Origin of the sequence: Pseudoruegeria aquimaris (assembly GCF_900172235.1) — a bacterium.
Lineage (GTDB): Bacteria > Pseudomonadota > Alphaproteobacteria > Rhodobacterales > Rhodobacteraceae > Pseudoruegeria > Pseudoruegeria aquimaris.
The window spans coordinates 1-54,131 of sequence record NZ_FWFQ01000022.1; the positions used below are offsets into that span (position 1 = coordinate 1).

General features: G+C 65.5%; 60 protein-coding genes (1 of these 60 running past the window's edge). 22 read left to right on the top strand and 38 right to left on the bottom strand.

The window, feature by feature from the left end:
- The 12 genes from PSA7680_RS14080 to PSA7680_RS18975 form a co-directional block, all read right to left on the bottom strand.
- Window positions 1–283 (bottom strand): amino acid permease (locus tag PSA7680_RS14080; RefSeq protein ID WP_217808350.1); only part of this gene is annotated, 283 nt, incomplete at its 3' end.
- Window positions 284–294: 11 nt separating this feature from the next.
- The gene (locus tag PSA7680_RS14085; protein ID WP_085869359.1) at window positions 295–1,413 is read right to left on the bottom strand and encodes an NAD-dependent epimerase/dehydratase family protein; all 1,119 of its coding nucleotides are present in this window, start codon (window positions 1,411–1,413) and stop codon (window positions 295–297) included.
- A gap of 2 nt (window positions 1,414–1,415) precedes the next feature.
- Window positions 1,416–3,692 carry a copper-transporting P-type ATPase gene (locus PSA7680_RS14090; protein WP_370738561.1) on the bottom strand — a complete coding sequence of 759 codons (2,277 nt, stop codon included), beginning with the start codon at window positions 3,690–3,692 and terminating at the stop codon, window positions 1,416–1,418.
- A gap of 59 nt (window positions 3,693–3,751) precedes the next feature.
- Entirely contained in the window at window positions 3,752–4,708 is a 957-nt protein-coding gene (locus tag PSA7680_RS14095) for a ribose-phosphate diphosphokinase (protein ID WP_085869360.1), read from the bottom strand.
- Complete coding sequence (locus tag PSA7680_RS14100) at window positions 4,705–6,213, bottom strand: thymidine phosphorylase family protein (protein WP_085869361.1); 1,509 nt, start codon at window positions 6,211–6,213, stop codon at window positions 4,705–4,707. Before PSA7680_RS14100 ends, PSA7680_RS14095 begins: the two co-directional genes overlap by 4 nt.
- Window positions 6,210–7,595 carry an MBL fold metallo-hydrolase RNA specificity domain-containing protein gene (locus tag PSA7680_RS14105; RefSeq protein WP_085869362.1) on the bottom strand — a complete coding sequence of 462 codons (1,386 nt, stop codon included), beginning with the start codon at window positions 7,593–7,595 and terminating at the stop codon, window positions 6,210–6,212. The genes PSA7680_RS14100 and PSA7680_RS14105 overlap by 4 nt, the downstream gene beginning before the upstream one ends.
- 33 nt (window positions 7,596–7,628) lie before the next feature.
- Window positions 7,629–8,687 (bottom strand): YncE family protein, encoded by a 1,059-nt coding sequence (locus PSA7680_RS14110; RefSeq protein WP_085869363.1) that lies wholly within the window; start codon window positions 8,685–8,687, stop codon window positions 7,629–7,631.
- 132 nt (window positions 8,688–8,819) lie between these two features.
- Window positions 8,820–9,200: a hypothetical protein gene (locus tag PSA7680_RS14115; protein ID WP_085869364.1), complete on the bottom strand. Its 381-nt coding sequence runs from the start codon at window positions 9,198–9,200 to the stop codon at window positions 8,820–8,822.
- A gap of 81 nt (window positions 9,201–9,281) precedes the next feature.
- Window positions 9,282–9,650 (bottom strand): hypothetical protein, encoded by a 369-nt coding sequence (locus PSA7680_RS18580; RefSeq protein WP_139838665.1) that lies wholly within the window; start codon window positions 9,648–9,650, stop codon window positions 9,282–9,284.
- Window positions 9,647–10,375: a TVP38/TMEM64 family protein gene (locus PSA7680_RS14125; protein ID WP_085869366.1), complete on the bottom strand. Its 729-nt coding sequence runs from the start codon at window positions 10,373–10,375 to the stop codon at window positions 9,647–9,649. Before PSA7680_RS14125 ends, PSA7680_RS18580 begins: the two co-directional genes overlap by 4 nt.
- Before the next feature lie 40 nt (window positions 10,376–10,415).
- Complete coding sequence (locus PSA7680_RS14130; protein ID WP_085869368.1) at window positions 10,416–10,802, bottom strand: DUF302 domain-containing protein; 387 nt, start codon at window positions 10,800–10,802, stop codon at window positions 10,416–10,418.
- 186 nt (window positions 10,803–10,988) lie between these two features.
- Window positions 10,989–11,666, bottom strand: a complete 678-nt coding sequence (locus tag PSA7680_RS18975) for an EF-hand domain-containing protein (RefSeq protein ID WP_139838666.1) — start codon at window positions 11,664–11,666, stop codon at window positions 10,989–10,991.
- A 113-nt stretch (window positions 11,667–11,779) separates the two neighbouring features.
- On the opposite strand from PSA7680_RS18975, the gene PSA7680_RS14140 reads away from it, so the two are divergent.
- The 4 genes from PSA7680_RS14140 (at window position 11,780) to PSA7680_RS14155 (ending at window position 14,987) form a co-directional block, all read left to right on the top strand.
- Window positions 11,780–12,505, top strand: coding sequence for a response regulator (locus PSA7680_RS14140; RefSeq protein WP_085869370.1), 726 nt, complete (start codon window positions 11,780–11,782; stop codon window positions 12,503–12,505).
- Window positions 12,502–13,899, top strand: coding sequence for an ATP-binding protein (locus PSA7680_RS14145; protein WP_085869372.1), 1,398 nt, complete (start codon window positions 12,502–12,504; stop codon window positions 13,897–13,899). Before PSA7680_RS14140 ends, PSA7680_RS14145 begins: the two co-directional genes overlap by 4 nt.
- A gap of 95 nt (window positions 13,900–13,994) precedes the next feature.
- Window positions 13,995–14,192: a heavy-metal-associated domain-containing protein gene (locus PSA7680_RS14150; protein ID WP_085869373.1), complete on the top strand. Its 198-nt coding sequence runs from the start codon at window positions 13,995–13,997 to the stop codon at window positions 14,190–14,192.
- Between the two features lie 174 nt (window positions 14,193–14,366).
- Complete coding sequence (locus PSA7680_RS14155) at window positions 14,367–14,987, top strand: class I SAM-dependent methyltransferase (protein ID WP_085869374.1); 621 nt, start codon at window positions 14,367–14,369, stop codon at window positions 14,985–14,987.
- Window positions 14,988–15,037: 50 nt separating this feature from the next.
- Here PSA7680_RS14155 and PSA7680_RS14160 read toward each other — a convergent pair whose 3' ends face one another.
- The 8 genes from PSA7680_RS14160 to PSA7680_RS14195 form a co-directional block, all read right to left on the bottom strand.
- The gene (locus tag PSA7680_RS14160; RefSeq protein WP_085869420.1) at window positions 15,038–15,730 is read right to left on the bottom strand and encodes a DsbA family protein; all 693 of its coding nucleotides are present in this window, start codon (window positions 15,728–15,730) and stop codon (window positions 15,038–15,040) included.
- A gap of 37 nt (window positions 15,731–15,767) precedes the next feature.
- Window positions 15,768–16,151 (bottom strand): c-type cytochrome, encoded by a 384-nt coding sequence (locus PSA7680_RS14165; RefSeq protein WP_245824661.1) that lies wholly within the window; start codon window positions 16,149–16,151, stop codon window positions 15,768–15,770.
- A 98-nt stretch (window positions 16,152–16,249) separates the two neighbouring features.
- On the bottom strand, window positions 16,250–17,623 hold the full coding sequence (locus tag PSA7680_RS14170; RefSeq protein ID WP_085869375.1) for a multicopper oxidase family protein: 1,374 nt from the start codon (window positions 17,621–17,623) through the stop codon (window positions 16,250–16,252).
- A gap of 33 nt (window positions 17,624–17,656) precedes the next feature.
- On the bottom strand, window positions 17,657–18,556 hold the full coding sequence (locus PSA7680_RS14175) for a c-type cytochrome (RefSeq protein WP_085869376.1): 900 nt from the start codon (window positions 18,554–18,556) through the stop codon (window positions 17,657–17,659).
- Between the two features lie 9 nt (window positions 18,557–18,565).
- Window positions 18,566–19,153 carry a c-type cytochrome gene (locus PSA7680_RS14180; RefSeq protein WP_139838667.1) on the bottom strand — a complete coding sequence of 196 codons (588 nt, stop codon included), beginning with the start codon at window positions 19,151–19,153 and terminating at the stop codon, window positions 18,566–18,568.
- Window positions 19,154–19,206: 53 nt separating this feature from the next.
- Entirely contained in the window at window positions 19,207–19,548 is a 342-nt protein-coding gene (locus PSA7680_RS14185) for a hypothetical protein (protein ID WP_139838668.1), read from the bottom strand.
- Window positions 19,549–19,551: 3 nt separating this feature from the next.
- Window positions 19,552–19,908, bottom strand: a complete 357-nt coding sequence (locus PSA7680_RS14190; protein ID WP_370738560.1) for a c-type cytochrome — start codon at window positions 19,906–19,908, stop codon at window positions 19,552–19,554.
- A gap of 148 nt (window positions 19,909–20,056) precedes the next feature.
- A complete protein-coding gene (locus tag PSA7680_RS14195; protein ID WP_245824652.1) occupies window positions 20,057–20,575 on the bottom strand; it encodes a L,D-transpeptidase in 519 nt (172 codons plus the stop codon).
- A gap of 295 nt (window positions 20,576–20,870) precedes the next feature.
- Here PSA7680_RS14195 and PSA7680_RS14200 point away from each other — a divergent pair, with 295 nt between their 5' ends.
- Window positions 20,871–21,113, top strand: coding sequence for a hypothetical protein (locus PSA7680_RS14200; RefSeq protein ID WP_245824654.1), 243 nt, complete (start codon window positions 20,871–20,873; stop codon window positions 21,111–21,113).
- A gap of 10 nt (window positions 21,114–21,123) precedes the next feature.
- On the opposite strand, the gene PSA7680_RS14205 is transcribed toward PSA7680_RS14200, so the two are convergent.
- Both PSA7680_RS14205 and PSA7680_RS14210 read right to left on the bottom strand, forming a co-directional pair.
- The gene (locus PSA7680_RS14205; RefSeq protein ID WP_085869381.1) at window positions 21,124–21,780 is read right to left on the bottom strand and encodes a L,D-transpeptidase; all 657 of its coding nucleotides are present in this window, start codon (window positions 21,778–21,780) and stop codon (window positions 21,124–21,126) included.
- 92 nt (window positions 21,781–21,872) lie between these two features.
- Window positions 21,873–23,324 carry a Fic family protein gene (locus PSA7680_RS14210; protein ID WP_245824656.1) on the bottom strand — a complete coding sequence of 484 codons (1,452 nt, stop codon included), beginning with the start codon at window positions 23,322–23,324 and terminating at the stop codon, window positions 21,873–21,875.
- Between the two features lie 494 nt (window positions 23,325–23,818).
- Here PSA7680_RS14210 and repA point away from each other — a divergent pair, with 494 nt between their 5' ends.
- From repA to PSA7680_RS14230, 4 genes are all read left to right on the top strand, one after another.
- Entirely contained in the window at window positions 23,819–25,006 is a 1,188-nt protein-coding gene (gene repA, locus PSA7680_RS14215; protein ID WP_085869384.1) for a plasmid partitioning protein RepA, read from the top strand.
- A complete protein-coding gene (gene repB / locus PSA7680_RS14220; protein WP_085869423.1) occupies window positions 25,006–25,974 on the top strand; it encodes a plasmid partitioning protein RepB in 969 nt (322 codons plus the stop codon). The genes repA and repB overlap by 1 nt, the downstream gene beginning before the upstream one ends.
- Before the next feature lie 165 nt (window positions 25,975–26,139).
- Window positions 26,140–27,270, top strand: coding sequence for a plasmid replication protein RepC (gene repC / locus PSA7680_RS14225; protein WP_245824663.1), 1,131 nt, complete (start codon window positions 26,140–26,142; stop codon window positions 27,268–27,270).
- Window positions 27,271–27,396: 126 nt separating this feature from the next.
- Window positions 27,397–28,062: a hypothetical protein gene (locus tag PSA7680_RS14230; RefSeq protein ID WP_085869388.1), complete on the top strand. Its 666-nt coding sequence runs from the start codon at window positions 27,397–27,399 to the stop codon at window positions 28,060–28,062.
- A 4-nt stretch (window positions 28,063–28,066) separates the two neighbouring features.
- Here the strand turns inward: PSA7680_RS14230 and PSA7680_RS14235 are convergent, their stop codons facing one another.
- Window positions 28,067–29,176 (bottom strand): transporter, encoded by a 1,110-nt coding sequence (locus tag PSA7680_RS14235; protein ID WP_139838670.1) that lies wholly within the window; start codon window positions 29,174–29,176, stop codon window positions 28,067–28,069.
- A 212-nt stretch (window positions 29,177–29,388) separates the two neighbouring features.
- Between PSA7680_RS14235 and PSA7680_RS14240 the strand changes: the two genes are divergently transcribed.
- The 5 genes from PSA7680_RS14240 to PSA7680_RS14260 all read left to right on the top strand — a co-directional run bounded on the left by PSA7680_RS14240 (window position 29,389) and on the right by PSA7680_RS14260 (window position 34,228).
- A complete protein-coding gene (locus PSA7680_RS14240) occupies window positions 29,389–31,383 on the top strand; it encodes a heme lyase CcmF/NrfE family subunit (protein ID WP_085869391.1) in 1,995 nt (664 codons plus the stop codon).
- 4 nt (window positions 31,384–31,387) lie between these two features.
- Complete coding sequence (locus tag PSA7680_RS14245) at window positions 31,388–31,960, top strand: DsbE family thiol:disulfide interchange protein (RefSeq protein ID WP_085869392.1); 573 nt, start codon at window positions 31,388–31,390, stop codon at window positions 31,958–31,960.
- Complete coding sequence (locus PSA7680_RS14250) at window positions 31,957–32,412, top strand: cytochrome c-type biogenesis protein (RefSeq protein WP_085869393.1); 456 nt, start codon at window positions 31,957–31,959, stop codon at window positions 32,410–32,412. The genes PSA7680_RS14245 and PSA7680_RS14250 overlap by 4 nt, the downstream gene beginning before the upstream one ends.
- On the top strand, window positions 32,409–33,557 hold the full coding sequence (ccmI, locus tag PSA7680_RS14255; RefSeq protein WP_085869394.1) for a c-type cytochrome biogenesis protein CcmI: 1,149 nt from the start codon (window positions 32,409–32,411) through the stop codon (window positions 33,555–33,557). The genes PSA7680_RS14250 and ccmI overlap by 4 nt, the downstream gene beginning before the upstream one ends.
- A gap of 212 nt (window positions 33,558–33,769) precedes the next feature.
- The gene (locus tag PSA7680_RS14260; RefSeq protein WP_085869395.1) at window positions 33,770–34,228 is read left to right on the top strand and encodes an ATPase; all 459 of its coding nucleotides are present in this window, start codon (window positions 33,770–33,772) and stop codon (window positions 34,226–34,228) included.
- Between the two features lie 99 nt (window positions 34,229–34,327).
- Here the strand turns inward: PSA7680_RS14260 and merA are convergent, their stop codons facing one another.
- From merA to PSA7680_RS14275, 3 genes are read right to left on the bottom strand one after another with little or no spacing between them, the layout of a single operon-like run.
- Complete coding sequence (gene merA / locus PSA7680_RS14265; protein WP_085869396.1) at window positions 34,328–35,752, bottom strand: mercury(II) reductase; 1,425 nt, start codon at window positions 35,750–35,752, stop codon at window positions 34,328–34,330.
- A 35-nt stretch (window positions 35,753–35,787) separates the two neighbouring features.
- A complete protein-coding gene (gene merP / locus PSA7680_RS14270; RefSeq protein WP_085869424.1) occupies window positions 35,788–36,075 on the bottom strand; it encodes a mercury resistance system periplasmic binding protein MerP in 288 nt (95 codons plus the stop codon).
- A gap of 11 nt (window positions 36,076–36,086) precedes the next feature.
- Window positions 36,087–36,497, bottom strand: a complete 411-nt coding sequence (locus PSA7680_RS14275; protein WP_085869397.1) for a mercuric transporter MerT family protein — start codon at window positions 36,495–36,497, stop codon at window positions 36,087–36,089.
- Between the two features lie 75 nt (window positions 36,498–36,572).
- Here PSA7680_RS14275 and PSA7680_RS14280 point away from each other — a divergent pair, with 75 nt between their 5' ends.
- Window positions 36,573–36,998 carry a MerR family transcriptional regulator gene (locus PSA7680_RS14280; RefSeq protein ID WP_085869398.1) on the top strand — a complete coding sequence of 142 codons (426 nt, stop codon included), beginning with the start codon at window positions 36,573–36,575 and terminating at the stop codon, window positions 36,996–36,998.
- A gap of 12 nt (window positions 36,999–37,010) precedes the next feature.
- Here PSA7680_RS14280 and PSA7680_RS14285 read toward each other — a convergent pair whose 3' ends face one another.
- The 6 genes from PSA7680_RS14285 to hutC form a co-directional block, all read right to left on the bottom strand.
- Window positions 37,011–39,137 carry a protein-disulfide reductase DsbD family protein gene (locus PSA7680_RS14285; protein WP_085869399.1) on the bottom strand — a complete coding sequence of 709 codons (2,127 nt, stop codon included), beginning with the start codon at window positions 39,135–39,137 and terminating at the stop codon, window positions 37,011–37,013.
- Window positions 39,138–39,225: 88 nt separating this feature from the next.
- A complete protein-coding gene (locus PSA7680_RS14290) occupies window positions 39,226–39,432 on the bottom strand; it encodes a hypothetical protein (RefSeq protein ID WP_085869400.1) in 207 nt (68 codons plus the stop codon).
- A gap of 8 nt (window positions 39,433–39,440) precedes the next feature.
- Window positions 39,441–39,857 carry a DUF2933 domain-containing protein gene (locus tag PSA7680_RS14295; RefSeq protein WP_245824659.1) on the bottom strand — a complete coding sequence of 139 codons (417 nt, stop codon included), beginning with the start codon at window positions 39,855–39,857 and terminating at the stop codon, window positions 39,441–39,443.
- Between the two features lie 154 nt (window positions 39,858–40,011).
- Window positions 40,012–40,428: a hypothetical protein gene (locus PSA7680_RS14300; RefSeq protein ID WP_085869401.1), complete on the bottom strand. Its 417-nt coding sequence runs from the start codon at window positions 40,426–40,428 to the stop codon at window positions 40,012–40,014.
- Window positions 40,429–40,512: 84 nt separating this feature from the next.
- A complete protein-coding gene (locus PSA7680_RS14305; RefSeq protein WP_085869402.1) occupies window positions 40,513–40,890 on the bottom strand; it encodes a hypothetical protein in 378 nt (125 codons plus the stop codon).
- A 229-nt stretch (window positions 40,891–41,119) separates the two neighbouring features.
- Window positions 41,120–41,821 (bottom strand): histidine utilization transcriptional repressor HutC, encoded by a 702-nt coding sequence (gene hutC, locus PSA7680_RS14310; protein WP_085869403.1) that lies wholly within the window; start codon window positions 41,819–41,821, stop codon window positions 41,120–41,122.
- A 240-nt stretch (window positions 41,822–42,061) separates the two neighbouring features.
- On the opposite strand from hutC, the gene PSA7680_RS14315 reads away from it, so the two are divergent.
- The 3 genes from PSA7680_RS14315 to PSA7680_RS14325 all read left to right on the top strand — a co-directional run bounded on the left by PSA7680_RS14315 (window position 42,062) and on the right by PSA7680_RS14325 (window position 45,261).
- Window positions 42,062–43,147: a TRAP transporter substrate-binding protein gene (locus tag PSA7680_RS14315; RefSeq protein WP_085869404.1), complete on the top strand. Its 1,086-nt coding sequence runs from the start codon at window positions 42,062–42,064 to the stop codon at window positions 43,145–43,147.
- A gap of 69 nt (window positions 43,148–43,216) precedes the next feature.
- Complete coding sequence (locus PSA7680_RS14320) at window positions 43,217–43,711, top strand: TRAP transporter small permease subunit (protein WP_085869405.1); 495 nt, start codon at window positions 43,217–43,219, stop codon at window positions 43,709–43,711.
- The gene (locus tag PSA7680_RS14325) at window positions 43,711–45,261 is read left to right on the top strand and encodes a TRAP transporter large permease (protein WP_085869406.1); all 1,551 of its coding nucleotides are present in this window, start codon (window positions 43,711–43,713) and stop codon (window positions 45,259–45,261) included. The genes PSA7680_RS14320 and PSA7680_RS14325 overlap by 1 nt, the downstream gene beginning before the upstream one ends.
- Window positions 45,262–45,521: 260 nt before the next feature.
- On the opposite strand, the gene PSA7680_RS18585 is transcribed toward PSA7680_RS14325, so the two are convergent.
- The 5 genes from PSA7680_RS18585 to PSA7680_RS14345 all read right to left on the bottom strand — a co-directional run bounded on the left by PSA7680_RS18585 (window position 45,522) and on the right by PSA7680_RS14345 (window position 49,938).
- Entirely contained in the window at window positions 45,522–45,683 is a 162-nt protein-coding gene (locus PSA7680_RS18585; RefSeq protein WP_176244147.1) for a hypothetical protein, read from the bottom strand.
- Window positions 45,684–45,787: 104 nt separating this feature from the next.
- Entirely contained in the window at window positions 45,788–46,036 is a 249-nt protein-coding gene (locus PSA7680_RS14330) for a hypothetical protein (RefSeq protein WP_085869407.1), read from the bottom strand.
- Between the two features lie 240 nt (window positions 46,037–46,276).
- Window positions 46,277–47,587 carry a site-specific integrase gene (locus PSA7680_RS14335; RefSeq protein ID WP_139838672.1) on the bottom strand — a complete coding sequence of 437 codons (1,311 nt, stop codon included), beginning with the start codon at window positions 47,585–47,587 and terminating at the stop codon, window positions 46,277–46,279.
- Window positions 47,584–49,680 (bottom strand): site-specific integrase, encoded by a 2,097-nt coding sequence (locus PSA7680_RS14340; RefSeq protein ID WP_085869409.1) that lies wholly within the window; start codon window positions 49,678–49,680, stop codon window positions 47,584–47,586. The genes PSA7680_RS14335 and PSA7680_RS14340 overlap by 4 nt, the downstream gene beginning before the upstream one ends.
- A 30-nt stretch (window positions 49,681–49,710) precedes the next feature.
- Window positions 49,711–49,938: a helix-turn-helix domain-containing protein gene (locus PSA7680_RS14345; protein ID WP_085869410.1), complete on the bottom strand. Its 228-nt coding sequence runs from the start codon at window positions 49,936–49,938 to the stop codon at window positions 49,711–49,713.
- Between the two features lie 226 nt (window positions 49,939–50,164).
- On the opposite strand from PSA7680_RS14345, the gene PSA7680_RS14350 reads away from it, so the two are divergent.
- From PSA7680_RS14350 to PSA7680_RS18595, 4 genes are read left to right on the top strand one after another with little or no spacing between them, the layout of a single operon-like run.
- Complete coding sequence (locus PSA7680_RS14350) at window positions 50,165–52,399, top strand: hypothetical protein (RefSeq protein WP_085869411.1); 2,235 nt, start codon at window positions 50,165–50,167, stop codon at window positions 52,397–52,399.
- Window positions 52,368–52,661, top strand: coding sequence for a hypothetical protein (locus tag PSA7680_RS18590; protein WP_139838673.1), 294 nt, complete (start codon window positions 52,368–52,370; stop codon window positions 52,659–52,661). Before PSA7680_RS14350 ends, PSA7680_RS18590 begins: the two co-directional genes overlap by 32 nt.
- Window positions 52,662–52,687: 26 nt before the next feature.
- Entirely contained in the window at window positions 52,688–52,963 is a 276-nt protein-coding gene (locus tag PSA7680_RS14355) for a hypothetical protein (protein ID WP_085869412.1), read from the top strand.
- Between the two features lie 16 nt (window positions 52,964–52,979).
- Window positions 52,980–53,372 (top strand): hypothetical protein, encoded by a 393-nt coding sequence (locus tag PSA7680_RS18595; protein WP_139838674.1) that lies wholly within the window; start codon window positions 52,980–52,982, stop codon window positions 53,370–53,372.
- Between the two features lie 65 nt (window positions 53,373–53,437).
- Here the strand turns inward: PSA7680_RS18595 and PSA7680_RS14360 are convergent, their stop codons facing one another.
- A protein-coding gene (locus tag PSA7680_RS14360; protein WP_085869413.1) for a c-type cytochrome crosses the window boundary here: on the bottom strand, window positions 53,438–54,131 show its 3' portion. 533 nt of this gene lie beyond the right edge of the window; only the last 694 of its 1,227 coding nucleotides appear in the window; the start codon falls outside the window, past its right edge; it ends in the stop codon at window positions 53,438–53,440.

The window sequence follows — 54,131 nt, forward strand, 5'->3', positions numbered from 1 at the left end:
CCGCCGCCGCGACCGCGCCCGGCCCGTAGGCCTTGGTCAGGATCATGGCGATGCCACCCGATGAGGGCCAGGCATTGGACATGGCGATGTAGGTATAGGCGCTGAAGGCGGTGACGACGGCCCCGACCACGAAGGACAGCGGAAACCATGGCCCCGCAAGCCCGGCGATCTGACCGGTCAGCGCAAAGATGCCCGCACCGATCATGACGCCGGTGCCCATCGCCACCGCCCCGGTCAGGGTGATCGACCCGGCCTTGAGGCCGCCATCCTTGCCATGCGCCATGTGCTGATGCGTCATCCCGCTACCTCCTTCTCAGGTTTCCCGAGTGCCGGTTCGGCACCAGTTCCACCTTCAAGACGCGCTTCGGGTTGCACCGCCCGGATGGCTGCAACCGCCTCGTCCAGCGTCAACACGTCGGCGGCGGTCAGAACCGGCCCGCTGGTCGCGGCAAGCACCGGGGCGGCCAGCGCGGTGGCGGCGATGACCGCCGCCGTCGCAGAGGTCTGGTCCCCGGTGACAAAGCGCAATTCGCCGGTTTTCCGCTCTTCACGGTCGAAGCCACGCACCACTACGCGGGTCGAGGCCGGTCCAAACGCTGGCAGGCGCAGCAGCCAACGGGCGGCCCTGTCGGCGTTGCGGGACAGGACGCCGCCCGCACCCCACCGCAGAAGCCGTGCCACGGCAGCGGTGGCCCAGGGCGGATCCAGCGCCAGATAGCTCAGAACGGTCGTGCTCGGGCCGGGAAACTTCTGCGCCAGCACAGACTGCTCGACGAAGGGGAAGCCCAGGGCGAGCCGGGCGGGTGCTCCGTCGTGGAATGGAAAGCGGCTCTGCAGCTCTCCCGGGCGCAGGTTCCGCGCCGCTCCGTTGATCGTCGCGTCGTAAGACGTGCCGAGGTTGCGCAGGAACCACTCGGTCGCGGCGAGGCCGGCATGTTTGCTCAGTCCCAGTTCGACCGCGATTTCCGTGCGCCGGGTCTTTGGGTGCCTCTCTACCACCCGGCACGCCATCATGTTTGTCAGTCCGGGCGCCACGCCCGCGCAGTCCAGCAGATAGCCGGGCCCGGCGGCCTCGACCGCAGCCCGGCGCAGGGCCTGCACGTAGGTCGGGCTGGCAGAGCTGTCGACGAAGACCGCGCCGCGCCTGATGGTCTCGTACACGAGTGACGGCGGCGTCCGCTGGGTCAGGTTGATCACCCTGTCGCCCCTGTGCAGCGGCAGTGTGACGTCCGGTTGGCTCAGGTCCATCTGCACATGTCGTGGCCACGCGGCCTTCGCCGGGGCGCCGCGCGACACGGTGATGACCTCAACGACCCGCTGTTGCGGCAACCGGCGCAACACCTGCCGGCCCACGGCACCCGTGCCGCCCAGGATCCAGACCCGGGTCTTGTCGGTTGTCGTGGGCCGGGACATGTTCATATCTTCACCCCCCTGAGCCTGAGCGAGTTCAGCACCACCGAGATCGACGAGGCGCTCATGGCGAAGGCGGCGAACATCGGGCTGATCAGGATGCCGAAGAACGGGAACAGCACGCCCGCCGCCACCGGCACGCCCGAGGCGTTGTAGATCAGGGCAAAGAACAGGTTCTGGCGGATGTTGCGCATGGTGGCGCGGGCCAGACGGCGGGCGCGCACGATGCCGTCGAGGTTGCCCTTGACCAGCGTGAAGCCCGCGCTTTCGATCGCCACGTCGGCGCCGGTGCCCATGGCGATGCCGACATCGGCCTGCGCCAGCGCCGGGGCGTCGTTCACCCCGTCGCCCGCCATCGCCACCCTGGCGCCCTGCTCCTGCAACTCGCGGATGATGCGGGCCTTGTCCTCGGGCAACACGTCGGCGCGGATCTCGTCGATGCCCAGACGTTCGGCCACGGCCCTTGCGGTGCGCTCGTTGTCGCCGGTGGCCATGATGATGCGAAAGCCCAAATCGTGCAGCGCCTGCAAGGCCGCCGGGGTGGTCTCCTTGACCGGGTCGGCGACACTGACCAGACCGGCCACCTCGCCGTCCAGCACCACGAACATCACCGTCTCGCCCTGATCGCGGCGCGCATCGGCCTTGGCGGTCAGGTCGGCGGCGTCGAGCCCCAGATCGGTGACCAGTTTCAGGTTGCCAAGCGCAACCGGGCGCCCATCCACCATGCCTTTGACGCCCTTGCCGGTCACCGCCTCGAAGTCAGTGGCGTCGGACAGGGCCACGCCACGCTCCTCGGCCCCGGCGACGATCGCCTCGGCCAGCGGGTGTTCCGAGCCCTTCTCCAGCGTCGCGGCCAGCCGCAGCACCTCGGTCTCGTCATGGCCGGGCTCGGGCAGCACGGCCACCAGCCGCGGCTTGCCCATGGTCAGGGTGCCGGTCTTGTCCACGATCAGGGTATCGACCTTCTCGAACCGCTCCAGCGCCTCGGCATTCTTGATCAGAACCCCGGCCTGCGCGCCGCGACCCGTCGCCGTCATGATCGACATCGGCGTCGCCAGGCCAAGCGCGCAGGGGCAGGCGATGATCAGCACCGCCACGGCGGCGATCAGCGCGTAGGACAGCGCCGGGTCAGGCCCCCAGATCGCCCAGCCGACAAAGGCCAGCACCGCGATGACGATGACCGCCGGCACGAACCAGCCCGCCACCTTGTCGGCGTATTTCTGGATCGGCGCGCGGCTGCGTTGGGCATTGGCCACCATCTCGACGATCTGGGACAGCATCGTGTCTGCACCCACGCGGGTGGCCTCGATCACGAGGGTGCCGGTGCCGTTGATCGTGGCCCCGGTCACCGGCTCGCCCGCCACCTTCTCGACCGGCACCGGCTCGCCCGAGATCATGCTCTCGTCCACCGACGAGCGCCCTTCCAGCACGACGCCATCCACCGGCACCTTGTCACCGGGACGCACGCGCAGGCGGTCGCCCACCTGCACCTCTTCCAGCGGGATTTCCTCTTCGCTGCCATCGGGGCGGATGATGCGGGCGGTCTTGGCCGCCATGTCCAGCAGCGCCCGGATCGCCTTGCCGGTGCCTTCGCGGGCGCGCAGTTCCATGACCTGCCCCAGCAGCACCAGCGTGACGATCACCGCCGCCGCCTCGAAATAGACGCCCACATGGCCCTCGGCATCGCGGAACCCGTCGGGGAAGACATCCGGCGCCAGCACCGCCACCACGCTGAACAGCCACGCGGCCATCACCCCCATGCCAATCAGCGAGAACATGTTGAGGTTCATGGTGCGGAACGAGGTCCAGCCCCGTTCAAGGAACGGCCAGCCGCACCACAGCACCACCGGCGTGCCCAGCACCAGTTCGATCCACAGGGTCGCGCGTTCGCCAAAGATCTCACGGACGCCCGACAGCCCCACATAGGGCCCCATCGTGAAGACCAGCAGCGGCAGGGTCAGCACGGCACCGATCCAGAAACGGCGGGTAAAGTCCACCAGTTCGGGGTTCGGCCCTTCGTCGGCCATCGCCGCGCTTTCCAGCTCCAGCCCCATACCGCAGAGCGGGCACGAGCCCGGATGCGTCTGCCGCACCTGCGGGTGCATCGGGCAGGTATAGACCGGGCCGGAATAGCCCGCCGGAACGGTGTCATATTCACCGTTGTCGTCCGTCGCCTGCGCGTGGTGGTGATGCGCATGTGCGTCGACCTCGCCCTCGGGCACCAGATGCATCCCGCAGACCGGGCAATCCTCGGGCTCGGCGCTGCGCACCTGCGGGTGCATCGGGCAGACATAGGTCGCCAGTTCATCGTCTTCGAAGGTCGGGGCGTGGATGTGGTCATTCATTGATCGCAGTCCTTCAGACCTGTGTTCGGATTAAGGTTTACAGCTTCCAGTGGCTGGAAGGTCAACTCGGTCATTGCATCCTGCGCCGCGCAGGCCAGCAGCGGGGCGAGGCCGATCGCGTTGCTTTCATGCGGGATGCTGTCGGTGGTGACGATTTCGCGGGCACCCGCGGCAAGGATGTCGGCATGGGCCTGTCCGGCGAACACCGCGTGGATGACCACGCAGACCGGTGCGCTGGCCCCGGCCTCGCTCAGCCGCTCGATCGCCCGCACCAGCGTGCGGCCGGACGAAGCGATGTCATCGAGGATGACCGGCGTGCCGGTTCGCAATGCCGGGTTGTCCGGCACGCTGATCTCGACGCTGCGGTCGCCGCTGCGATGCTTGCGCAGGACCTCGTAGGGGCATCCCACCCTGGCCGCGACCCCGGCCACCCATTGCTGGCTTTCGCTGTCGGGGCCCAGCAGCACCGGGTCATCGACATGCGCGGCGATCCATTCGGCCAGCAGCGGCGCGGTGACCACCCGCCGCGCGGGAATGGTGAACAGCCGGTCGAGACTGGGGATCCGGTGCAGATGCGGGTCCGCCGTGACCAGCCAGTCAAAGCTTTCCTCGAGGAAGGCGGCGAACAGCGGCGCGCTGACCGCCTGCCCCGGCGCGAACCGGCGATCCTGCCGCATGTAGCCCAGATAGGGAGCGATCAGCCCGACGCTGACGGCGCCCAGGTCGCGCGCGGTCTCGGCGGCAAAACGCAGGGGCAGCGCGTGGCGGTCGGGGTCGCGCAGGGTGCACAGGAGCGCCACGTCACGCCCCGCCACGTCGGCATCCAGCGTCACCAGGCTTTCGCCGTCGGGAAAATGGTGCCAGCCCACCGGGGCCAGCCCGGCCCCCATCAGCGGGGCCAGCTTCTCGGCCAGGGGCAGCATTTCGGGGAACGGGGCAAGTACGGGTGTCATGACGGCTCCTCGATCCTGAACATGGCGGGATGGCTGGCGGCATAGTCCTGCGCATAGGCCAGCTCTCCGGGTGTTTCGGCATGAATTTCGAACAGCGGCGCGCCGCGATGGACCGTGTCGCCCCTCTGCGCCCTGAGCAGCACCCCGGCCCGTGGCCGCTGCGGCGCGCCGGCCAGCTTGGCCGTGCGGGCGATGCGGCGGTTGTCGATTGCCGTGACCATCCCGTCGCGCGGGGCCACGACCGGCATCCGGTGCGGGGCGAATTGCGGCTCGGCAAAGCCACCCTGCGCCTCGCAGATCGCCATGAAGCGCCGCTCGGCCTCGCCGCTGTCGAGCAATTCGCGCGCCCGGTTGTGCCGGGCGGCCGTGCCGCCGCCCATGTCCAGCAGCACCCGCGCAAGGTTCAGGGCGCGGTCGCGCAGGTCGGCGGGCGCGTCGGGATCGCGGCGCAGCACCTTGAGCACGTCCATCGCCTCGAGCGCCGGGCCGATCCCCTGCCCCACCGGCTGGCTGCCGTCGCTGATCTGGATCATCAGGTCCAGCCCGATGGCTTCGGCCACCGCTTCGAGCCGCGCCGACAGCGCCGCCGCGGCCGCCTGCGAGCGGACCTTGGCCGTGGGCCCAACGGGGATGTCGATTACCACCCGCTTCGCACCGGCGGCGGCCTTTTTGGACAGGACGCTGGCCACCAGCTGGCCTTCGCTGTCGAAATCCAGAGGCCGTTCGATGCGGATCAGAATGTCGTCCACCGGACTCAGGCGCAGCCCGCCGCCCCAGACGATGCAGCCGCCCTGTGCCTCGACCACCCGCCGCATGGCGGGGATGTCCAGCGCCACCGGCGCCATGACTTCCATCGTGTCGGCGGTGCCCGCAGGCGAGGTGATGGCGCGGCTCGAGGTCTTGGGAATCAGGTGACCGGCCGCCGCCACGATCGCCACCACGATCGGCGTGGTGCGGTTGCCCGGCAGCCCGCCGACGCAGTGCTTGTCCAGCACCAGCCGGTCGCCCCAGTCCAGCGTCTCGCCCGCCCCCTGCATGGCGCGGGTCAGGCCGATGGTTTCGTCGAAATCCAACCGGTCTGCGGCGCAGGCGGTGACGAAGGCGGCAAGGTCCAGATCCGACAGTCGCTGCGCCAGCGCATCCCGCATGATGGTGTCGAACTGCGCCTGCCCCAGCCGCTCGCCATAGACCTTGGCGCGGATGACCGAGGCCGCGGCAGGCGGTTCGGGATGCGAGAACACGCCCCGCGCGCCGTCGCCCGGTTGCAGCGCGGCCCAAGCGGTGTCGGACAGCGCCGCTGCGTCAACGGGCAGCCAGTCGCCGTCGGTCACCACGTTGAGCGAGGCGATGACCCACCTGTCGCCGCAGTCGATGCGGACCCGGGCCAGGGCGCGGAACCCTTCCGAGCGGCAGACATGGCAATCTTCGTGCATGTAGACGACCGGTTGGCTGTAGGTGTCGATCCCGGCAAGCAACAGGCGCAGGCTGTGGTCCTCGACGGTCATCGCGGGCGCTCCAGTTGAATCGTCTCAAGATGTTCGGGAACCCGAGCGTTCCAGCCCAGCTCGTGTTCGATGCGGAACCGCAACGCGTCCGCGGCGTCGGGTTCGCCATGGGTGATGTAGGTCATGTGCGGTGGCTGCGGCGCCGCGCCCAGCCAGCGCATCAGCTCGTTCGCGTCGGCATGGCCCGAGAACGAGCCCATTTGGATCACCTCGGCCTCGATCGGGAAATCCTTGCCGAAGATGCGCAGGTGATCGGCCCCCGCCGCCAGCGCCGCGCCACGGGTGCCGCCGGCCTGGAACCCCGACAGCAGGATCGCGTTGCGCCGGTCGCCGCCATAGCTGGCGACATGGTGCAGGATGCGCCCGCCCGTCAGCATCCCGCTGGCCGAGACGATGATCTTGGGATACGGGTTGGTGTTCAGCGCCTTGGACTCCTCAACCCCGCGCACCCGGTGGGCGATCTCGAACATGGCCTTGCAGTCTTCCCGGCTGACGTGATGCTCTTCGTGGTGCCGGTGGTAGATCTCGGTCGCGTCCGTCGCCATCGGGCTGTTGAGATAGACCGGAATGTCGGGGATCTCGCCCCGTTTGCGCAGCCGGGCGATATGATACATCAGCCCCTGCGCGCGCCCCACGGCAAAGGCCGGGATCAGGATCGTGCCGCCGCGCTCGGCCACGCGCCGGATCACCGGGGCCAGTTCCGCTTCGGCATCCACCGCCTCGTGCAGCCGGTTGCCATAGGTGGATTCGCACACCAGCACATCCGCCCCGCCGAACGGCACCGGGGGCCGCATCAGCGGGTCGGTGTCCCGGCCCAGATCCCCGCTGAAATGCAGCACGGTCCCGGCGATGTTCAGCCGGATCTGCGCCGCCCCCAGCAGGTGCCCGGCGGGGATGAACTCGGCCGTTACGCCGTGGCCCAGATCGACCGGATCGGAGAACCCGACCGCGTCAAAGCGGGTCAGGGCTTCTTTGGCTTCCTCGAACGTATACAGCGGCTCGGGGCGCGCGTGTTTCGAGTATTTCTTGCGCCGCGCGTATTTGGCCTCTTCTTCCTGCAGGTGGCCGCTGTCGGGCAGGATCAGCCCGGCCAGCTCCTCGGTCGACGCGGTACAGATTACGCGGCCCGCGAACCCAGCGCGCACCAGCGCCGGGATATAGCCCGAGTGATCCAGATGCGCGTGCGTCAACAGCACCGTGTCGATGCTGCGGGGCCGCACCGGGAAAGGCCTGCGGTTACGCTGGCGCAACTGCTTGTAGCCCTGGAACAAACCGCAATCGACGAGGATCCGGCGGCCCTCGGCCTCGACGAGGTAGCGCGAGCCGGTGACGGTGCCGGTGGCCCCCATGAACCGCAGGGTTGGCGATTTGAACTTGCTCATGGACTTCTCCTTTCTCCGGTGCGGCGCACCGTGTCAGGGCAGCACCACCATCTGGTGCCCTTCGCCTTGGATGGCGATCTCGCCCGAAGCCGTCAGGCTGGCCTGATCGACGATCCAGACCTTGGGTTCGGCCCGGCTCGACACCATCAGCTTGCCGGATTCCGGAATGGTCGTCAGGTGATAGGGCGCGGGCGACAGGCTGGCCTCGCGCTGTTTGCCGGTGGCAAGGTCGATCGACACCAGCCGGTCGGTGCCCTTGGCGGCGACGAAGAGAACACCCTCGCGGTCCGACAGACCAAGCCCGTGCAACTCGCCGCCGATGTCATAGGTATCGGTGACGCCGCCACTGGCCAGGTCCACGCGATAGGCCTTGCCGCCGTCGCTGTCCGCCACGAAGGCGGCGCTGCCGGCGGCGTTCAGCACAAGATGCTCGGGGCCTTCACCGACCGGCATGTTGCGGGTCACGTAGCCCTTGGCGACATCCACCTCGCTGAGCGTGCCGTTGCCCGTGTTGGTGACATAGACCTTGCCCCCGTCGGGCGCGAACACGGCATAGTTGGGCATCGGCCCCGTCGGCACGAAGCCGCGGAAGCCGAGCGTTTCAAGGTCGATGATCGAGATCCCGTCGCCCGCCGGATGGGTCGCCACCGCAAAGCGGCCGTCAGGGGACACGGCGGTGTGATGCACCGCGCCGGGCACCTCGATCCGCTGCACCACCTGGCGGGTTTCGGCATCCAGGACGGTGACGAGGCTCAGCCCCTTATCGGCGGGCATCGCCGACGTGTCGCGCTTGGCATGGTGGGCCTCGTGGTCATCCTGGGACATGCCTTCGGGCTTTGCCGAGGCTGCGGCCTCTGCCCGGTCGATCTCGGCAAAGCTGCCGGCGACCAGGTATTTCGCGCCGGGCGCGCCGGCCAGCCCGTGGATCGCTTCGAGCCCCGGCAGGCGACCAAGGGTTTCGGCGGTCTCGGTATCGACCATCAGGATCGAGTTGGCGCTGCCTTCGGGAATGAACACGGTCGCGGCCAGCGCCAGCGACGGCGCGGACAAGGCCGCGATGGACAGGGTTGCCGCCAGTCTGGACAGGGTCATTTGCTTTTCCTTTCGTCGATCGGAACGGGCACCTTGGCGGGCACGTGAAGAAAGATCCGGTAGAAGAGGATCATCAGGAAGGGTGTCAGAAGCAGGGTCAGAGCGATGGCTTTCATGGCCGTCTCCTTTCGGTCAGTTGGGATAGGTGCGGGCGGCGATGGCGTTGAACAGCCCTCCGAACAGCAGGGCGCCATACCAGCCATAGAGGAAGGCCCAGACCAGCCCGAGCAGGAAGGACGGCACGCTGAGCCAGGTCATACCCGGCATCAGGCCGATCCAGACCCCGTTCATGGCGTAATCGGGAAAGATCAGGTCAAAGCCCACGCACAGCACATAGGTGATGGTCAGGAACAGGCTCAGCGCCCAGCCCAGCACGACCACCGGCAGGCGGGGATGCGCGGGGGCGTCCTGCACCGGGTTAACCGGGTGCCCCATCACGCAGGGGCCGCAGGTCAGGCGCAGAACCACCAGCAGCAGAACTGCGGCAAGGATGAAGTAGAGATAGGTGAACATCGGAACATTCCTGAACTTGCGACGCCGCGAATTGCGGCAATCGGGCGGCCCGGAATGGTCCGGGGCCGCCGCCGGCCAAATTCAGGAAAGATTCGGTGGATGTGGCAGCGGGGGAACCAGGATCCCGGCAAGCGGGTCGCGCCGTTCAGGGGAAACGGCCGAAGAAACATGCATCACCGGCACTTCGGCTGCATCGCCGAGAACCACCGCATGGCACCCCGGGTGCACCGAACAGTCGACATCCGCGCCTGGATCGACGCCATCGGACTGGTCCGGGCTATACGCCGTCAACTCGGCATGGGTATCGGGATGGGCGATCTCGTGCCCGGCATGTGAGGGGAAGGCCGCGACCAGCATCGACACCACCAGCGCGCAAATCAGCATGGCCCGCAGCCGACCGGTGGCCCGGGCCGCTGTCACCGCTGCGGATATCCATGCTGCGCGTGTCACTTCCGGTTTCCTTTCTGACGCGGCAGTTTAGAGCCGTTTTCCCTTTCCGCGTTGATCTGGCTCAAGTCCTTGAGCTGCGGACTTTCTTTCCCGCCACGCTTCCACGCAAGCCACAGCAGCGGCGCCCCGGTCAGCAGACCCAGGCCGATCACGGCCAGCCCGGCGCCGCGGGCCTCGGCCCCGGCAATCTCGCCGCCCAGATGGGCAAGGACAAAGCTGGCCGGCAGGATTCCCGCCAGGGTCGCCACCGCGAAACGCCACAGGTGCAGGCGGGTCAGCCCGGCGGCATAGCTGATCATGTCGAAGGACACGAACGGCATCAGACGGCTGGTGAACACCGTCACCATCAACACGTTCTGCGAGCCCAGCAATCCCATGTCCAGTCTTTCTCCAAACCACTTGCGCAGGGCGTCATGCCCCAGCCAGCGCGCGATGAGGAACGCGATCAGCGCCCCGAGTTCCGCCCCGATGGCCACCAGAACGGTGCCCAGCCCGTGCCCATAGGCCGCCCCGGCCGCAACGGCGATGGGGGCGCTGGGGATCGGGCTGGCGACGACCGCGGCCATCATCAGGCCGATCACCAGCAGCGGTCCGAACAGCCCCGCCCGCGCCACCCATTCGGCGACGGTTTCGCGCGTCAGGGCAAAGGGGGCGGCCCCGGAAAACCACAGCCACGCCGCCACGGTCAGGGCGGCCATCGCGGCCAGCATCAGAACCGCTCGCATCCGGTTCGGCCAGGTCTTCAGCGCACGCCCTCCTTTCGTGTCAGATCGCCTCGATCACTTCGCGCAGCATCTCGCGCACCTGCCCGGCCACGACCTTGAGCTCGGCATTGTCGATCGCCTGCATCGAGGCGACCGGGTCGATCGCGCTGACCTCGACGTCAGGGCCGATCTGCCGCAGGATCACGTTGCAGGGCAGCATGGCGCCCACGCGTGGCTCGATCCCGATCGCCTGATAGGCCATGTGCGGGTTGCAGGCGCCCAGAATGCGATACGGCTCCATCTCGGCGCCGATCTTCTTTTTCATCGTCGCACTGACATCGATCTCGGTCAGCACGCCGAACCCCTTGTCGGACAGCGCCGCGCGCACGCGCGGGTCCAGGCTGTCGACGTCGGAGTTTTCGATCACGCGGGTCAGGGTATAGCCCATGTCTCTGCCTCCGGCTTACTTGGCGATGTATTTGATCAGCGCGATGATCGCCAGGACGACCAGCAGCCCGATCAGGAACATCCAGACATATCCGAACCCCATTCCGGCACCATAACCCATCATTTTGCAATCCTCCTTGTGGCGGGCGGCGGAACCGGGCCGACCGGCCCGGCCCCACGGCCTACATCAGTTGTCAGCCTGTTCCTCGGCCGCGTCGTCGGCGGGCGCGGGCTTGGGCGGTTTCATGCCATGCTTGCGCGCCATCTGCTTGGCGCCCTTCTCGATCTCGCCTGGCGTCACGGCACCGTCACCATCGGCGTCGAATTGCTGGAACCGGTCCACCATGGTTTCGCGGATCATGCTGGAATGCAGCGCCTCGAATTCTTCGATCGACAGGTTGCCGTCGCCGTCTGCGTCATGGGCCTGCATCCGGGCCTTGAGGCCTTCGGTGATCTCGGCCTGGCTCAGGCGGCCATCCTCGTCGGCGTCCAGAACGGCAAGCCAGTTATCGCCCTTCATGCCGTGGCCATGCATGCCGCCCATCATACCCTGGCCGTGCATCTTCATCATCATCTGCATCATGCCGGCGTGGTCGCCCATCATGCCACCACCCATCTTTCCCGGCATCATCCCACCCGGTTGGCCCTGCATCATGCCACCCTGCTGGCCCTGCATCATGCCCTGTTGACCCTGCATCATGCCGCCCTGCTGGCCTGCATTGCCATGCTGACCTGCGGCCAATGCCGGCAAAGCCAATGCGGTTGCGGCCAGAACCCCTGCGACCAGAGCAAACTTGCGTTTCATGACTTTTACCTCGCGGTTGTTTCGTTTCGATACCAAGCATATGGCTGCCGGAACCCGCACTACCACCCCCCTGCCCCGGCCGTTTTGTATCGGTTTGTCGCAAACGGCCCGCCTGATATAAAGCGTTACAAAAAAGCCGGGAATTGCCCGACGGGCAGTCTTATGATCGCACCATGACCGAGATTCCGCACATCCTTGTCGTCGATGACCACCGCGAGATCCGCGACGCGGTGAGCCGCTATCTGGAAAAGAACGGCCTGCGCGCAACCGCCGCCCGCGACGCCGTCGAGATGGATGCCAAGCTGGCTGCCGGGCGCTTCGACCTGATCGTCCTGGACATCATGATGCCGGGCGAGGACGGGTTGTCGGTCTGCCGTCGCCTGTCCGCTGCGGGCGGGCCGCCGATCCTGATGCTGACCGCCCTGGGCGAGGAGACCGACCGCATCGTCGGGCTGGAGATCGGCGCCGACGACTACCTGCCCAAGCCGTTCAACCCGCGCGAGCTTCTGGCGCGGATCAAGGCCATCCTGCGCCGCACCGACACCACCGAAGCGACGCCGGGCGAACTGGCCGGAAAACGGGTCGCTTTCGGAGACTGGGTGCTGGATGCCGACAACCGCCGGCTGACCTCGGCCGATGGCGCGGTCGAGACCCTGACGACCGCCGATTTCCGGCTATTGACTGCCTTTCTGCAGCGGCCCCGCGTGGTGCTTTCGCGCGACGAGCTGCTGGACCTCACCGCCGGGCGCAGCCCGCACCTGTTCGACCGCACCATCGACAACCAGGTCAGCCGCCTGCGCCGCAAGATCGAAGCCGACCCATCCAGGCCCAAACTCATCACCACCGTCCGGGGCGGCGGCTATTGCCTGTCGGCCGACGTGCGCGAGCTGGCCGGATGACGGCCTTTGTCACAAGCCTGCGCGGCCAGCTGATCCTGCTGATCATGGCGGCCCTGGCCGCGGCGCAGCTGGTCAGCCTGTGGCTGTTCGTGGACGAGCGCGCGATGGCCGTGCACATGGCGCTGGGGCTGGAAACCGCCGGGCGCGCCGCCAATATCGCGCGGCTGATCGAAGAGGCCCCGCCCGAGCTGCACGACTCGATTCTGCGCGCGGCCAGTTCGCCGCTGGTGCAGTTCAGCCTGACGGACGCGCCGCGGGTCGATCACACCGGCCACCATGCCGGCGGCGTGGTCGAGGGCACGATCCGCGGCATGCTGCCCGACCGCGAGGATCGCCAGATCCGGGTCGAGCTGCACGAGTTCTCGCCCGACATGCTGCCACTCGAGGGCATCCCCCGGACGATGGCCGAGATGTACAGGGCGATGATGCGCGACCAGATCTCGGCCGTGGAAATGCAGCTGTCGATCGCGCTGGCGGGTGGCCAGTGGCTGAACGTCGATACGCGGTTCCACAATCCGCCGCTGCAATGGCCCTGGCTGTCCTTTGTCAGTTTCGGCCTGACCGCCGCGCTGATCCTGGTGACGGTCGTCTGGTTCCTGCTGACGGGTCTGACCCGTCCGCTGCGCCGCCTGTCGCGCGCCGCCGACCGGTTCGGCCGCGGCGAAGAGGTCGAAGAACTTGCCGCCACCGGCCCGACCGAGGTGCGAGACCTGACCGAGGCCTTCAACCGCATGCGCGACCGCCTGACCCGCTATGTGGCCGACCGCACCCGCCTGTTGGGGGCGCTGGGGCACGACCTGCGCTCGCCGCTGACCGGATTGCGGGTGCGCGCCGAACTGGTCGAGGATGACGAGACCCGCGAACACCTGATCGAGACCATCGAGGAGATGCAGGAGATGGTCGACTCGACCCTGTCCTTCGCCAAGGGCGTGGCCACGCGGGAACCCTCGGTCGAGGTTCCTTTGGGGGATTTCACGGCCGAGATCGCCGACGAACTCTCTCGCGCCGGCAACAGCATCGCCGTGACGGTCGAGGACAACCGCCTTGTGACCGTCCGACCGATGCTGTTGAAGCGCGCCCTGCGCAACGTGATCGAGAACGCCTGCCGCTATGGCGCGCGGGCCGAGGTGACGGTCACCCGCGCCGGGGCGGATGCGGAGATCCGGGTCCGCGACCACGGCCCCGGCATCCCCGAGGACATGCTGGACGCGGTGTTCGACCCCTTCGTGCGGCTGGAAACCTCGCGCTCGCGCGAGACCGGCGGCACCGGGCTGGGCCTGTCGATCGCCCGCACCGTCATCCAGTCGCATGGCGGCGACATCGTGTTGGAAAACGCCAGCGAAGGCGGGCTGTGCGCCACGATCACCATCCCGGCCACGCTGGCAGACGCCTGACGCCTGCCAACCGCACGCGGCGCGATAGATTCCCGCTTGACCTTCCAGTGCTGGAATACTTTAGCCAGCGCCGAAGACCCGAGGAGATCACCCCGATGACGATTCTGAACGTTCCCGACATGAGCTGCGGCCATTGCAAGGCCGCGATCGAAAAGGCCGTTGGCGGCGTCGATGCCGCGGCGCGGCTGGAATTCGACATGGACACGCGCACCGTCAGCGTCGAAAGCAGCGCCCCGCTCGACACCATCCTCGCCGCGCTCAAGGCCGAGGGCTACGAGGCCACCACCGCCTGACGGGCGGGGGCGCTCCGACATCGTGGAGTGACCGCCCCAGAGGCCCCGACGGCTGTGGTGGTGATCTCGCGACAGACGGTCCCCATCATTGCATGAGGGCCGTCAATAAGCATTTCACATTTGGAATGTGAGCGCATATCACTCTCGCCAAACTGAATTGGGGAGAGCGCCGGCATGACAGCCGACAGAAAAACACACTGGGACATCGTCTATGGCGAGAAGTCCGAGGCCCAGCTGAGCTGGCATCAGGATGACCCGGCGGTCTCGCTTGACCTGATCGGGCTGGCCGGCGTGACCGCGGAGTCATCGGTCATCGACATCGGCGGCGGAACTTCGCGCCTTGCGGGCGCCCTGCTGGAGAAGGGGCTGCGCGACGTGACGGTCCTCGATCTGTCGCAGGTCGCGCTGGATGCGGCCCGCGACCGGTTGGGGCCGGCCGGCGACTCGGTGACATGGATCGCCGCGGACATCACCCAATGGACCCCCGATCGCCAATACGACCTGTGGCACGACCGGGCCGTGTTCCACTTTCTTGTCGATGCGACCGAGCGCGCGGCCTATCTGGAGCGGCTCGCGCAAGGGGTGGCCATCGGAGGCCATGCGATCATTGCCACCTTTGCCCCGGACGGGCCCGAGACCTGCAGCGGCCTGCCGGTCGCCCGATACAGCCCGGGCGACCTTGCCGCGCTTCTTCAAGACAGGTTCGATCTCGTGACGCACCGCCACCATCTGCACCAGACCCCGTGGGGCAAGGGCCAGCCCTTCCAGTTCAGCCTGTTCTGCCGGTTCCGTTGAAACCGCGCCGGAAACGGATCATAACCGTTTGGTGAACCGGCCCCATCGCCTCACTTCGCCTCGCGAGCCACGCCGATCAGGCGCTTCAGTTCGTCCTCGGGGATCAGGCCCGGGGCCAGCGCGTCGCCGATCACGAAGGACGGTGTGCCGCTGAATCCCAGCTGCTCGGCCAAGCTCATCGAGATCTGGATATGGGTCTCGACCTCGGGCGCCTGCATGTCGGCGCGCAGCTGCGCCTCGTCCATGCCCAGCTCGCGCGCCACCCGCATGACGCTGGCCTCGTTGGCGCGGCCTTTGAGGTCCATCAAGGCCCAGTGGAACTCCTCGTATTTGCCCTGGTTGCGCGCGGCCAGCGCCGCGCGGGCGGCAAAGACCGAACCTTCACCCAGAATCGGCCACTCTCGGTAGACGACGCGCACGTTGCCATCGCCTGCGATGACTCCCTTGACGATCGGCGCCGCACGTTTGCAATACGGGCAGTTGTAGTCGAAGAACTCGACCACCGTCACATCGCCGTCCGGGTTGCCGATGACCGGCGCGTTCGGGTCGCGCTCCAGCAGGTCGCGCTGCTGGTCCAGCACGTTCCTGACCGCATCGGCCTTGGCCTGCTGGTCGCGCTGGCGCAGGATCTCGACCGCCTGCATGACGATCTCGGGGTTCTCCAGGATGGCCTCGAGCGCCAGCCGCTTCACATCGTCCTCCGAGAGATCCTCGGCACTGGCCGCCACCGCGCCCAGCGACATCACCGCCGCCAGAAGGCAGGCAAGAATAGGTTTCACGTCAGTTTCCTTTCATTTGCTCGGCCAGGGTGCGTTGCCGCTGAAGCTCCCGTTCGCGCTCGGGCCAGGTGGACTTGATGAAGGCAAGGATATCCCGGATTTCCGCATCGGTCAGGCTGTCGCCGAACCCGGGCATGCCGCTTTTCACCCCGGTCACGCCCATGCGTTTCAGCGTCTCGGCGCCGCCCAGTTTGGTGTAGTCGAACAGCATCCCGTCGCCGTGATGCCAGGTGTGGCCGGTGCGGTCATGCGGCGGCGCGGGCAGCACGCCGTCCGGGCCGGGGCTGCGCCAGTCGGGCTGGCCTTCAAGCTCGGCCCCGTGGCACGAGGCGCAGTTCTCGGCATAAAGCACCGCGCCGCGCGCCGTATCCGCCGCCTCCGGCATAGGGGTATCGCCGTTGCCCGACAGCACCAGCGTGGCGCCGGCCACGGCCAGTACCGCGATCCCTGCCACGGCCACCCATTTCATCGGCAGGCCCGCCATCACGTCACCCTGATCCATGTCTTCATCCCCGCCGCCTGATGCGACAGCATGTGGCAATGCAGCAGCCAGTCGCCGGGATTGTCCGCCACGAAGGCGATCTCGCGCGTCTCGTCGGCATTCACCAGGATCGTGTCGCGCAGGGGCCCGAGCCCGCCACCAGGCAGGACCTCGCGGAAATGGGTGCCGTGCAGGTGCATCGCGTGCGGGAACGCCGTGTCATTGCGCATCGGGATGCGCAGCACCTCGCCACGCGACAGGCTGGCCAGCGGTTCCTCCGGCAGGCCGGCCACGCCGTTGAAGGTCCAGATCTGGCCCTCCTCCACCAGTTCGCGCGCGCTCAGAAGCCGGCCCAGATAGGTGCCCTGGCGCAGGCCACCCATGGCGCCGCCCTCCATCCTCAGGGGCACCGCCCGCGCCTGCGCGAAGTCGCCGATGGCGGGAACCGGGTTGGGCGGCAGCGCCTGTATCTCCCCGCGCGGCACCGAGGCCCCCTGCCCCGTCACCGGCAGCTCGGCCAGGACAAAGGCCCCGTCGCGCTGGTGCAGCAGGATCTGCGCCGCCTCGCCCGGCCCGGCGGTGACATCGACGATCAGGTCGGCGCGCTCGGCCGGGCCGAACACCAGCATGTCGAAGGGCTGCGGCTGCTCGACCGGCATGCCGTCGCGCGCCACCAGCCGGCCCTCGAGCCCGTTCAGCGACACCGCCATGATCCGGTCGGTCGCGACATTGAGCAGGCGCAGCCGCAGGCGCTGGTGGCGCAGCAGCCCCGGCGGCGACGGCAACAGCCGCGCGTGAACGTAGTTGCCCATGCGGCCGGCATGGGTCCAGTCGTGCATGGCGCCGAAGTCCTCGGTGATCTGCGCCTGCTGGCTTAGCCGCCAGTCGTCCAGCAGAACCGTGATGTCGTGATCCACCTCGGGCGGCTCGGCCTCGTCGACGACGACGACGCCATAGAGGCCCCGCGCCACCTGCTCGGTGGACTGGTTGTGCGAGTGATACCAGTAGGTGCCGGCATCCTTCAGCGGCAATTCGTAAAGGAACGCGCCGCCGGTCGGCACCGCTTCCTGCGTCAGGCCGGGCACCCCGTCCATGCCATTGGGCACGCGCAGCCCATGCCAGTGGATCGCCGTCGGCTGCGGCAAGGCGTTCACCAGCTTGCGGGATACGGTCTCGCCCTGCCGCGCCCGGATCAGCGGGCCGGGCACGCCCCCGTCATAACCCCAGATTTCCGTTTCCGGGTAATCTCCCGGAACCACCCGGGCCGTACCGGCCCGGGCTTCGATGATCCGGGGGGCGGTTGCCGCCCCTCCGGTTTTCGGCCAGACGGTCAGCGCCGCGGCGCCCGCCATGAATTGCCTGCGAACCAGTTTCATCGCCGCTTCCTTTCATATGCGGGCACCTCCGGCTTATCCGCCATTATGGTCGTCCATCAGGTAGGTGGCTATCGCCCGGCGGTCCTCCTCGGTCAGGAAGCCGGTGCCGAATGCCACCACCTCGCCCATCGAGCCGCCAAAGGCGTCGCCGTCGGGGGTGATGCCGGTGCGCAGCGCATAGGCCAGGCTGTCCACCGTCCAGCCCCTTTCCCGCAGGGTCTCGTGGTCGATCGCCGGGGCCTTGCCGCCGCCGGGCAGCGCGTCGTTGCCCTTGAAGTGCGCGGTATCCGACTTGCGCGCGCCGGCAAGGTTGCGCGCCGTGTGGCAGGCCGCGCAATGGGCCGCGCCCTCGACCAGCTCCCGGCCCCGGTTCCACAGATCGCCATTGCCCGCGACCGGCGCGGTGCGCGGCGGTTCCAGGAAGGCCGCGCGCCACAGTTTCAGCCCCCAGCGCTGGTTGAAGGGAAAGGCCATCTCATGCGGCTTTGACGGCTCGGCCACTGGCGGCACCGTCTGGAACGCGGCCCAGAGGTCGGCGATGTCCTGGTCCGAGAAGTTGGCGTAGAACGGATAGGTGAAGGCCGGGTAATAAGGCTGGCCATCCGGCGACACGCCCTGCCGGACGGCGCGGGCGAACTCCTCCAGCGTCCAGCCGCCGATGCCATGCTCGGGATCGGTGGTCAGGTTCGGGGAATAGAGCGCCCCGAATGGCGTCTCCAGCTTCACCCCACCAGCCAGAGCCGCGCCGCCGCCGGCGGCATCGGTGTGGCAGGCAATGCAGCCGCTGGCCCGCGCCAGGTAGGCGCCCCGGTTCACGTCGCCCTTCAGATCCAGCGAATCCAGCGGCTCACCGATCGGCCAGGCGATCACCGCCGCCATCCCCGCCGCCACCGTGACGGCGGCGCCGAGGCCCAGTCGGAACATACGTCTCATGCCCGCCTCCTATTCCGACCGGAACCGGGTGTGGCAGGCCGAGCAGGCCTGGCTGAGCATCATGAACACCCCGTCGGCGGGCATCTCGGACAGTTCCTCGCGGCCGGGCACACCGCCCATCATGCCCGAGCCCATCATGGCGCCGCCGCCCGTCATCATGCCGGACCCCATCATCGAGCCGCCGCCCATCATGCCGGCGCCCTGCCCCGACCCGGCCATCATCAGCCCGTTGTCGGCGGCCAGCGCCAAGCCCTCGGCATAGGTGTGCAGCTGTTCGGCCAGATCCGAGAACGTGTCCCAGTCCTGCCAGATCTCGGGCTTGGCCTCGGAGGGCTTGCCCGCCGTGCCTTCGGGGAACAGTTTCGTCAGCGACTCGCCCGCGTGGCGGCCGATCTTCTCGGCCTCGCGCCGCACGGTGGCCGCGTCATAGGGCACCTTGCCCTGCATCATCGGCGTCAGCACCTTCATGCTGTCCTTCATGGCCGACATGCCGTCCATGCGTTCCTTCACGATACCCGTCGCGCCGCCATGGGCAAAGGCCGCCGCGGCAATCACAGACGCCGCCACGGCGCCCGTCGTCAGTTTCAGAATGTTCATCGTCTTGTCCTGTATGTCTGCTTCAATGCGCCCCAAAGGGGGCAGGTCTTGAGTCAGGACAGGACGCGCGGCGGTGGTGGATCGAAACTGGTGACGGCCAGCGCCCGGCCCCGCCCCCTTGGGATGGCTTGCGTTTCGATGGTCGCGAACGGCTCGGGCGCGGCCGGGGCCACCGTGAACATCGCGACCGCGTTGCAAAAGACGCCGCCGTGGCAATGGCCGGGATGGCCCTTGTCGGCGTGATCGGGATCGGGCGCATCAAGCTGCTGCGGCGCGTGCACCACCCCGTCGCCGCCATGGGCATGGGCCGGCTCGGGCGCGATCAGAAGCCCGGCAAGGAACAGCCCCACCGCCAGCATCCAATACCCGACTGCCCTGCCCCAAAAACCTGTCACGGTTCAGTTGATCCCGTTCTCGCGCTGCAATTCCCTGACATATGCCACGATGCCCTTGACATCCCCACGGGTCAAGCCGTCGACCGGCGGCATGTTGCCGAAGCGCCAGTGATGCGCCCGCACGCCGTTCTGCACCGCCAGGAAAAACGCCTCGTCGGAATGGTGGCTCGGCTCGTAGATCTTGTGCACCAGCGGCGGCGCCGAGCCTTCCAGCCCCGTCGCATTGGCGCCGTGACAGGCGGCGCATTTGGCGTCGAAGGCCGCCTTGCCCGTGGCCGCCAGCGGGCTGAACTCGGCCGGAACGCGCACCTCGGCGATCGGATCCCCCGGCGACAGCGAAGAGGTGTCCGGCACCGCCATCGAATGCCCGCGGGCTGCTGGTTGAGGTTGTAGACGAAAGCGACGCCGCCCGCCACGAGCACGCCGCCGATCAGAAGTGTCAGCTTGTCCATTCCAGTCGTTCAGTCTGTTTTAGAAGGTTGGTTCATATCACGGAACGCGCAGAAAGTCAGATCAGCTTGACCTGCGTGCCGACCCTGGCCAGCGCAAACAACTCGGCAATCTGCTCGTTGTAGAGCCCGATGCAGCCGTTCGATGATTTCCGCCCGATCTTGCGCGTGTCGTTGGTTCCGTGGATGCGGTAATACTGCCAGCTGAGATACAGCGCGTGGGTGCCCAGCGGGTTTTCGGGCCCCGGCCCGACATAGTCGGGCCATTCCGGGTTGCGCTTCTTCATCGAAGGCGTCGGCCGCCAGGACGGCCCTTCGACCTTGCGGATGATCCTGGTATAGCCCAGCTTCGTCAGTTCTTCCGAGAGAGGGACACTGGTGGGATACATCCGGTAGACGCGTTCATCCTCGGACCAGTATTGCAGCACCTTGGACTGCGTGTCCGACAGGATGACGCCGTTTTCCAGAGAATCGAAATGGTCCTGCCACCGCGCGGCGCGGAACGCCGAGATGTTGCGGCGCGCGCCCGCCACCGCATCGGATTGCGCCCAGACGGCGGGCGCCGGAAACAACGCCATTGCCGCCGTCCCGGCGATCACCGCGCGACGTGAAGGCTTCCGTCCCGTTCTGCCTTGTCCCATGCCTGCCTCCCGGGGTCTTTGATGGCCACTACCGGTTCGAATTCCCCAGATACCCGCTTCCCGCGCTGGAAGGTCAACAGCTTTTCGGCTCACAAGGGTGTGACTTTCCGCCCAGCGGCCCCAACCGAATTGCAAGTGGCCCCGCTGAATGCCAATGTGACCATGGACACGAAGCCGTAAGGAAATGGAATTGCACCAGATGACAGCCACACGATTTTTCCGGACCCTGCCCATGCTCGCAGTCGTCGCGGGCTGCGCGACCACCGATCCGATTGCGGGCGATGATGAACCGGGAACCCCGGCAACCCTGCCCGACAGCGTCATCGCCATGGCCGCCCCCTCGCAAGACCTGAGCATGGTGCGCCTCATGCCCGAAGACGGCTGCTACTGGTATCGACACGTCGGTCCGGTCGAAATCACCTATCTGCCCCTGCGCACCACCGACGGCCGTCCGATCTGCACGCGCGTTCAGTGAGGCCCGCGCCTCACCCCGTCGCGGTCACGTAACGCTCGGCCGGGTAGAGATGCGCCGTGGCCCCGGTCGAAACCCTTTCATACAGCCCGATGATATGCGCCATCACCATCCGCACGCAGCCGGAACTGGCGCGGCCGCCGATCGAGCGTGGGTAAGGCGTGCCATGGATGCGCAGATAGGTGTCGCGGTTGCCCTCGTACAGGTAGAAGGCCCGCGACCCCAGCGGGTTGGTCGGTCCGCCCGGCACTCCATCGGCGAATTGGGCATACTCCTCCGGGTCGCGCCGGATCATGTCCGCCGTGGGCGTCCAGCGCGGCCATTTCGCCTTGCGCTTGATGGTGTAAACGCCGGCTTCGTACAGGTTGCCCCGTGCGATCGCCACGCCATAGCGCATCGCCGTCCAGCCGTCCTCGATGAAATAAAGATAGCGCGCCACCGCATCCACATGGATGTCCCCCGGCACCAATGACCGGTTGGTTTCGACGCGCTGGGGCAGAAAACGCGGATGCAGCCCCCACGGGTTCGAGGTGGCCGGGTCATAGTTCGCAGGCGTCACCTGCGCATCCCACGCCGCCCATTGCGACGCGGTCGATGCCATCGCCGCCCCACCGATCGGCGGCGAGAACAGCGCAAGCGAGCTTGCAATGAAATGTCGTCTGGTCAGCATGGCTGGCCCTCCTGTCACCTTGGACTCCGACAATTCCAAACCGGGCGCGGCAAGTCCACTCACATCTTCGTTGTGGGGCGCGACGCGCCCTTCTACCGCCCGCCGAGGCGTGCGGCGATGAAACCGGCAAAGGGGGCGATGTCCCCCGCCACACTGGCAGTTTCCAGCGCGGCCATGTAGCCGGCCCGGTCCTGCACCCGGATCACCGTCCAGCGATAGCCGCCCGAGGCCAGCATCACATTCATCAGGAACCGGGCCATGCGGCCGTTGCCGTCCGGAAAGGGATGCACATAGCCCAGCATCCAGTGTCCCAGAACCGCGCGAACGGCGGGTTCCTCTTCCTGTTCGAGCAGGCCGAACAGCGCCTCCATCGCGTCCGGCACCACCTCGGCCCGGGGCGGAACGTGACGCGAGGCGCGGATATAGACCGGCTGATCGCGGTAGCCCGCCAGATCCTGCGGCTTCAGCATGCCCGCCGCCACCGAGGGGGCGAAGAGTTGCAGATACCACTCCCCTGCCCTCTCACGCACGCGCTGCCCCGGATGCGCGCCGTCGAGAATCGCACCGATATCCTGGCGGACCCGCTCGAAAGCCTGGAAATACCCGCGCGCCGCAAGGGCGTCCCGGTCGCGGCGGTCCCGGTCACGGGTTTCCGGATCCCAGTGCCCGTGCCGGACCCGCTCGACCAGCTCGGGCGTGACGCTGTAGCCCTCGATCGACAGCGAGTGATAGGCGTCCTGTTCATAGCTGTCCCGAACGTCGCGCAGATAGGCCGCCTTGTCGGCCGGCAGGCCGGGCGGTGGCGGCATTTGCGCCAGAACCACCTGCCTGTGCGCCTGCCACAAGGCCTCGAGCCGCCCGGCGATCGGGGCCCGCGGTCTGGCGGCGGACACCACGTTGGCGTCTTCCGAGAACGGGTCGCTCTCGCGCACGTCATACCCGGCCGCCGTCATCGTCCTGACGATCCGGTCGGCCTGATCGGGCCGGCCGATGCGCCGCAAAGCGCCCGCGATCCGGCCCGCGACGACCGTGTGCCCGCCTTCGAGCAGCCGCGACAGCAGCGGCGAGGACGGCTCCAGCGAGGCCAGCGCCACCTGCACCTCGACCGGATGGCGCTGAAAGAACGCCTCGGGCACCCTTATCAATGCCGCCTCGACGGTGTAGAGGCGCAGCCCCTCGCGCAGCGCCAGATCGGCGGGCGGTGGCATCTCCTTCTGCTTCAGGTCATAGATCGAGGTGCCGAACAAAAGCTCGGTCCGGTTGTTGCTGGCCCTGGGCGAGCAGACGACCACCTGCGCGGGAACTTGCGTCGCCTCGGCCTGCAGCATCAGGGACTGTTCCGGGGACAAATGCCACTCCGCCCCGAACCGCGCCTCGCAATATTCGGCGCAGAAGGCCCAGAACGAGGAATACCACGGCGTCGTGTCACCCGGTTCCGTCTGCGGGCTGGTGGACATCCACCACCCCTTGATGACCTCGGTCAGAAAGCCGTTGTCGCGCAGCCGCTCGCGATGGGTGCGGCCGAGTTCGCCCGACCGGAACACCCTGCGGCCACCCGATTGCAGCTTTTGCAGCGCCTCGAGCGATGCTGCCAGTTTTTCCTGCGGGGTAGCGATCGGAGAACCTCACGTTTTTCGTGTTGTGGTTTTACAAGTAAATTCCGCTGTATTGATGCAAGTCTAATCTGCTGCATCACTGCAAGTCAAATCTGCGGATCCCGAAAATCTCGGGTGCCATCAGCACTTTGCCCGCCGCGAGTCGCCCCGCAACCGCCCCGGGCGATTCGAAATCGGCCAGGGCTGGCAAAACCCGGCCGGACGGCTCAACCAGCCGCAGCCGGCATCCTTGCTCTCGAGAGGGCAAAAATTTTTCTTATTTTTCAATGCTTTAAGCAAAATATTGTGATGCTGTCCCTACATGATACAAGATGTGGACAACAAGAAAGACTCTCCGGTTTTTCAAGAATTTGTTGCCAAGCCCCCCTCGCCTTGCTTAAAAAAACGGTAAAAACAGCGTTGGCGAAAAACAGCGTTACTGAATGAGGGCGGCAGTGGCAAATTCGATCCACATCAACGAGCGTATCCGCGAGAACGCCGAAAACCTGAGCGCGGCGCTGCAAAGCCACATGCTCAAGGTGTTTGCGCCGGACGCCCGCAAGGAATTGCGCCGTTTCAGCGCCGGAGAAGCCGCCGAACTGCTGGGCATTTCCACCAGCTTCCTGCGCAAGCTGCATTTCGACAACCGCATTCCCGACGTGCATACCACGCCCGGCGGCCGGCGCCACTATTCGGCCGAGGATCTTCTGGCCATCCGCAAGGAACTGGAATCCACCGCCAAGTCGCCCGGCGCCTATCTGAAAGGCCGCCGTCCCGGCGACAAGGTGCAGGTCCTGTCCTTTCTCAACTTCAAGGGCGGCTCGGGCAAGACCACCAGCGCCATTCACACCGCGCAGCGGCTGGCGCTCAAGGGCTATCGCGTGCTGGCGGTCGATATCGACCCGCAGGCCTCGCTGACCACGCTGTTCGGCTATCGGCCCGAATATGATTTCCTGGAATCGGGCACGATCTATGACGCGATCCGCTACGAAGACCCCCTGCCCCTCTCGCAGATCATCCGGACAACCTTTTTCACCGGCATCGACCTGGCCCCCGGCGGCCTGATCCTGCAGGAATTCGAACACGAAACCCCGCAGGCCCTGATCCACAACGTCCAGCCCGCCTTTTTCGCCCGCATGGCGATGGCGCTGCAGGAGGTCGAGGCCGATTACGACGTGATCATCTTCGATTGCCCGCCGCAGCTGGGCTATCTGACCATGTCGGCGCTGTGCGCCTCGACCGGCGTGATGATCACGGTGGTTCCGAACATGCTCGACGTCGCCTCGATGTCGCAGTTCCTGCAGATGAGCGCCGAGCTGCTCGACGTGGTGGCCAATGCCGGCGCTTCGATGGAGTTCGACTTTCTGCGCTTTCTCATCAACCGCTACGAACCCAGCGACGGGCCGCAACAGCAGGTGGTGGCCTTTCTGCGCCAGCTGTTCGGGAACGAGGTCATGGTGGCGCCGATGCTGAAATCGACCGCGATCTCGGATGCCGGTCTGACGCAACAGACCATTTACGAGGTCGAACGCTCGCAATTCCACCGCAACACCTATGACCGCGCGGTGGATTCACTGAATCTCGTCAATGACGAGATCGAGTCGCTGCTGCAACAGGCATGGGGGCGCTGATGGCACGCAAAGGCATTCTGACGACCGAAATCACCAAACCCGAGGCCGAGGCCAGGACGCCCGGCGCGAAACCACGGATGATGCCGCGCGGGGCCGTCGGCGCGTTGCAATCCTCGCTGTCGAAGCTGCAGGAAAACGCGGTGCAGGAGATCGACTGCGCCCTGATCGACGATGCCGGGTTCGAAGACCGGCTGGGGCTGGACAGCGACGCGCAACGGCAACTTGTGGACAGCCTGCGCAGCTACGGCCAGCAGGTTCCGGTGCTGCTGCGCCCGCATCCCGAGAAACCCGGCCGGTTCGAGATCGTCTATGGGCGCCGCCGCCTGATGGCGCTGAAGGAACTGGGCCTGCCGGTCAAGGCGATGGTGCGCCAGCTGGACGATCACGCGCTGGTCATGGCGCAGGGGCAGGAAAACACCTCGCGGCAGGATCTGTCCTTCATCGAAAAGGCCAGTTTCGCCGCCCAGCTGGACGAGGCCGGCTATGACCGGCCGACAATCGCCGCGGCGCTGTCGATCGACATGCCGATGCTGTCGCGCCTTCTGAAAGTGGGCAAGGCCTTCCCCCTGCCCTTCCTGCGCCAGATCGGCTCGGCCCCGGACATCGGCCGCGACCGCTGGCTGGCCCTGGCCGAGGCGCTGAAGGACAAGGCCGCGCTGAGCCGCGCCAACACCTTCATGAACCGCCCCGACTTTCTGACGCTGGAGTCAAACGCCCGGTTCGAGGCGGTGCTGAAGCATGTCACCGCCCGGCCCGAGCCCGGCAACAAGCCCCGGCCGGCCAAGCCGCGCACCCTGCGCAACGGCGACGGCAAGGCGCTGGCCGACATCCGCCAGACCGCCCGGGGCGTGACGCTCAACATTCCCGCCCGCAACGCCGAAGGCTTCGACCGCTGGTTCGAAACCCATGCCGAGGCGCTGCTGGCCGAACTTCACGACCGCTGGAAAAACGAACGGTCGGAAGACTGACGACAGGTGAAACAAGAAACAGGAGGCACGAGCAGGAGATAAAAAAGCCCCCCAGGACATGCATCCCGGAAGGCCCTTTTCAAACTTAGCATCTTTGGAATAGCCCCTCCGAATCGGTCCTGTCAACTCTGTGCCACGCACAGGGCGGGGATTTTGTTGTCTTTCGTGAAAAAAGCCATGAAACATGCGTCCCAGACCGAGTTTGGGCGGCCGGAGTCGTTCGTCCCGGCCTCCGTGGACAAGTGGGAGCTGCTGTCGGCCCTGACCGCCGCCGCCCCGGATTTCGACCTTTCGCACCGCACGCTGGGTGTTCTCAGGGCGCTGCTGACCTTTCTGCCCGACCGCGCGATCCCGGCCGGGGCAGGACGGGCGGTGGTCTATCCGTCCAACCGCACCCTGTCCGAACGGCTGAACGGCATGCCCGAAAGCACGCTGCGCCGACACCTGGCGCGGCTGGTCGAACTGGGTCTTGTCAACCGGCAGGACAGCGCCAACCGCAAGCGTTACGCGCGCCGGGTCGGGCAGGGGGTGCAGGTGGCGTTCGGCTTTGACCTGTCGCCGCTCAATGGCCATGCGGATCAGATCTTTGCCGTGGCCCATGCCGCGCATCAGCGGGCCGAGCGGATGCGCGTGCTGCGCGACCGGATCGCCGCCGCGCGGCAGATTCTGATCGAAGCGGGGCAGGGGGCCTGTGCCGGTCTGCTGGAAACCGCCCGGCTGATCCTGCGCCGCAAGGTCGGTGAAAACGATCTGGCCGAGATCGCCGCCCGGCTGGACGAGGCCGTGGCCCGGCTTGAACCTGTGGAAAACCCGGCTGACAACGCCTTGCCTCAGGTCGAAATGAGCGCCACCGGCAGCCAGAATGAGCGGCACATACAGGATTCACCCGAGAAAGATATTGACTCTGAAAGGGCCGGGGAAGCGACGGCTGACATCCCGCGAAGCAGGGTGAGTGCCGAAGACCTGGGGCAAATCCTGACGGCCTGCACCGAGTTCCGTCAATACTATCCCGGCAGGGTGAGGGATTGGCAGGAACTGGTCGCCATTGCCGAGAAACTCTCGCCCATGATCGGTATCGATGCACCGGTATTCCACGACGCGCGCCTCAGCATGGGGGCAAAGGCGGCGGCGACCTCGGTTTTGTGCATCCTCGAACGGCTTGGCGACATCCGCAGCCCCGGCGCCTACCTCAGAAGGCTGGCGCAGAAGGCGCGGGCAGGGCGGTTTTCCTGCGAACCCATGCTCAAGGCGCTGATCAACCGGGCGGATTCGCGGGATTGTCAGCTGACAATTTGAAAAGATAATAAAAACCAATGGCTTGCAAAACATGACGCCTGACAATTTGGGGTAAATGACCAGATTTCCAGTTAAACCCGCCATGAGCATCGACTTGATGGGGGAACTGCTGGCAAGGTGAAGGCAATGGAACGTTATTTCGCCATCGACATGCCTTTCTGGCGGTTTGCCAGGAACACGCTGGTCGTCAGTTGCCTCGGCCTGTTTCCGCTGCTGTTGCTTTTCATTCTACGCACACCCGGGTTCGGCGCGCATCTGCTGAACAGCGGGCCGGCGCTCAGCCGCTTCCTGCGGCAGGTGATCACCAACGGTCTTCCCGTGGTGTTCGCCGTCAATTACCTGAGCTTCTTTCTCTATGCCGCCGGCAACGCCAGGCGAACCGACGGGCCGGTGCCGATGCGCTTGGTCCTGATCGACCTGCCCGCGCGGGTCGTCCTGTTCATCGTGCTGCACGCGGTGATCTATTTCCTGTCCGCCGACTGGTTCGGCTCTTTCGGGGGCGACCATTGGCAAGCGTTGACGGTGGTCGGGCCGACGCTGGTGCGTTCGGCGCTGTTCGAGAATATCTCGGGCGTCTACCTCTATGCCACTCTGGTCGGCGCCTTGCCGCTCTATGTCTCGGTCATGCAAAGCCAGAGTGCCCATGGCACGGGCTTCGCCGCGAAACTGATGCGCCGTATGCCGGGGCGCGCAGGGCCAATCATCCTGGCCCTGCTGATGGTTGCGTTGTCGGTGGTGGTTCTGACCGCAGCGGCGGCAGTGATCGTCCTACTTCAGTCAGCGTCGGTCTGACAGGTCAGAACGCCTTGCGGATCGCGAACGAGACCGCGTAGTCACGCTCGAGCTGCGGCCCGTCCAGATCCTGATACACCGGGATGACGCCCTCGATGCCCAAACGTGTGCCTGCCAAGGGGCCTGATCCGGGCACGAGGTAATTCACGCCGATCCCGACACTCAGGAACTCTCCGCCGCGCAGAGACGGATCGGCGGTGGGCACCATGGCAGGGTTCAGGCGCGCATCTGCACCGTCGATGTTCTCGACGATGTCACCGACCAGTCGCAACGAGGAGCTGAACTGGTCATTCCAGCGCCGAGCGCCCCACACTGTCGCCGAATAAACATTGCCCAGGGTGTAACCCGCATCATTTTCGCCCATCCTGACGACTGCGCCCAGTTGGCCGCCCCACGACCAATCCGCGTTCTGGCCCGTGTAGGTGACGCCCGGCAGCAGATCATAGGTGCCTGACCCCAGTTGCATGGGGTAGGGCAGCAGCTGGTCCGGCCCGGCCGGCGTGGTGTCGGTCTCGTCTATCGAGCCGGTCGGCAGGCTGAGGCCAAGAGACAGTTCCAGAACCTGCCCGTCGGATTTGTAGACATCATACCCGCCGATGATCTTCAGATCACCGAACCCCTGCGCCCTTGTCTTGAATGTTTGCCCCATGCGGGTCTGATGTTTCATCGACTTGTTGGTATAAGGCAGCATCGCCATGACCGAGATGTCATCGGTCACGCCATACATCAGGCCGACCATCGCCATGTTCATGTTCATGCTGAGCGGCGCGACCATATATTGCGACAGTACGTCCGACGTGGACAGCGACTGCGTTCCCGAGCGGTTTCCGTCCATCTCCATGTTCATAAACGAGAATACCGGCATCAACACGCCCTCGGGCGGGTGCATGCCGCCGACGACGCCCGTGGGCGGTGCCGCGTCAGGGCGCATCATTGCCGACATGTTGCCCATTCCGGCCATTCCAGCAGGGGCTTGCGGGTCCATTGCCATGCTGTCTGTTGACTGCGTCACCGTGTGGGCCAGGGCGGGCGACGCCAGACCCAGACCACCGGCCATCAAAGCGGCCTGAACGAATTTCCAGCGGTGAATTTTTGCTGTTTTGTTTCTCACCATCCTATCCTCACTCGGTTGTCCATTTCGCGCTGCGTGACAAGCGACGTGTTCGAAAAATGGGGTGTTCCTACGCTGGAAGGTCAAGGCCACCGGTTTGAAAACCCGTCGCTCGACGCACTCGCATCTGGGTGGGGTGCGGCAATAATGCCCTTGACCCTCCAGCGCTGGATTGTCGGACAAGGCGGGAAAACCGGAAACCCGGAGGGTTTGGAATGATACCGGAAATCGGGCAGTTCGCCCTGGCTCTGGCACTGGCGGTGGCGCTGGTGCAGAGCGTTTTGCCGTTGATGGGAACGGCGCGCAACAATGTCATCTGGATGCGATCGGCGACGGCAACCTCGGTCCTGCTGACCGTGCTGGTTGCCATCGCCTTCGGCGCCCTGATGTGGTCTTTCGTGGTCAGCGACTTCACGGTGGTGAACGTGGCCAGCAACTCTCATTCGCTGAAACCGATGCTGTTCAAGGTGGCGGCCACATGGGGCAGCCACGAAGGGTCGCTGTTGCTGTGGGTGCTGATCCTCGTGATCTTCGGGCTGGGCGTGTCGCTGCTGGCCCAGAACATCCCGCTGAAGCTCAAGGCGCGCACCCTGGCGGTGCAGGCCTGGATCAGCGCGGGGTTCCTGTCGTTCATGCTGTTCACCTCGAACCCGTTCGACCGGGTGTTCCCCGCACCGCTGGATGGGCAGGATCTGAACCCGCTGCTGCAGGATGTCGGCCTCGCCATGCATCCGCCGTTTCTCTATCTGGGCTATGTCGGCTTCTCGATCGTGTTTTCCTTTGCCGTGGCGGCGCTGATCGAGGGGCGGGTCGATCCCGCCTGGGCCCGCTGGGTGCGGCCCTGGACGCTGGCGGCCTGGGTGTTCCTGACGCTGGGCATCGTGCTGGGCAGCTGGTGGGCCTATTACGAGCTGGGCTGGGGCGGCTGGTGGTTCTGGGACCCGGTCGAGAATGTTTCGTTCATGCCGTGGCTGGCGGGCACCGCGCTGTTCCACTCTGCCATCGTGACCGAGAAACGCGACAGTTTCAAAAGCTGGACGATCCTTCTGGCCGTGCTGACCTTCTCGCTGTCGTTGCTGGGCACGTTCGTGGTGCGCTCGGGGCTTCTGACCTCGGTTCATGCCTTCTCGGTTGATCCTGAACGCGGCATTTACATCCTTGCGCTGCTCGCCATCGCCATTGGCGGTTCGCTGACGCTGTTTGCCGTCCGCGCGCCCCAGATGGAGGGCGGCGGCCTGTTCGCCCCGATCAGCCGCGAGGCGGGGTTGCTGATCAACAACCTGCTGCTGGCCACCGCAACGGCGACGGTGCTGTTCGGCACGCTCTACCCGCTGCTGCTCGAGGCGGTGACGGGCGAGAAGATCTCGGTCGGGCCGCCCTATTACAACGTCAGTTTCGTGCCGATCATGCTGGTGCTGGTTCTGGTGATGGGGATCGGGCCGCTCTTGTCTTGGAAGCGGGCGGACCTGCGCGGGGTGCTGGACCGGTTGAAATGGGTGGCCGGGCTCAGCCTGCTGGCAGCGCTTGCGGTGTGGTATCTGGATACCGGAGGTCCGGCCTTGGCGGTTCTATCGATCGGGCTGGCGGCGTGGCTGCTGGGCGCGGTACTGACCGAATGGGCCGGGCGGATCCGGCTGGGCGAGGTGCCGCTGGCCGAGTCGATGCGCCGGGCCCGCAACCTGCCGCGCGCGCATTACGGCATGGTCGTGGCCCATGCGGGGCTGGCGGTCTGCATGATCGGTTTCGTCGGGTCCAGCGCCTGGAAATCCGAGGTGGTGGTGTTCGCCGAGCCGGGAACCGAACTGGAAATCGCCGGGTTCGACGTGCGGTTCGAAGGGGTCGAGGACCTGCGCGGGCCGAACTACCTGTCGCGCATGGGCACTTTGACCGTCACCCGCAACGGGTCCTACGTCACCACGCTGCGGCCCGAGCGCCGGGCCTATCCGGTGGCCGGCAGCAGCACGACCGAGTCGGCCATCCGCACCACGCTGGCCGGAGACCTGTATGCCTCGATCCAGGAGCCGGCTTCAGAGGATGAGCAGGGCAGGTGGACCCTGCGGATTCTCTATGAACCGCTGGTGGTCTGGATCTGGATCGGGTCGGGGCTGCTGGCCCTGGGCGGGGTCCTGTCGCTGAGCGACCGCCGCCTGCGTGTGGGCGCGCCACGAAAACGGACCCGGCCGGCGCCGGCCCCGGTTGTCGCGGAGTAGGCCGATGAAACGCATACTTGCCTTTTTGCCGATCGTGATCGCCGTGATCCTCGGCGGGTTCCTGCTGTGGGGGCTGAACCCCGACCGCGATCCGAACGAGATTCCGTCCGTCCTGATCTCGCAGCCGGTGCCCGCCTTCGACCTGCCCCCGGTCGAGGGGCTGGACACCCCGGGCCTGTCCAGCGCCGATCTTGCGGAAAACGACGGGTCCGCGCCGATCGTGGTCAACGTGTTCGCCTCGTGGTGCGTGCCCTGTCGCGCCGAGCACGCGGTGCTGACGCGGATGGTGCGCGAGGACGGCATCCGCCTGATGGGCATCAACTACAAGGACAAGCCGCAGGACGCGCGGAACTGGCTGGCCGATCTGGGCAACCCCTATGAGCGTATCGGTTCGGACCTCGACGGCCGGGCCGGGATCGAATGGGGGATTTCCGGCGTGCCGGAGACCTTCGTGATCGACGGCGCCGGCACCGTCGTGTTCCGCTTCGTCGGGCCGGTGCTGGGCGACGAGGCGATCGGGAAACTGCGCACCGCGCTGGAACAGGCGCGGCAGAACGGGGCAGGAGAGACGTCATGATCCGCAGAGTGCTGATAGCCGCCCTGACGCTGGCGGCGCTGTTGTCGCAACCCGCTTTCGCGGTCGAGCCCGACGAGATGCTGGATGATCCGGTTCTCGAGGAACGTGCCCGCGCGATCTCGAAGCAGGTGCGCTGCGTGGTGTGCCAGAACCAGGACATCGACAGCTCGAACGCCGGGGTCGCGCGGGATCTGCGGAACCTGGTGCGCGAACGGCTGGTGGCCGGGGACACGGACCAGGAGGTTCTGGATTTCCTCGTGGCGCGCTACGGCGACTATGTGCTGTTCAAGCCACCTTTCAAACCCTCGACATACATCCTGTGGGCCGCGCCCTTCGTGATTCTCGCGATCGGGGGCATCGCCATCGCGCTGGTGCTGGCGCAGAACGCCCGTCGCTATCGCAACGCGGCGCGTCAGAGCCCTGAAACCCCGGTGAAGGAGCCGAACTCATGATCTGGATCGTGTTTTCCCTCATGGCGGCGGCCACTTTCCTGGTGATTGCGTTTACCGCAACGGGCGGGGGCCGCGCGGTTCTGTCCCGGCGTGACAGCGCCTCGGCGATCTTTGCCGACCAGATCCGCGAGGTCGAGCGCGACCAGGAGCGCGGGGTCATCACGGCGGAAGAGGGCAGGGCGGCGAAGGCCGAGATCGAGCGCCGTCTGCAGGCGATCGAACGGCAGGCCGAGGCGGACCCCGCTGCGCGGCGCTCGGGGCGGGCGCTGGTGCTGGCGGTCGCGTTTGCGGTGCCGGCGTTTGCGGCCGGGCTGTATTGGCAGCTTGGCAGCCCCAACATTCCCAGCCAGCCCTTTGCCGAGCGCGCCGCGGAGCAGGCCGAGGCCCGCGAGATCGCCGATCTGGCGGAGCGTCTGAAAATGCGGCTGTTGTCCGAACCGGACGGCGGCGCGACCGAGGGCTGGGCGCTGCTGGGGCAGACCTACATGCGCATGGGACGCTACGAGGATGCCGCCGAGGCCTTTGCCCGCCTGCAGGAGAGGCCCGACGTGACTTCGGCGCTGGTGTCGCAATATGGCGAGGCGCTGGTCTATGCCGAGGATGGCATCGTGACGCCCAAGGCGGGCCGCGTGTTCGACCGGGCGCTGGAACTGGATCCGGCGAACCCGGCGGCCACGTTCTATCAGGCGTTGGCGATGGAACAGGCGGGGGCGCCGGATGCGGCCTATGACCTGCTGAAGGCGCGGATCGAGGCCGAAGACGAGTTCCGCCCCTGGATGGAAAGCTTTGCCGCGCAGCTGAACCGGATCGCGGCGGCGGCGGGGCGCCCGCGCGTCGATCTGGCCGAGTTCGCCCCGGCGATGCCCGGTCCGACCGCCGATCAGGTGGCTGCCGCCGAGGAGATGTCGGACGAGGACCGTCAGGCCTTCATCCGCTCGATGGTCGAGCGTCTGGCGACCCGGATGCAGGAGACTCCCGGCGATCTGGACGGCTGGATGCGGCTCGGCAACGCCTATTCCGTGCTGGGCGAGACCGAGAACGCGCGTGATGCCTATGGCCGGGCGCAGAAGCTTGCCGAGACCCTGCCGCAGACCGACCCGCGCAAGGCGACGATCGACCGGGCCCTGTCGGAACTGGGTGGCTGAACTGCCACGCGTTCCGGCCCGGCAGAGTATCCGGGCCGGGGCGCACGCCTATCCCGCGCAGCAGGACAGTTTCGCCGCGTCGCGTTCGAAGGCCTGCGCCGCCAAGCACTCGGTCCGATGCCCGATGTGATACGATCATAGGCGATTGGGAGAAGCCATCCGGGGAATCCTGACATAGCCTGTCGCAAATCAATCATCAGGAGGCCGAGGCCATGAAAGTCGAAACTTTTTCAGACCTTATCGTCTGGACGCGGGAAATGCATCATTGGCTCGCCGAATGTCTGGCCCACTGTTCGACGCAATCCGAGCAGGAGCTGGCCAGGATGTTGCTTGCCTACCTCGCCGACCATGAAGCTGCTTTGGAGAAAATCGTCGACGGCTTTATGAAACAAGCCGATCCCAAAGCGCTCAACACATGGGTTTATGACTATTTGGGCCATGAACCGATCGACCCCCATCGCACCTGCGACAGACCGTTCGCACAGATGAGCGTCGATGAGATCTGCGAAGCGGTCTTCGATCTTCACAATCAGGTGATCGATTTATATCGGTATTTGCAAGGGCGTGCCGAGATACCCGAGGCACGCGAACTCCTTCAAGCACTACTGGATATGGAAGAGCACGAGACCATGCGTTTGGCGCAGCAGAGCAATCGCATCCGGGATATGTGAATTCCAACAAGCGGTATTGCATCTCGCAGGCACGAAGGACGGGGACGTGCCCGAGTGCCCGGTCATCGACACGTTGTTCGACCGCGCCACGGCGAGCGTCTATCCCGCGCAGCAGGACAGTTTTGCCACGTCGCGTTCAAAGGTCTGCGCCGCCAGCTTCAGCCCTTCGACCGTGGTCAGGTAGGGGAAGATCGCGGCCCCCAGCTCGTCATAGGTCATGCCTGCCCGGAGCGCCATCGCGGCGGTCTGGATGCTGTCGGCGCCCTCGGGGGCGAGGATGCTGGCGCCCAGCAGCCGCTTGTTGTCGGCCTCCGCCACCAGCTTGATCAGCCCCCGCGTATCGCGTGCGGCAAGCGCGCGGGGCACATGGGACAGCGGCAGCACCGAGGTTCTGACCCGGTGCCCGGCCGCGGCCGCCTGCGCCTCGGTCAGGCCGACGCTGGCTACCTGCGGGTCGCTGAACACCACTGCGGGCATCGCGGTGTTGTCATAGCGCAGCGAATTGCCGTTCAGCGCGTTCTGCGCCGCCAGCTTGGCCCCGTAGGCGGCCACGTAGACGAACTGGTCGCGGCCCGTCACGTCGCCCACGGCATAGACGCCGGGTCGGCTGGTCATCAACGCCGCATCCACATGGATGCCGCCATTGCCGTTGGTCGCGACCCCGGCGGCGTGCAGGTTCAGCAGTTCGGTGTTCGCCACGCGCCCGGTGGCCAGCAGCAGCTTTTCGGCATGGATCACCTCGGGGCCTGCGGGTGAGGTAACATGCAGCGCGACGTTTCCGCCCGTGCGCTCGACACGGTCATAGCGCAGCCCCTTGCGGATGGTGATACCCTCGTCGGCGAAATACTCCGTCAGGGCTGCGGCGATCTCGGGCTCGGCCTCGGGCAGCAGGCCACGCCGGGTCACGATCGTCACCTGCGCGCCCGCGCGGGCAAAGACCTGTGCCAGCTCGACGCCGATATAGCCGCCGCCCATCACGATCAGCGAGTCCGGAACCTGTTCCATCTCCAGCACCGAGGTGCTGTCATGCCAGGGAACTGCATCAAGCCCGGCGATGTCGGGCACATGCGGGCGCGAGCCGGTGGCGATGATGATCTTGTCCGCCCGCACCGCCTCGCCGTTCACCACCAGGCTGCCATCTGCCGTGAAACTGGCCGCGTCCTCGATGTAGGTCACGTTGTTGTAGTTCGGCAGGACGTCGGTGTATTTCGCGGCGCGCAACGCCTCGACCAGCGCCCGTTTCTGGCCGACGAGCGCGGCCCAGTCGGTGATCCGGGCCGAGGCCTCGATCCCGGCGAACCGTCGGGCGGCCGAGGCGACATGCAGGGGCTCGACCGCGCGGATCATCGCCTTGGAGGGCACGCAGCCGACATTGACGCAGGTGCCGCCGATGGTGCCATGGCCGATCAGGGCGACCCGCGCCCCTTCTTCGGCGGCGGTGATGGCGGCCGAGAACCCGGCGGACCCGGCGCCGATCACGGCGAGGTCAAAGTTTCCGTTCCCGTTCGAGCAGCAATCAGACATGGCGTTCGGCCCTGTTTCCGTTGGTTTTGGAGCAGTCACGACTCATTGATCGGGCTTGATTCATAACCGGCGTTGAGCGTGGCGCCGGTGATCGCCTCGACCGTGGTTGCCGCATCGTCGAAGGTCACGGTGGCGGTGCGCGACTCGAGGCTGGTCTCGACGGCCTGAACGCCCTCGACGCCCGAGATGGCGGATTCGACGATGTAGGGGCAGCTGGCGCAGGTCATGCCGGGCACCGACAGGGTGACGGTCTGTTCGGCGGCGGATGCCGAAAGCGGCGCCAGGGCGAGGCTCAGCCCGAGGGCAAGGGGTTTCAGTTTCATGGTCATTCCTTTCACAAACCAAGCAGGATTGGCGCGACGATGGGGGCGATCCAGTTCCACAACAGCGCGATGAGGACCAGAACGGTCGAGGCCCAAAGGGCCGTTTTCACGAGACGGTTGGGCAGGGGGCGGGCGCAGGCCTCGCCCTCGGCGCAGGCCTTGGGCTTGCGATAGACCATCCAGTAGCCATAGCCGAGAAAGCCGAGCGTCACCGTGATGAAGATCGGCTTGTAGGGCTCCAGCGCCGTCAGGTTGCCCACCCAGGCGCCAGAGACGCCCAGACTGAACAGGATCAGGGGGATGATGCAGCAGGTAGAGGCCGCGATGGCGCCAAGGATGCCCCCGGCCGCCGCAAGCCGGGCGGATTTCCCGTCGTCGGCTGGTCTCGCCTCGCTCGCGGAATGTTCAACGGTGTCCGTCATGAATTTCCTCGCCGATGTGATTCATGACTGGCAATATGGTGCCTGTAGCAACTACAGATGCAAGGGGTTTTCCCGATGTCCCGTGTCACAAGTCCGAGAGCCTATCCAATCGGCGCCATGTCGCGCGAAACCGGGGTGAATATCGAAACGATCCGATACTATGAAAAGATCGGCCTGATGCCCCGGCCCGACCGGACGCCCGGCGGCAACCGCCAGTATACGCACGACCATCTCAAGCGCTTGTCCTTCATCCGCAAGAGCCGCGATCTGGGCTTCAGCATCGCCGAAATCCGGTCGCTTCTTGGCATGGTCGATCAGCAGGAAGTCAGCTGCGGCGAGGTTCATCGGATGACGCTGCTGCATCTGGCGGCCGTGCGCGACAAGATCGCCGCGCTTCGGAGACTGGAGACAGCGCTGGAAAGCATGGCCGCGAAATGCGCCCGTGGGGATGTGCCCGAATGCCCTGTCATCGACACGTTGTTCGAAAAGGCCGGGGCGTAGCGGCCTCGGGCGTCACGACCCGCTCGCCAGCGGTGTGCTGCCATCTGGCGCGGCCTGTTGCAGCGCCTCCAGCACGGCCGAGGTCGACAGGATCTCGGGCAGGGCGATGCCTTCGGGGGCCGACGGGCCATAGACGATGTTGAAGGGGATCCCGAACCGGCCGTTGTCCTCGAGGAACCGGGCGATCGCGTCGTCGGGGCGGGTCCAGTCGGCCTGCATGGGGATGGCCTTGCCGGATTGCAGCGCGGTCAGCACCTCGCCCCGCTCCAGCACCAGCGCCTTGTTGGCCTTGCAGGTCAGGCACCAATCTGCGGTGACATCGACGAACACCACCTCGCCGCGTGACACGAGCCGGGCGATTTCCGGACGGCTGAAGGCGACCCAGGGGATTTCTCCGGCCGGTTCGGGTAGCCCGGCCCGGCCTTTGCCCGAGATCGCGACAGGGGCCGCCAGAGCGGCAACCAGCGGCAGCGCCATGGCGGACCAGCGCAGGACGGGCGGCAGCGCCGTGCCTTTCCAGATCACGAGGACCAGGGCCGCGGCGGCAAGGGCCGTGGCGGTTGCGACGGTATCTCCGGCGACACCGGCCATGACCCAGACCAGCCAGCCGATCGTGGCCAGCAGCGCCGCCGCCAGGACCCATTTGAGCCCCACCATCCAGCGCCCCGGCTTGGGCAGGGCGGCGGTGAGTTTCGGGTGCGCCGCGACCAGCAGGTAGGGAATGGCCAAGCCGAGCCCCAGCGCGGTGAAGATCGCCAGGATGTCCACCGGTCGCCCGGTCAGGGCAAAGGCGACGGCGGTGCCGAGGAACGGCGCCGAGCAGGGTGTCGCCAGAACCGCCGAGAAGGCGCCGGTCAGGAAATCCCCGACCAGCGGCGCGCGGCCCTCGTCCACATGGGCCAGCCGGGTGTTCAGAGACTGCGGCAGCGTGATCTCGAACAGGCCCGCGAGGCTGGCCGCAAAGACCGCCAGCACCACGATCATCACCGCAAGGAACAGCGGGTTCTGGAACTGGATGCCCCAACCGATCGAATAGCCCAGCGACCGGGCGGCGATGGTGATGCCCGCCAGCAGCCACATGAAGGCCAGGATCCCGGCCGCCGAGGCCAGAAACCCGGCGCGGATCTGCGCCGGCGACCGGTCATGCGCCTTGACCGCCGAGGACAGCTTGATCGACAGCACCGGCAGCACGCATGGCATGACGTTCAGGATCAGCCCTCCGCCGACGGCCAGCAGCAGGATCCAGACCAGCGCACCGGCCGAGGGCCCGGCGGTCGCGATTTGATAGGGCGGCGCGGCAGGGGGGGCGTCGGTGCGCGGGGCGAACTCGGCGACGCGGTTGGTGTCCGTGACCGTGACCGACAGGGCAGGGGGGGTGTCCGCGAGGGAAAGGATGGGGAACTGCACCCACAGCAGCCTTCCATCCTCGCCCAGCCGGATGTCGGGCGCGCCGAAGGCGGTATCGCGGCCCATGTCGGGGAACACGTCGGGCGCGTCAAAGGGCAGGTCGCTGGTGAAACTCAACGTCAGCGTCTTGGCCTCGGCATCCAGCGACGCGGACTCAGATGCGATCCCGCTGCTGTTGTCCGGGACCGGCACCCGCGACATGTAGGCATTGATCAGCCGGGCCGAGTCCTGATCCCGGCCCGATCCCTGCGGCAGAGACAGCGACAGGGGAAACTCGACCGGCACGCAGACGTCCGAGCAGACCAGGACGGCGACATCCGCCTTCAGATCCACCGGAGCGCCGGGGTCTTCAAGCGTGATGGTCAGGGGAAAGACCACCTCGTCCTTGTAGCCGAAATTCTCGATCCCGAAGGCGCGGAAGCGGATCGGCGCGGGCCAGTGGAACTGCACGTCGCGGATGTTCTGCGACCCCTCCCACGTGACCTTGGGCGGGATCCCGACCTCGCCGGGTGATTTCCAATAGGTTTTCCAGCCCTCGGCCAGCTTCAGGTGCAACCCTGCGGTGAGGGTTCCGGCCTCGGGTTCGACCCCGTCCTGTGCGGTGACGAGGCGGGCGTTCACGGGTACGGAGTCATGGGGTGCGGAGGTGGCGGCCTGACTCTGCCCTGTCAAAAGCAGGCCAAGGGCCGTTACCCAGACCACAAGAACCAGTTTTGCCAATGCCTTGCCCATGGCGACTCGCTGCCTTTTGTTGCGTGCGCCGTGATTGGCAGATTCCAGCGCTGGAGGGTCAACGGGCCGGAATGTCACATCGCGGCCATCAGCCAACGAACCCGACCCGGCCATCATCGCAGGTGAAATAGGCGCCGCCCTGCTGGCCTTCCCACTGAACATTGCACCCCTCGGGCAGGGTGAAGGAGGGGGCCTCGGGTTGCAGCGGGCAGGTTCTGTTACTTTGCGCACAGGCCGACAGCAGCACCGCGGCGGCCGAGACCGCCGCCACCAGCCGCCCGCGCCTGAGGATCATTGGCAAAGTTACTGCCGCACGGCCACAGGCGGAATGGCCTCTTCTGCCTCGGGGCGCTCTTCCACCTTCTTTTCTTCCGTTGCGTGGCAGGATTTGCCCATGGCCTTGTGCATGAAGACATGCGCCCCGACGCACAGAAGCATCGGGGCGATCAGCCCCAGAGATTCGGACACGCCGCCTGCACCGCCGCCGGCCAGGAAATACAGGCCGATCGGGGCGAACATGACGACGCAACAGGCCATCATGCCCCATTTCATGAGTTTTCCGCCGGTGTCCTGCGCGGGTTTCCTTGCCGTGTCTGCTTGCTGATGACTCGTCACGTTTCGCTCCATCTCTGACAGTTCGAAGCGCGGCATAGCCCCTTCCCGCGATGGAAGGTCAAATGCTTTTTCGCCAACGAATTGGTGGGTTGGCGCCGACAGCATCAGAAATAGCCCGAGTTGTCGGCGGCCATACGCGGCAATGACCCCAACCTGTCGGCAAGGTCTTACCCACTTGTTTTGATACGCTCCAATTCTGTTTGTCGGGCGCTTGAATGCGCCGGGACAGCGCGAGCCGCCCCGACACCTCTTTCGGCTTTCACAGGACGCTGGCCAGAAGAAGGTCCGCCATGCGGGTTGCGGCCAGCTTGTCATCCAGGGTGATCGTGGCCTCTTTGTATTTCCGCCAGCGATAGGCCAGATTCACATATTCGATGACCTGCTGGTTCTGTTCCCAGACCAGATCCACTTCGCGCGACATTGCCGCGTCGCCTTTGCCGTCGCGGATTTCATTCAGGGCGTCGCGGATTTGCTCTCCCATCAGTTCGATCAGATCCCTGTCCACGTTCGGCAGGCTCTCGCGCTCGCGGAGGGAACGGAGGGTTTCCAGGATGACGGATTTTGCGGTGCCCGTGGGGGCCAGAGTTCCTTCCAGCCAGTCTTCGGCCAGCAGCCGCCCCGATACGATCGCGTCCAGAGTCAGCTGGTGAATCTCCCTTTCGGTATCGATGTCCATTCGGGTCTCCTTCTTTCCTGAGCCGACACTGCGCCGGCTCTCAAGACGCCAGCCCCAAAGGAGAGAGGGGCTGGCGGTGTGCGCTCATGCGGTGGGATCGGCTTCGACCAGGGTGATCAGATCGACGTCCTGTTGCCGGTAGATCGCGTCTTTCAGAGCTTCGCTCAGCAGGCAAAGCTCTTCGACGATCGGAGAACCCGGGCCGATTTCGGCGAAATACGCCGCCTCGAGCGTCTCGGGGTCATGCACGTTCTTCAGTGCAAACAGATCGTGGAGCGCGGCGATCCTGCGTCTCAGGCTTCGCGTCAGTCCAGGGGCCGAGGCGATTTCGGCGAGAAGCGCCTGGGTCTGGCGCAGCGCGGGCTGGCCGCCCAGCAGAACGGACGCATTCTGGAGCGCCTCGGCGTGGGAGGACATGAATTCACGCAGGTCTTTCAGCGTGTCATGATATAGGTCGAACATGTCGTTCTCCTCTGCAGCGCCGTGGCGGGTGTGCCGACGGCTTCAAGGGCGACTGAAACTCCTTTCGTTGGCGCTGGTTGCTATTCTGAGAGGCTGCTTCTCTCGGTTCATTGCGGGGCGGGTCGTTTCTTCGGGGTTCACTCCGAAATCCCGAAGAAACGACCTGCATCCGCAAGCTCAGGTGAATGTTCGATTGGTCCAAGGCGTGGGCTTTTCTGCCTGACCTCTTTCAGATTCTGGTATGCAGCCGGTATCTGGGGGCGAAGAGCAGCTGCACGGTGGTCAGCATGCGGGACCCGCGCCAGGTGGTGCGTTCGGTGACGAAGAGTGCCGCGCCGGGGGCGCAGTCCAGCGCCTCGGCTTCGTCCGGTCCGGCCTCGACGGCCGAAAAGGCGATGTCGCCGCCGCCGAAGGGCACGTTCAGCACCAGCCATTCGTTGGGGCTGATCCGGGAAAAATCCGCCTCGCGCGCCTCGGGCACCGCGTCCGGGTCGATCCAGCGATCCTCCAGCGCGTAGGGGCGCCCAGCGGCAAGGTGGAGCCCGAGGACGTGCAGCATCTTGTGGTCGGGCGGGCTTTGCAGGCGGGCGCGCACCGCGGGCGGGGGCAGCTCTTCGGCGCGCGAGATCAGGCTGTAGGAATAGGCCAGGCCGCGGTTTTCGATCTCGACGCGGATCACCGGGATGTCCAGCCGGGCCTTGCGCACCGGGTGCAGCGCGACACGGGTGCCGGCACGGCGGCGGCGCTCGAGCAGGCCGTCCTCGGCCACCGCCCGCAGGGCGCGGTTGACGGTGGTGCGGGAACAGCCCAGTTCGCGCGCAAGCTCGGCCTCGTGCGGAACCAACTCGCCGGGCTTCCACTCGCGGTCGCGGATCCGGCGCAGAACCTCGGCCTGCACCGCTTGCCAGGATTTCGTGCTGTCTGCGTTCATCGCGGCGCGGTCCTCATCCTGTCTGTTCTCCCCGGCATCAGGCCTGTGTCAAACCGGGCGCAGCCTCTGTTCTTTCTTGACTTGCAAATATGTGTGCACTTAATAACGAAAATAGTGCACAAAGCAAGGCGGCAGGTGATTCTCGTCACCGGCTCCCGACCGCGGAGGCAGCAAGGATCTCGCGGCCCGGAACGCCGGGAAAGTTTTCGCGGATCCGGATCAAGAACGGGAGGAAATGACATGGACAGACGCAAGTTTCTCAAGGCGGGGGCGGTTGGTGCCGTTGCCGCGCCGTTGGCCACTCCGGCCATCGCGCAGGACAGGCGCCAGTGGAAGATGGTCACCGCGTGGCCCAAGAACCTGCCCGGGCCGGGTGTGGCCGCGCAGATGCTGGCCGACCGGATCACCGCGCTGTCGGGCGGCCGGATCGAGGTCAAGCTGTTCGCCGCCGGCGAACTGGTCCCCGGTCGCGGCGTGTTCGACGCGGTGAGCGAAGGCACGGCCGAGCTGTATCACGCGGTTCCGGCCTATTGGGGGTCGAAATCCAAGGGCATCCTGCTGTTCGGGTCGCAGCCCTTTGGCCTGCGCGCCGACGAACAGGTCGGTTGGATGGTGCATGGCGGTGGCCAGGCACTCTATGACGAGATGTATGGCCGCTTTGCCATCAAGCCGTTTCTGTGCGGCAACTCGGGACCGCAATGGGGCGGCTGGTTCCGCACCGAGATCAACTCGCCCGAGGATCTGAAGGGGCTCAAGTTCCGCACCACCGGTCTTGCCTCGGAAATGGCGTCCAAGATGGGCATGGCGGCCGAGGCCATGGGCGGGCCGCAGATGTTCCAGGCGCTGCAGACCGGCGCGCTGGACGCGGGCGAGTTCATCGGCCCGTGGACGGATTCGGCGCTGGGGTATCAGCAGGTGGCCAAGAACTATTACTGGCCCGGCGTGGGCGAGCCGTCCTCGGCCGAGGAATGCGGCGTCAACATGAACGTCTACAACGACCTGCCCGACGACCTGAAGCAGGCGGTCGCCTTTGCCTGCGAGAGCCTCTACAACCCGGTCTGGACCGAATACACCACCAAGCACGCGCTGGCGCTGAAAAAGCTGGTCGCCGAGGATGGCGTGCAGGTCAGGAAGTTCCCCGACGAGGTGATCTCCGCCATGAGCAAGGCCGCCGCCGAGGTGATCGACGAGCTGCGCCAGGACGAGGACGAGCTGGTGCGCCGCATCGTGGAAAGCTTTGTCGCCTATCGCGACCTTGTGGGCGGTTACATGACCTATGCCGACAACGGCCAGATGAACGCGCGCGCCGCGGTCATGGGCTACTGAGCAGAGACGGGCGGCGCGGGCTGAGCCGCGCTGCCCGGCAACCCGCGCGAGGCTGGAGGCTGGGACAGGATGGGGCGCTTTGTTGACGTGGTTGACGGGGTCAACCGCCTGATTGCCCGGGTGGTGCGCTGGCTGGCGCTGCTGATGGTGCTGGTGCAGTTCGGCATCGTGCTGGGCCGCTATGTCTTTGGCGTCAACTCGATCGCGGTGCAGGAGCTTGTTCTCTACATGCATGCCACGCTGTTCATGCTGGGCGCGGCCTATACGCTGCAGATCGACAAGCATGTGCGCGTGGACATCTTCTATTCCCGGCTGTCCGAGGCCGCCCGCTGGCGGATCGACGTGTTCGGGCACCTGTTCCTGCTGCTGCCGTCGATGGCGGCGCTGCTCTACTGGAGCTGGCCGTCGGTGGCCAACTCGTGGAAGATTCTCGAAGGCCCGATCTCGGTCGGCGGCCTGAAGGCGGTGTTCCTGATGAAGACGCTGATCCCGGCCTTTGCCGTCACGCTGATGCTGCAATCGCTGTCGCAACTGGCAAAGCTGCTGACGGGGGGGCGGCAGTGATGGCGGATTATCTCGACCTGGTGATGTTCGGGGCCCTTCTGGTGGGCATCCTGCTGGGCTTTCCGGTGTCCTTTTCGATTGCCGGGGTGGCGATCCTCTTTGCCTATCTGGGCTGGGCGCTCGGGGTGATGGACATCTCGCTTTTGGGGGCGATGGCGCAGAGGGTGTTCGGCCTGCTGTCGAACCAGACGCTGATCGCCATTCCGCTGTTCGTCTTCATGGGCGCGGTGCTGGAAAAGAGCGGCATCGCCGAATCTCTGCTCGACACGATGGGGCGGCTGTTCGGCAAGCTGCGCGGTGGGCTCGGCATCTCGGTGGTGCTGGTGGGCGCGCTGCTGGCCGCCTCGACCGGCATCGTCGGCGCCACCGTGGTGGCGATGGGGTTGATCGCACTGCCGTCGATGCTGCGGGCGGGTTACGATCCGCGTGTGGGCGCCGGGATCGTCTGCACCGCCGGCACGCTGGGTCAGATCATCCCGCCCTCGACCCTGCTGATCATCCTGGCCGACGTGATGTCGAACGCCTTTCAGCAGGCGCAATACGAGCAGGGCAAGTTCGTGGTCGAGGCGCTGTCGGTGGGGCAGTTCTTTGCCGCCGCGATGGGGCCGGGCCTGGCGCTGGTGGTGCTGTACCTGGTCTACATCGTGATCCGCGGGGTGCTGCGGCCCGATGACATGCCGCCGGTGCGCGCCGATCTGCCCCGGCCCTCGGCGCAAGAGGTGCTGTCCGTCGTCGTGCCGCCGGTGCTGCTGATCCTCGCGGTTCTCGGCTCGATCCTGGGGGGCATCGCCACCCCGACCGAGGCCGCCGCGGTCGGCGCTGTCGGCGCGGTGCTGATGGCCGGGCTGAAGAGCGGCGGAAACCGCCGACTGATCCTTGCCGGCACCGGCGCGTTGTTGCTGCTGGCGGTGCTGTCCGGCCTTTACCCGGTGCGCCTGCAACGCAGCGACCTGGAGCCGGCGCAACTTGTGGCGGGCGGTGCCTATGTGTTTCTGGCGGGTCTGGGCGTGCTGGCGGTGCTGAGCGCGCTGCGCTCGGCCTGGGGGCGCAAGGTACCCCATGACGCGGCCGGCTCGACCCTGGTGATGACCTCGATGATCTTCGCCACGATCCTTGCGGCGGGCATGTTCTCGCTGGTGTTCATCGGGCTGGGCGGCGAGGAGCGGGTGGCCGAAATCCTGCAATCCATGCCGGGCGGGCCGACCGGGGCGCTGCTGTTCAGCATGGGGCTGGTGTTCCTGCTGGGCTGCTTCCTGGATTTCGTCGAGATCTCGGTGATCCTGCTTCCGCTGGTGGCGCCTGTGCTGATCCTGATGGGGCATGATCCCTTGTGGCTGGGCATCCTGCTGGCGATCAACCTGCAGACCTCATTCCTGACGCCGCCTTTCGGCTTCTCGCTGTTCTACCTGCGCGGCGTGGCGCCCGACGAAGTGACGACGGGCCATATCTATGCCGGCGTCCTGCCCTTCATCGGGTTGCAGGTGGTGGGGATGGTGCTGCTGTGGCTGGTCCCGCAACTGGCCACCGCCCTGCCGGCGGCGTTGTTCTGAACGGGTGCCGGCGGGTGCTGTCCCAGGAAACTGAACTTTCGCGCTCCTGCCATTTCAGCTTGCGCAAGAACCGATGCGGTGACAGCGATGTTTCAGATACTCCTGTTACAGCGATCATTTGGCCGCGATGCTGCAAATCCGCTCTCACCGCCTCGACCCTGCCTGCCATGCGCGGCACAGGTTTGCAGCGATTTCACCCGCACGATGCAACGTGTCTCGCCTGGCCAAAGTCTTGTAGACAAGATGCAACTGGCCGGGGTTCAGCGCCCCATTTTCTGAGAAAGCAACCCGGCCAATTCATCGAAATCCATGATTTTGGGGCCGGTCGCGTTGAGCAAAAGATTCAGCCACCATTGATCGAAGGATGGGGCATCTGATACAAGCGTCCGACCCGCCACGGGTTTTGTCAGCCATTCCTTCACAGCGTCTGCAGGCTCGGCATTGTTCAAGTTGGAACGGGGAACTTGATGGACTTTGGCGCTATCGGCATCCCAATCATCTTCGGGTCAATCCGGGCGTGGCTGAATCAGCCGGCTGTGAGTTTCCACTCGATTACCTTCAAGCCATGAGACACCAACTTCGACCGGCCACGAGTTCTCGGAGAGACTTGAAGCTTCGAAGTCGATGAACACAGGCCCTTACTGCTCAACAAGCTGTCCGCTTTCATCGAGGCCAACGCCGAGCCCGAGAGCTCGGCGCTTCGCGAAAATTCTTGTTCCTTCGAGCCGTGCTCGCTCATCTTGAGAATAAAGTCTTCAACGGCAGTCTTGTCCATGGATGCAGCCTAACACTTGAGGATGGTGCGAGGAATTCTTCAATCCGGCTTCCGCGGCCGCCGAATGTTGAAGGCGGTTTCTTGATCGACAAGCGTGTTGAGGAAGTTGCGGCGGTGGGCGGAATTTGTTGAAAAAGGGCCCCAATCACCCCGTGCGGATGGTGGCCCCCCGTTTTCAACACGACGCGGAAAATGCGGAAATCTCGGCGTTTCGCGGTGGTAGACGGAGCCGCGCCTTGGTCACAGATCAAGGTCAACTGTGCATTCCTGATGCGACGCCAGGAGAACGCCGAACTGCTGAGCGGCCCGGATCCCTTCCGAGTGATCGTAGTGGCGCGCCGTTGTTGCCTGCGACTTGTGACCGAGCAGCGCCGTGGCGGCCAGACCGCCGCCGGACAGGCTCTCGCTGGCTTCCGTCGCCACGTTTTCGCGCAGGCGATGGATCGGAATCCGCACGCCAAAAGCCGCCTTGGTCATGTCGCCGGTCAGCCTGCCGATTTGTGTCTCGCTGATTGCTGAGTTCCGGGACAGAACGGATGGGAACAGCGCTGCGCCGCCATCGAAGATTGGACGGAAGGATTGGCGGTATTCCTGCAGAGCCGCGGCCAATGGGGCGTTGCGGAAGCTGCGCTCGAACGGCGCGCCCTGTTTGCGGTCTTCCGGCAGTTTCAGCATCGACGCCGGGATGCGAACCCCGAGGGTTTCAGCGTCAAGCAGCACGAGGGTGCTGTCGAAGGCGAGGCATGACAGGGCCCGCGCGCGTTGGGGTAGGGCGGTCCCCAGCGCCAGAATCAGTCCGTTTCGAAACTGGCGCGCCGCGTGCAACCCGCGCATCGGTCGGGCGCGAGCCCCGTCGATGTGGCGGAAGCCGAGCTCGTATATCGCCGAGGCGCCCACAAGCTGTGCGCCGGTCTTCGTGCTCGGGCCTTCTGTCTTGCCACGGTTGCGCCAGTCCTCTGCGACGAAGTCGCAGGCCGCGGAGGCGAAGCCGGGCTGGACGAGCGCCATCCCGCTCAGGATGCGATCCATGTAATCCGCGGCTGTGCCTGTTGTCGCTGTTGCGAGAACGTGACGGCCGAAGGCATCCAGCGTCGCACCGGTCGGTGTCAGGTCGAGGCCGTTGCAGGCGCAGTAATCCACCCAGATTCTCAACGCAGAGATGACGCTTTGAGCGTAGGCTGCGCTCCAGAGCCTGCGGCCTTTCACGCGCTTGCCCTGCCGCGACACGGCGATGTGGTCTGCGATCGGCCGCCGCCACGGGGCAGGGAGGTGGGAAAGTGCTTCTTCTGCGCGGGTCCAAGCCGTTTTACGGGCCGGCTTGGATACCACGCGATGTTTGCGCAGGATCTGACCAAAATGGGCGGTGCGTTCTGCACCCCATGTCCTGGCTGCCACGCGTTGAATATGAGCGAATTCGGCGAGAGCTTTTTCGCCAACTTCTTCGATCCGCCGCTGCAGATGGGCTGAAAGCTCGGCCCGACCTGGAATGGGGTCTTCTACCATTGCGGACCGGATGTCGGCGAGCAGGCGAAGATGGGCATTGTCCGTCATGTTTTTCTCCCGTTCGAATTGGTCTTGCCAGTCGCCTTGCCGTTCAGCTGTTCCTGCCATGCATCAAGCACGAGGCCCTCGTCGAGTTCAGCGTAATAATCGAGCGTCGTCTGCAGGCTGCGGTGGCCGAGCAGACGCTGGACCTTCGGCAGGTGGTCCGGGTTGTCCTTCAGCCAGATCCAGCCGACCAAGTGGCGATAAAGGTGCGGGTGAATATTGACACCGACATACCGCGCCAACAGCCCGGTTACACGCTTGAGCAACGCGCTGTAGTGCGTGCCCACCCGGCCTTTCCCGTGGCCGGGAAAGAGATATGGGTTTTGCGCGTCGCCTGATTGCAGCACACGAGGTCGCAGCACCTCCAGATAGGTCCGCAACAGGCGGCTGGTGCTTTCGCTCAGAGGGATTGGCAGATCGGCGTCGCCTGAACTGCGCATTTTCACTTCCCCGGCAGGCACGGTCAGGCGTGCGAGGTCGCCGTGCCAGGAAACCCAGTCCAGGCGCGCGCGCAGAACGTTGTCACTGCGCGGTGCCCGGGTCATCAGGATGTCGTGCGCCAGCGCGGCCATCACGTCGCGGATCAGCTCTGCATCCATGACGTCGGCCTTTGCCGGGAGTTTCCTGGTCTTTTTTCGCTGCACCCGCCGGCGCCGGTCGATCTCGTTGTTGACCTGCGTGACGATGGTGCCCGTCAGCCGAATCGTCTTGACGATGCGGTCGTCAGTGAACTGCTGCAGCTTCGCTTTGTTTCGAGGCGAGATTCCCGTGAAGCCGGGCTTGTGCAGCGAGATCAGGTCGGAAATCTCCTGAACCTCCTCCGGCGGGCGACACACGAAACCGGACGCGATCTTGCGCATGGTCTTGAGAACGCTTTCGACATAACCGCTGGGATAGTCGCTCTTGTTGCTTTCAGCGAGAGCTTCGGCGCCGATTTCGAGGAACTCGGGATCGGTCAGTTCCTCGATGGTCTCCGGGACGACATCCGTCGCCGCGACGATCGCCTTTGCCATTGAGATGACGTAGCCCCGGCGACGGGCCAGCGTTTTCTCTGACCACCGGTCTCGCCCCACCAGAAACCCCTTGTCCGTCATGAGTGCGGATGACGATTTGTGGGTGGGCTTCCCTGATCTTGCAGCGCGCGCCTTCTTCGCATTGCGCAGCCGCGCCTTCTTGTCGGAAACCGGCTGCTCCATTGCGTCGAGCATTGCGATGAAGGCGGCACGATCCATACCGTCCCGCGACATCTGCCCTGTGGCCCAAGGTGCGACGCGGGCGTCGAACTCCGCCAGCAGCGGCGCGATCTGCGCGTCATTGACACCGAACTTGTCGCGGCCGCCTTCGAACGGGTGCGGCGCGGCGGCAAAGCCGAAGCGAGTGAAATCCGGATGATCCGACAGTTTCCGAAGCAGGGTTGCAATCTCGCGTACATGCTTTTCGCACTGTTTTTCGCCCTTGGCTGAAACCTCGGTGCGGTGCCGGTAGTAGTCAGCCAGAGTTTCGGGCGAAATCTCGCTGGGCTGAATACCTTCATCGTGCAGGAAGAGAAGAAACGACCCCGAGGCCAGCCGGGTCGAGACGGGCAGGTCACTGTTCCGGATCGCGACGTGCACGTCCTTGTAGATCCCGCCGATGTCGTCGATCCGGCGTTTGCGCTGGCGCGACTGTCCGGTGCCCGCTGCTTTGAGGAGCATCGAGCGATAGGTGGCCATGCTGCCCTTTGTCAGACCTAAACTGGCGGGGGTATGGCGGTCGAAGAAATCGATGACCTCTTGTTTGCAGACCGCCTTCAGCTCAGGCACCCAACCGGCATTGCGGCACAGCCATTTCAGACGTGAAGCCAAGGTTTTGTTTCCGACAGATTGCGCCTCTGAGATGAGATCCGCGTAGGTGCGCGGGAGCTGTTTCGCCGAATTCAGAAGATCGCGCCCGGTTGCTTCCGACAGAGCCACCAGCGTGGAATGGCGGGGTGTCAGGCCGGGGATGTTGAGAATGTCCGAGATGGCCTTGGGGTTGAGCCCCGCGCGCAGGGATAGTGCCCGTCGCGACTCGCCGCTGGTGTCAAGATAATCCTTCAATTCCTGTGCAAGGGTCATGGCTCTGCCTCTTGGTTGGTGGGCGACCGGTCACTCGAGGTCGAGATCCGGCCTTCCAGCCTCAGGCCGGACTCGCAGCTCGAAAACCGCGAGCCACTCGTCCTTGATCGTCCATGACTTCCCCAATTTTACGGCCTGCAGCTTGACTGGCCCGTGGGGCGTCGGGCAGCCGTGGTTGATCCAGTCGCGGATCGTGTGCGGGTCGCGCTTGAAGATCGCGGCGACCTCGTTCGTCGAATAGTATCTCGGTGTTTTCATCGCTTTCCTCCCGGTGTTTGCGGGGGAAATGGTCCCCGGCGGTGCCGGGCGGAAATTTCCGGGACAAAAAAAGCTGATGCTTGGGCGGCGGCCACGAAAAATGGGTCACGCCGGTAATAGGATCCTATTTCCGGTCCGCCCCGAAACTTCCGGATCAAACCGGTGTTTCCGGATTTTCCGATGCGAACCGAGTTCCTCGCCAGTTGCAACAAAAGGACGACTGGTGATGACCATGATTTCCACCAAGACCGAAGCACTGCGGGACAAAACCGGACGGTTCACGGGGCAGGGGGCGTTTGACATTGACGGCCCGGCGCTGACAACTCGGTTTACGCCGCTTACACAGGCGGATGGTGAATTGCGCGTTGCGCTGGAGGAGGCCGACGCCATTCTCGCCGGACCAGGTGAGGAACAGCCCGGTGTTCCTGCCGTCGTGTGCCGCGCCAGTCCCGGTGCCGGCAAGAGCCGGCTGGCGCGGATTTTGCTCGCCGAAAAGGCAAGGCGGGGCGAGAACTGCAACGTGTCTTTCCACCTGCCGACCCTCGCGCTGGCCGAGGAGGCAGCCGCCGAAGCCCTTGACCTCGGTCTGAAGGCACAGGCAATCCGCGGCCGCTCGGCGCCGCGCCCGGACGGGGCAGGCACCATGTGCGCCAAGGCCAACCTGGTCGAGCGCGCCAGCCGTCTGGGCATCGCGGTGCGGGAAAGTTTCTGCCGGCGCGTGGATGAGGACGGGGAGGAAAAGCGCTGTCCGCATTTTGACCAATGCGCCTATCTCGCGCAGTTTCGAGCCGGGGCGACGCACAATTTCCTCGCCAACAGCTATCTTTCCCTGCCCGACCCAGTTGAAAAATGCGATTTGCGGATCGTCGACGAAACGTTCTGGCAGCAATTCCTGTCGATCCGGGATGTTCCGGTGGCGTCCTTCACAGATCCGCGCACCTTCTTTCCGGCGACGATGGCAGGCGATCACGCCGACCTGCTGGACGCGGCGCGGCAGGTCGCGGCGGCGCTGATCGCGGGTACCTCTCCGCTGTCCCTGCCATTTTCCCACGCAGACTATGCGGCGTTTGCCGCTCTGGAGTGGCGGGGAAAGTCCCCTGATCCTACGCTTATGCCGGATCAATGCGGCATCCAGCAGGACAAGCTGTTGAAACAGGCAGAAGCCAACCACCACCAGGTGTCGCGCTTTGCCGCGATCTGGAAAGTGTTGGCCGAGGCCAGAGAGGCCGGTCTGGACGCAACCGAACGGCTGCGCTTGGTGTCGCATGACGACAGGCAACTTATCCGGGTGCTGAGGCGGAAACCGTTGCGCCATCAGCAGCCGATGCTGGTGCTCGACGCTGATGCTGATCCCGAGATCCTCTCGGTGCTTGGATGCAATATTCGCGACATCCACGACGTCACCCTGCGCCCGAACGCCATCGTGACGCAGCTTCACGACCGCCGGATGACGAATGGCAGCCTGCTGAGCAAGCCCGGGCTGCGCGAGACCTGGCGGCAGATCATCGCGCGCGAGGTGCTGACCGACCGCTTGGACCGCAACGGCGGGGTGCTGGTCGGCGCAACGCGCAAGGTCGTGCGCGCCTTCTTCGAGGATGCTGGGCATTGCTTCGAGGGCATGTCCGAGGAGGAAGTGTCGGCTTACATGCTGGAGATCAAGCTGCACGGCGCGCATTGGCTGTGGTTCGGTGGTCGTGCGCTCGGCTCGAACCGCTACAAGGACTGTTCCAGCGTCATCGTAATCGGCCGCGAGGAACTGCCGGTTTGCGCCTTGGAAGACCAGGCGCGGGCGCTCTGGGGCGATGCGCCCGGCGAGCCTCTCAACCTGCTTGCCCCGGACGCCGCCGGAAAAATCCGGATGCCCGAGGCGGTCGTTCATTACGAAATGACAGACGGGACCCCAAAAGCGGTGCTGGTGCCCTGCCACCCCGACCGCCGCGTCCGTCGGCTGCAGCTGCAGAGCCGCGAACTGGCGACCCGACAACTCATCGAACGTTTGCGCCTGGCGCGCTCATCCTACCCCAAGCGGGTGTTCATCGGTTGTAATATCCCGATTCTCGGCATTCCGGTCGATAAGCTCGTTTCGTGGGCTGATATGCTGCCGGAAAGGGTGGAGGCAGCGATTGTCGACGGTCTGCTGGAAAAGGGCGGTATACGCCTTTCGGCCAGCGGCCTCGCAATAGATGCGCCGAGGATCTTTCCGAGTGTCGAAGCAGCGCGAACCTATCTGAAAAGGCAGAAAAAACTGCCACCAATCGCAGCCATGAACTTGGCCGGACGTGCTGCGTTCAATCGTGTTGTTTGGGTCAAAATCAAGCGCGACGTTCCGCATGCAAGGCACGAAGCTGCAGTTCTTCTGGCGAAAGGAGCAGCGCCGGAAAGGGCGGCAGATTTGCTCTGGGGGCCGCTGAAGTATTGCGAAACGCTGGATGGCAATGAAGGTGCGGCAGGCCAGCAGTGATGACATGAAGCACCGGGTAAAAAGCGTTGGTGTCGAGGTGAGTAAGCATCGGTCGGTGATGCAGATTCGTTCAAACGAACAAGTAGCTGACCGGCTTTGCCTTTTTTGCCATGTTCTCGGGTTTGAATCCCCCCCCAAAAAAAACTTTTTTTGTTTTGAGAAGATGAACCCATTTCATTCCTGCAGCGACAAGGGGCTTCGGCCAGTTGCGGCACCGGGCGATCAGCCTGGAACTGAAATCAACACGCTTTCTCAAAAGTAGAGGAAGCCAAATCAAAAGGATTGAATATGAGCAACATCACCAACAACCTCGAGCTCGAAAATGCCCGCATTGTCGACGACGCGTTCGTTCAAGCCGATTTCAGAGCGACCATCGATGGCAGCGACAAAAACCTTTTGGTGGAAGCCGAATTGGTTCCGGGCTCGAACTCTGTCAATATCGACAAGGCGACTTGGTCCGCATCCGGCGAATGTGCAATGGACTTCGTGGCAAGGCACTACGACGCGATCCAGCCGATGTTGAAGACCATGCTTTCCGAAACCCCTGCGTCAGATCTTGCCTGAGTATTGGGGGAAAGACGTGAAGCGCAATTCCAAGGCCACTTGCCGCAGCGCTGCACCTTCGATCCGAAAACCAAAACTGTCAGATCTCGGCGATGTCCGGGATCTGATGACCCTTCGGTTTCGCCCGTCCTGCCGTGCAGGGTCGGCTCACTTGATGACCGTTTCGGAACTGTCAGAGGCGATCAGGGAAATCGAAGCGCGCGTGAAAGCAAACCCAAAGACGCCAAATGTCAGGGATTGCCTTGCACGTTTCCACGCAGAGCTAAACCGCCGCAAGACCGAGACGCACGAAGACCGGGTGTGGCGGATGAAATCTCGCCTGGCCTGGGAGTTTGCCCAGGAAAAAATCGAAGCGGCGCAGAAGCGGCCCGACAGCTATTGCGCGCAAAAACCGGCGCAACGATACTGATCCGCCCCGCACACGCGGGGACAGATCACAGATCAAAGACCGCTTCAGGCCGCCCTGGGGCGGGTCTATTGCCCCATGCAGGCCATGTGCCGCGCGCCCTGGCAGGCCAGGCTGCGGATGCTCCAGGTGCTTTTGACATAGGCAAGGATCGAGTCGATCTCCTCGTCGCTCAGCACCTCTTGCCATGCGGCCATGCGCTCGTTGCGGGGCGAGCCTTTATGGATCGTGGCGCGCAGGCCGGCATCCGAATGGTGCCAGGCGTGCATCGCGTCGTTGAGCGCGGGCGCTTTGAAGCCGAACTCGTCGCGGGCCTCGGGGTCGTCGGGGGCCTCGCCGATGCCGCCAGCGCCGTGGCACGAGGCGCAGTTGTCATCATACAGCACCTTGCCCGCGGCGATCCGGTCCGGCGTGGCCAGATCGCTGCCTTCGAAGCTGATCCAGGTTGCCCCGCCATCGCGGCTGAGCAGGATTGCCCCGGTATCGGCCACGGCATAGAGCGTTTCGGGCGAGGAGGGATCCTCGATCAGGGCCCGCAGGAAACGGTCCTGGAAGCCGGTGCCGACCACCTGCCAGTCAAGCGTTTCCTCATCGGCCATGACAAGGCCGGTGCGATAGATGAACGCGGCGACGCGCCCGCCCGACAGGCTGGTGACGACGGTTACAGGGGCGTCGCCGGGATAGCTTTGCTGCCAGCTCTGGCCATTGTCTTCGCTGACCATCAGACCACCCACGGTGGCGGCAAAGATCCGCGACGGGCTG

What these genes read in the sequence shown, in the direction of transcription:
- PSA7680_RS14085 (WP_085869359.1), bottom strand. Translation starts at nt 1,413, where the DNA reads ATGTCCCGGCCCACGACAACCGACAAGACCCGGGTCTGGATCCTGGGC.
- PSA7680_RS14090 (WP_370738561.1), bottom strand. Translation starts at nt 3,692, where the DNA reads ATGCACCCGCAGGTGCGCAGCGCCGAGCCCGAGGATTGCCCGGTCTGC.
- PSA7680_RS14095 (WP_085869360.1), bottom strand. Translation starts at nt 4,708, where the DNA reads ATGACACCCGTACTTGCCCCGTTCCCCGAAATGCTGCCCCTGGCCGAG.
- PSA7680_RS14100 (WP_085869361.1), bottom strand. Translation starts at nt 6,213, where the DNA reads ATGACCGTCGAGGACCACAGCCTGCGCCTGTTGCTTGCCGGGATCGAC.
- PSA7680_RS14105 (WP_085869362.1), bottom strand. Translation starts at nt 7,595, where the DNA reads ATGAGCAAGTTCAAATCGCCAACCCTGCGGTTCATGGGGGCCACCGGC.
- PSA7680_RS14110 (WP_085869363.1), bottom strand. Translation starts at nt 8,687, where the DNA reads ATGACCCTGTCCAGACTGGCGGCAACCCTGTCCATCGCGGCCTTGTCC.
- PSA7680_RS14115 (WP_085869364.1), bottom strand. Translation starts at nt 9,200, where the DNA reads ATGTTCACCTATCTCTACTTCATCCTTGCCGCAGTTCTGCTGCTGGTG.
- PSA7680_RS14125 (WP_085869366.1), bottom strand. Translation starts at nt 10,375, where the DNA reads ATGCGAGCGGTTCTGATGCTGGCCGCGATGGCCGCCCTGACCGTGGCG.
- PSA7680_RS14130 (WP_085869368.1), bottom strand. Translation starts at nt 10,802, where the DNA reads ATGGGCTATACCCTGACCCGCGTGATCGAAAACTCCGACGTCGACAGC.
- PSA7680_RS14140 (WP_085869370.1), top strand. Translation starts at nt 11,780, where the DNA reads ATGACCGAGATTCCGCACATCCTTGTCGTCGATGACCACCGCGAGATC.
- PSA7680_RS14145 (WP_085869372.1), top strand. Translation starts at nt 12,502, where the DNA reads ATGACGGCCTTTGTCACAAGCCTGCGCGGCCAGCTGATCCTGCTGATC.
- PSA7680_RS14150 (WP_085869373.1), top strand. Translation starts at nt 13,995, where the DNA reads ATGACGATTCTGAACGTTCCCGACATGAGCTGCGGCCATTGCAAGGCC.
- PSA7680_RS14155 (WP_085869374.1), top strand. Translation starts at nt 14,367, where the DNA reads ATGACAGCCGACAGAAAAACACACTGGGACATCGTCTATGGCGAGAAG.
- PSA7680_RS14160 (WP_085869420.1), bottom strand. Translation starts at nt 15,730, where the DNA reads ATGTCGCTGGGCGCGGTGGCGGCCAGTGCCGAGGATCTCTCGGAGGAC.
- PSA7680_RS14165 (WP_245824661.1), bottom strand. Translation starts at nt 16,151, where the DNA reads ATGCCGGAGGCGGCGGATACGGCGCGCGGCGCGGTGCTTTATGCCGAG.
- PSA7680_RS14170 (WP_085869375.1), bottom strand. Translation starts at nt 17,623, where the DNA reads ATGAAACTGGTTCGCAGGCAATTCATGGCGGGCGCCGCGGCGCTGACC.
- PSA7680_RS14175 (WP_085869376.1), bottom strand. Translation starts at nt 18,556, where the DNA reads ATGAGACGTATGTTCCGACTGGGCCTCGGCGCCGCCGTCACGGTGGCG.
- PSA7680_RS14180 (WP_139838667.1), bottom strand. Translation starts at nt 19,153, where the DNA reads ATGAACATTCTGAAACTGACGACGGGCGCCGTGGCGGCGTCTGTGATT.
- PSA7680_RS14190 (WP_370738560.1), bottom strand. Translation starts at nt 19,908, where the DNA reads ATGGCGGTGCCGGACACCTCTTCGCTGTCGCCGGGGGATCCGATCGCC.
- PSA7680_RS14195 (WP_245824652.1), bottom strand. Translation starts at nt 20,575, where the DNA reads ATGGCGTTGTTTCCGGCGCCCGCCGTCTGGGCGCAATCCGATGCGGTG.
- PSA7680_RS14200 (WP_245824654.1), top strand. Translation starts at nt 20,871, where the DNA reads ATGCTCGCAGTCGTCGCGGGCTGCGCGACCACCGATCCGATTGCGGGC.
- PSA7680_RS14205 (WP_085869381.1), bottom strand. Translation starts at nt 21,780, where the DNA reads ATGCTGACCAGACGACATTTCATTGCAAGCTCGCTTGCGCTGTTCTCG.
- repA (WP_085869384.1), top strand. Translation starts at nt 23,819, where the DNA reads ATGAGGGCGGCAGTGGCAAATTCGATCCACATCAACGAGCGTATCCGC.
- repB (WP_085869423.1), top strand. Translation starts at nt 25,006, where the DNA reads ATGGCACGCAAAGGCATTCTGACGACCGAAATCACCAAACCCGAGGCC.
- PSA7680_RS14230 (WP_085869388.1), top strand. Translation starts at nt 27,397, where the DNA reads ATGGAACGTTATTTCGCCATCGACATGCCTTTCTGGCGGTTTGCCAGG.
- PSA7680_RS14235 (WP_139838670.1), bottom strand. Translation starts at nt 29,176, where the DNA reads ATGGTGAGAAACAAAACAGCAAAAATTCACCGCTGGAAATTCGTTCAG.
- PSA7680_RS14240 (WP_085869391.1), top strand. Translation starts at nt 29,389, where the DNA reads ATGATACCGGAAATCGGGCAGTTCGCCCTGGCTCTGGCACTGGCGGTG.
- PSA7680_RS14245 (WP_085869392.1), top strand. Translation starts at nt 31,388, where the DNA reads ATGAAACGCATACTTGCCTTTTTGCCGATCGTGATCGCCGTGATCCTC.
- PSA7680_RS14250 (WP_085869393.1), top strand. Translation starts at nt 31,957, where the DNA reads ATGATCCGCAGAGTGCTGATAGCCGCCCTGACGCTGGCGGCGCTGTTG.
- ccmI (WP_085869394.1), top strand. Translation starts at nt 32,409, where the DNA reads ATGATCTGGATCGTGTTTTCCCTCATGGCGGCGGCCACTTTCCTGGTG.
- PSA7680_RS14260 (WP_085869395.1), top strand. Translation starts at nt 33,770, where the DNA reads ATGAAAGTCGAAACTTTTTCAGACCTTATCGTCTGGACGCGGGAAATG.
- merA (WP_085869396.1), bottom strand. Translation starts at nt 35,752, where the DNA reads ATGTCTGATTGCTGCTCGAACGGGAACGGAAACTTTGACCTCGCCGTG.
- merP (WP_085869424.1), bottom strand. Translation starts at nt 36,075, where the DNA reads ATGAAACTGAAACCCCTTGCCCTCGGGCTGAGCCTCGCCCTGGCGCCG.
- PSA7680_RS14275 (WP_085869397.1), bottom strand. Translation starts at nt 36,497, where the DNA reads ATGACGGACACCGTTGAACATTCCGCGAGCGAGGCGAGACCAGCCGAC.
- PSA7680_RS14280 (WP_085869398.1), top strand. Translation starts at nt 36,573, where the DNA reads ATGTCCCGTGTCACAAGTCCGAGAGCCTATCCAATCGGCGCCATGTCG.
- PSA7680_RS14285 (WP_085869399.1), bottom strand. Translation starts at nt 39,137, where the DNA reads ATGGGCAAGGCATTGGCAAAACTGGTTCTTGTGGTCTGGGTAACGGCC.
- PSA7680_RS14290 (WP_085869400.1), bottom strand. Translation starts at nt 39,432, where the DNA reads ATGATCCTCAGGCGCGGGCGGCTGGTGGCGGCGGTCTCGGCCGCCGCG.
- PSA7680_RS14295 (WP_245824659.1), bottom strand. Translation starts at nt 39,857, where the DNA reads ATGCTGTCGGCGCCAACCCACCAATTCGTTGGCGAAAAAGCATTTGAC.
- PSA7680_RS14300 (WP_085869401.1), bottom strand. Translation starts at nt 40,428, where the DNA reads ATGGACATCGATACCGAAAGGGAGATTCACCAGCTGACTCTGGACGCG.
- PSA7680_RS14305 (WP_085869402.1), bottom strand. Translation starts at nt 40,890, where the DNA reads ATGTTCGACCTATATCATGACACGCTGAAAGACCTGCGTGAATTCATG.
- hutC (WP_085869403.1), bottom strand. Translation starts at nt 41,821, where the DNA reads ATGAACGCAGACAGCACGAAATCCTGGCAAGCGGTGCAGGCCGAGGTT.
- PSA7680_RS14315 (WP_085869404.1), top strand. Translation starts at nt 42,062, where the DNA reads ATGGACAGACGCAAGTTTCTCAAGGCGGGGGCGGTTGGTGCCGTTGCC.
- PSA7680_RS14320 (WP_085869405.1), top strand. Translation starts at nt 43,217, where the DNA reads ATGGGGCGCTTTGTTGACGTGGTTGACGGGGTCAACCGCCTGATTGCC.
- PSA7680_RS14325 (WP_085869406.1), top strand. Translation starts at nt 43,711, where the DNA reads ATGGCGGATTATCTCGACCTGGTGATGTTCGGGGCCCTTCTGGTGGGC.
- PSA7680_RS14330 (WP_085869407.1), bottom strand. Translation starts at nt 46,036, where the DNA reads ATGGACAAGACTGCCGTTGAAGACTTTATTCTCAAGATGAGCGAGCAC.
- PSA7680_RS14335 (WP_139838672.1), bottom strand. Translation starts at nt 47,587, where the DNA reads ATGACGGACAATGCCCATCTTCGCCTGCTCGCCGACATCCGGTCCGCA.
- PSA7680_RS14340 (WP_085869409.1), bottom strand. Translation starts at nt 49,680, where the DNA reads ATGACCCTTGCACAGGAATTGAAGGATTATCTTGACACCAGCGGCGAG.
- PSA7680_RS14345 (WP_085869410.1), bottom strand. Translation starts at nt 49,938, where the DNA reads ATGAAAACACCGAGATACTATTCGACGAACGAGGTCGCCGCGATCTTC.
- PSA7680_RS14350 (WP_085869411.1), top strand. Translation starts at nt 50,165, where the DNA reads ATGACCATGATTTCCACCAAGACCGAAGCACTGCGGGACAAAACCGGA.
- PSA7680_RS18590 (WP_139838673.1), top strand. Translation starts at nt 52,368, where the DNA reads ATGGCAATGAAGGTGCGGCAGGCCAGCAGTGATGACATGAAGCACCGG.
- PSA7680_RS14355 (WP_085869412.1), top strand. Translation starts at nt 52,688, where the DNA reads ATGAGCAACATCACCAACAACCTCGAGCTCGAAAATGCCCGCATTGTC.